The organism is Variovorax sp. J2P1-31 (genome assembly GCF_030317215.1).
In the GTDB taxonomy this organism is placed as follows: Bacteria; Pseudomonadota; Gammaproteobacteria; order Burkholderiales; family Burkholderiaceae_C; genus Variovorax.
The window spans coordinates 896,837-954,507 of the sequence record NZ_JASZYA010000002.1 but is presented as its reverse complement, the minus strand read 5'-3'; the positions used below and the strand labels follow the sequence as shown (position 1 = coordinate 954,507).

General features: G+C 70.4%; 40 protein-coding genes (2 of these 40 running past the window's edge). 19 read left to right on the top strand and 21 right to left on the bottom strand.

Features of this window, described 5'->3' with window-relative positions:
• From QTI20_RS15565 to QTI20_RS15520, 10 genes are all read right to left on the bottom strand, one after another.
• A protein-coding gene (locus QTI20_RS15565) for a glutathione S-transferase (protein WP_286552188.1) crosses the window boundary here: on the bottom strand, positions 1-233 show its 5' portion. The gene continues 436 nt to the left of window position 1, outside the view; only the first 233 of its 669 coding nucleotides appear in the window; its start codon is at positions 231-233; its stop codon lies beyond the left edge, outside the window.
• Positions 226-1,662, bottom strand: a complete 1,437-nt coding sequence (locus QTI20_RS15560; protein WP_286552187.1) for an aldehyde dehydrogenase family protein — start codon at positions 1,660-1,662, stop codon at positions 226-228. The genes QTI20_RS15565 and QTI20_RS15560 overlap by 8 nt, the downstream gene beginning before the upstream one ends.
• A 147-nt stretch (positions 1,663-1,809) precedes the next feature.
• A complete protein-coding gene (locus QTI20_RS15555) occupies positions 1,810-2,739 on the bottom strand; it encodes an NAD(P)H-binding protein (protein ID WP_286552185.1) in 930 nt (309 codons plus the stop codon).
• A gap of 253 nt (positions 2,740-2,992) precedes the next feature.
• Positions 2,993-4,669 carry a ShlB/FhaC/HecB family hemolysin secretion/activation protein gene (locus QTI20_RS15550; protein WP_286552184.1) on the bottom strand — a complete coding sequence of 559 codons (1,677 nt, stop codon included), beginning with the start codon at positions 4,667-4,669 and terminating at the stop codon, positions 2,993-2,995.
• The gene (locus tag QTI20_RS15545) at positions 4,666-23,493 is read right to left on the bottom strand and encodes a leukotoxin LktA family filamentous adhesin (RefSeq protein ID WP_286552183.1); all 18,828 of its coding nucleotides are present in this window, start codon (positions 23,491-23,493) and stop codon (positions 4,666-4,668) included. The genes QTI20_RS15550 and QTI20_RS15545 overlap by 4 nt, the downstream gene beginning before the upstream one ends.
• A gap of 261 nt (positions 23,494-23,754) precedes the next feature.
• On the bottom strand, positions 23,755-25,080 hold the full coding sequence (gene gudD, locus QTI20_RS15540) for a glucarate dehydratase (RefSeq protein ID WP_286552181.1): 1,326 nt from the start codon (positions 25,078-25,080) through the stop codon (positions 23,755-23,757).
• Positions 25,077-25,529, bottom strand: coding sequence for a nuclear transport factor 2 family protein (locus tag QTI20_RS15535; RefSeq protein WP_286552178.1), 453 nt, complete (start codon positions 25,527-25,529; stop codon positions 25,077-25,079). Before QTI20_RS15535 ends, gudD begins: the two co-directional genes overlap by 4 nt.
• Positions 25,530-25,571: 42 nt before the next feature.
• A complete protein-coding gene (gene kdgD / locus QTI20_RS15530) occupies positions 25,572-26,483 on the bottom strand; it encodes a 5-dehydro-4-deoxyglucarate dehydratase (RefSeq protein ID WP_286552177.1) in 912 nt (303 codons plus the stop codon).
• A 156-nt stretch (positions 26,484-26,639) separates the two neighbouring features.
• Positions 26,640-27,620 carry a Bug family tripartite tricarboxylate transporter substrate binding protein gene (locus tag QTI20_RS15525; RefSeq protein ID WP_286552176.1) on the bottom strand — a complete coding sequence of 327 codons (981 nt, stop codon included), beginning with the start codon at positions 27,618-27,620 and terminating at the stop codon, positions 26,640-26,642.
• Between the two features lie 127 nt (positions 27,621-27,747).
• Entirely contained in the window at positions 27,748-28,599 is an 852-nt protein-coding gene (locus QTI20_RS15520; RefSeq protein ID WP_286552174.1) for a FadR/GntR family transcriptional regulator, read from the bottom strand.
• Between the two features lie 127 nt (positions 28,600-28,726).
• On the opposite strand from QTI20_RS15520, the gene QTI20_RS15515 reads away from it, so the two are divergent.
• From QTI20_RS15515 to QTI20_RS15440, 16 genes are all read left to right on the top strand, one after another.
• Entirely contained in the window at positions 28,727-29,476 is a 750-nt protein-coding gene (locus QTI20_RS15515) for an amino acid ABC transporter permease (protein WP_286552172.1), read from the top strand.
• A 118-nt stretch (positions 29,477-29,594) separates the two neighbouring features.
• Positions 29,595-30,251 (top strand): amino acid ABC transporter permease, encoded by a 657-nt coding sequence (locus tag QTI20_RS15510; protein ID WP_286552170.1) that lies wholly within the window; start codon positions 29,595-29,597, stop codon positions 30,249-30,251.
• On the top strand, positions 30,235-31,053 hold the full coding sequence (locus QTI20_RS15505) for an amino acid ABC transporter ATP-binding protein (RefSeq protein WP_286552168.1): 819 nt from the start codon (positions 30,235-30,237) through the stop codon (positions 31,051-31,053). Before QTI20_RS15510 ends, QTI20_RS15505 begins: the two co-directional genes overlap by 17 nt.
• Before the next feature lie 52 nt (positions 31,054-31,105).
• Positions 31,106-31,903 carry a transporter substrate-binding domain-containing protein gene (locus QTI20_RS15500; protein WP_286552166.1) on the top strand — a complete coding sequence of 266 codons (798 nt, stop codon included), beginning with the start codon at positions 31,106-31,108 and terminating at the stop codon, positions 31,901-31,903.
• Positions 31,904-31,916: 13 nt separating this feature from the next.
• Complete coding sequence (locus tag QTI20_RS15495; protein ID WP_286552163.1) at positions 31,917-32,723, top strand: NAD-dependent epimerase/dehydratase family protein; 807 nt, start codon at positions 31,917-31,919, stop codon at positions 32,721-32,723.
• Positions 32,724-32,742: 19 nt separating this feature from the next.
• Positions 32,743-33,642, top strand: coding sequence for an SMP-30/gluconolactonase/LRE family protein (locus tag QTI20_RS15490; RefSeq protein WP_286552159.1), 900 nt, complete (start codon positions 32,743-32,745; stop codon positions 33,640-33,642).
• A gap of 50 nt (positions 33,643-33,692) precedes the next feature.
• Positions 33,693-34,670, top strand: coding sequence for a TRAP transporter substrate-binding protein (locus QTI20_RS15485; RefSeq protein WP_286552156.1), 978 nt, complete (start codon positions 33,693-33,695; stop codon positions 34,668-34,670).
• A gap of 127 nt (positions 34,671-34,797) precedes the next feature.
• A complete protein-coding gene (locus QTI20_RS15480) occupies positions 34,798-35,286 on the top strand; it encodes a TRAP transporter small permease (protein WP_183024010.1) in 489 nt (162 codons plus the stop codon).
• Positions 35,287-35,290: 4 nt separating this feature from the next.
• The gene (locus QTI20_RS15475; RefSeq protein ID WP_183024011.1) at positions 35,291-36,586 is read left to right on the top strand and encodes a TRAP transporter large permease; all 1,296 of its coding nucleotides are present in this window, start codon (positions 35,291-35,293) and stop codon (positions 36,584-36,586) included.
• Between the two features lie 20 nt (positions 36,587-36,606).
• Positions 36,607-38,148 (top strand): galactarate dehydratase, encoded by a 1,542-nt coding sequence (gene garD / locus QTI20_RS15470; RefSeq protein ID WP_286553432.1) that lies wholly within the window; start codon positions 36,607-36,609, stop codon positions 38,146-38,148.
• Between the two features lie 146 nt (positions 38,149-38,294).
• Complete coding sequence (locus QTI20_RS15465; RefSeq protein WP_286552153.1) at positions 38,295-39,059, top strand: SDR family NAD(P)-dependent oxidoreductase; 765 nt, start codon at positions 38,295-38,297, stop codon at positions 39,057-39,059.
• Positions 39,060-39,105: 46 nt separating this feature from the next.
• A complete protein-coding gene (locus QTI20_RS15460; protein ID WP_286552151.1) occupies positions 39,106-40,086 on the top strand; it encodes a tripartite tricarboxylate transporter substrate binding protein in 981 nt (326 codons plus the stop codon).
• 104 nt (positions 40,087-40,190) lie between these two features.
• A complete protein-coding gene (locus QTI20_RS15455) occupies positions 40,191-41,180 on the top strand; it encodes a Bug family tripartite tricarboxylate transporter substrate binding protein (RefSeq protein WP_286552150.1) in 990 nt (329 codons plus the stop codon).
• 300 nt (positions 41,181-41,480) lie between these two features.
• Positions 41,481-42,518, top strand: coding sequence for a GGDEF domain-containing protein (locus QTI20_RS15450; RefSeq protein ID WP_286552148.1), 1,038 nt, complete (start codon positions 41,481-41,483; stop codon positions 42,516-42,518).
• Positions 42,519-42,868: 350 nt separating this feature from the next.
• The gene (locus QTI20_RS15445) at positions 42,869-43,141 is read left to right on the top strand and encodes a hypothetical protein (protein WP_286552145.1); all 273 of its coding nucleotides are present in this window, start codon (positions 42,869-42,871) and stop codon (positions 43,139-43,141) included.
• Positions 43,142-43,155: 14 nt separating this feature from the next.
• A complete protein-coding gene (locus QTI20_RS15440; RefSeq protein WP_286552144.1) occupies positions 43,156-43,452 on the top strand; it encodes a hypothetical protein in 297 nt (98 codons plus the stop codon).
• Between the two features lie 12 nt (positions 43,453-43,464).
• On the opposite strand, the gene QTI20_RS15435 is transcribed toward QTI20_RS15440, so the two are convergent.
• Positions 43,465-43,803 carry a PRC-barrel domain-containing protein gene (locus tag QTI20_RS15435; RefSeq protein WP_286552143.1) on the bottom strand — a complete coding sequence of 113 codons (339 nt, stop codon included), beginning with the start codon at positions 43,801-43,803 and terminating at the stop codon, positions 43,465-43,467.
• A 317-nt stretch (positions 43,804-44,120) separates the two neighbouring features.
• On the opposite strand from QTI20_RS15435, the gene QTI20_RS15430 reads away from it, so the two are divergent.
• Positions 44,121-45,233 carry a hypothetical protein gene (locus QTI20_RS15430; RefSeq protein ID WP_286552142.1) on the top strand — a complete coding sequence of 371 codons (1,113 nt, stop codon included), beginning with the start codon at positions 44,121-44,123 and terminating at the stop codon, positions 45,231-45,233.
• Positions 45,234-45,249: 16 nt separating this feature from the next.
• Here QTI20_RS15430 and argE read toward each other — a convergent pair whose 3' ends face one another.
• The 9 genes from argE to QTI20_RS15385 form a co-directional block, all read right to left on the bottom strand.
• Positions 45,250-46,383, bottom strand: a complete 1,134-nt coding sequence (gene argE, locus QTI20_RS15425) for an acetylornithine deacetylase (RefSeq protein ID WP_286552141.1) — start codon at positions 46,381-46,383, stop codon at positions 45,250-45,252.
• 21 nt (positions 46,384-46,404) lie between these two features.
• Entirely contained in the window at positions 46,405-47,334 is a 930-nt protein-coding gene (locus tag QTI20_RS15420; protein WP_503011404.1) for a DMT family transporter, read from the bottom strand.
• A complete protein-coding gene (locus tag QTI20_RS15415) occupies positions 47,334-48,053 on the bottom strand; it encodes an alanyl-tRNA editing protein (protein WP_286552138.1) in 720 nt (239 codons plus the stop codon). The genes QTI20_RS15420 and QTI20_RS15415 overlap by 1 nt, the downstream gene beginning before the upstream one ends.
• Positions 48,054-48,134: 81 nt before the next feature.
• Entirely contained in the window at positions 48,135-48,968 is an 834-nt protein-coding gene (locus QTI20_RS15410; protein ID WP_286552137.1) for an AraC family transcriptional regulator, read from the bottom strand.
• Between the two features lie 88 nt (positions 48,969-49,056).
• Complete coding sequence (locus QTI20_RS15405; protein ID WP_183024022.1) at positions 49,057-49,242, bottom strand: hypothetical protein; 186 nt, start codon at positions 49,240-49,242, stop codon at positions 49,057-49,059.
• On the bottom strand, positions 49,239-50,411 hold the full coding sequence (locus tag QTI20_RS15400) for a PepSY-associated TM helix domain-containing protein (RefSeq protein ID WP_286552134.1): 1,173 nt from the start codon (positions 50,409-50,411) through the stop codon (positions 49,239-49,241). The genes QTI20_RS15405 and QTI20_RS15400 overlap by 4 nt, the downstream gene beginning before the upstream one ends.
• Before the next feature lie 33 nt (positions 50,412-50,444).
• A complete protein-coding gene (locus QTI20_RS15395) occupies positions 50,445-52,529 on the bottom strand; it encodes a TonB-dependent siderophore receptor (RefSeq protein WP_286552132.1) in 2,085 nt (694 codons plus the stop codon).
• A gap of 97 nt (positions 52,530-52,626) precedes the next feature.
• Positions 52,627-53,454 carry an alpha/beta hydrolase gene (locus tag QTI20_RS15390; protein WP_286552129.1) on the bottom strand — a complete coding sequence of 276 codons (828 nt, stop codon included), beginning with the start codon at positions 53,452-53,454 and terminating at the stop codon, positions 52,627-52,629.
• Positions 53,441-54,754: a hemolysin family protein gene (locus tag QTI20_RS15385; RefSeq protein ID WP_286552127.1), complete on the bottom strand. Its 1,314-nt coding sequence runs from the start codon at positions 54,752-54,754 to the stop codon at positions 53,441-53,443. The genes QTI20_RS15390 and QTI20_RS15385 overlap by 14 nt, the downstream gene beginning before the upstream one ends.
• A 22-nt stretch (positions 54,755-54,776) precedes the next feature.
• On the opposite strand from QTI20_RS15385, the gene QTI20_RS15380 reads away from it, so the two are divergent.
• Positions 54,777-55,622 carry a symmetrical bis(5'-nucleosyl)-tetraphosphatase gene (locus QTI20_RS15380; protein WP_286552125.1) on the top strand — a complete coding sequence of 282 codons (846 nt, stop codon included), beginning with the start codon at positions 54,777-54,779 and terminating at the stop codon, positions 55,620-55,622.
• A gap of 15 nt (positions 55,623-55,637) precedes the next feature.
• Here QTI20_RS15380 and QTI20_RS15375 read toward each other — a convergent pair whose 3' ends face one another.
• The gene (locus tag QTI20_RS15375) at positions 55,638-56,351 is read right to left on the bottom strand and encodes a GNAT family N-acetyltransferase (protein ID WP_183024027.1); all 714 of its coding nucleotides are present in this window, start codon (positions 56,349-56,351) and stop codon (positions 55,638-55,640) included.
• Positions 56,352-56,448: 97 nt separating this feature from the next.
• Between QTI20_RS15375 and pdxR the strand changes: the two genes are divergently transcribed.
• Positions 56,449-57,671, top strand: partial view of a MocR-like pyridoxine biosynthesis transcription factor PdxR gene (gene pdxR, locus QTI20_RS15370; protein WP_286552120.1) — the 5' portion only. It continues 253 nt past the right edge of the window; the window shows 1,223 of its 1,476 coding nt (coding positions 1-1,223); its start codon is at positions 56,449-56,451; its stop codon lies off the right edge, out of view.

Sequence of the window (57,671 nt, the reverse complement as noted above, 5' to 3'; positions counted from 1 at the left end):
ATGATGTCCAGGCTCTGGTCGATCACCTGCCCGCCGGGCAGCACCAGCACCGGCACCGTGGCCTTGGGCGAGGCCTCGATCAGCGCCGCAGGCTTGTTCCGCAGCACCACTTCGCGCAGCTCGCAGCGCGTGCCGCTCGCCAGCAGCGCGAAGCGCGCCCGCATCGCATAGGGGCAGCGCCGGAAGGAATAGAGCACCGGCAGCGCCGCGCTGCCCACGCCGGTCTCAGGCAAGGGTGTAGGCCGTCTTCACCGTGGTGAAGAACTCCTGCGCGTAACGGCCCTGCTCGCGCGGGCCGTAGCTCGAGCCCTTGCGGCCGCCGAAGGGCACGTGGTAGTCCACGCCCGCGGTCGGCAGGTTGACCATCACCATGCCCGCCTGGCTGTGGCGCTTGAAATGCGTCGCGTACTTCAGGCTGGTGGTCGCGATGCCCGCCGACAGGCCGAACTCGGTGTCGTTGGCCGTGGCCAGCGCCTCTTCGTAGCCCTTGACGCGGATCACGCTGGCCACCGGGCCGAACACTTCCTCGCGGTTGATGCGCATGCCCGCGCCCGATTCGCTGAACAGCGCCGGCGCCATGTAGAAGCCCTCGGTGTCGCGCTTCAGGCGCTCGCCGCCGGCGGCCAGCACCGCACCTTCGCTCTTGCCGATCTCGATGTAGCTCAGGTCCTGCTCGAGCTGGCTCAGGCTCGACACCGGCCCGATGTCCGTGCCCTGCGCCAGCGCATCGCCGACCTTGATCTTCTCCATCCGGGCCTTCATGGCCGCGATGAACTGCGGGTAGATGCCGTCGGTGACGATCAGCCGGCTCGAGGCGGTGCAGCGCTGGCCGGTGGAATAGAAGGCGCTCTGCACGCTGAGCTCCACCGCCTGCGCGAGGTCGGCGTCGTCCAGGATCACCTGCGGGTTCTTGCCGCCCATCTCCAACTGCACCTTCTTGTGGTTGGTGGCGCACTGGACCGCGATGCCGCGACCCACGCCCACCGAGCCGGTGAAGCTGATCGCATGCACGCCCGGGTGCGCCACCAGCGCATTGCCGATCACGCTGCCGCGGCCCATCACCAGGTTGAACACGCCCGCCGGGATGCCCGAGCGGCTGATGATCTCGGCCAGCGCCCAGGCGCTGCCGGGCACCAGGTCGGCCGGCTTCAGCACCACGCAGTTGCCGAAGGCCAGCGCGGGTGCGATCTTCCAGGCCGGGATCGCGATCGGGAAGTTCCAGGGCGTGATCAGGCCCACCACGCCCACCGGTTCGCGCGTGATCTCGACGCCGATGTGGGGGCGCACCGAAGGCAGCGTCTCGCCCGACAGGCGCAGGCATTCGCCGGCGAAGAACTTGAAGATCTGGCCCGCGCGGGTGGCCTCGCCGATGCCTTCGGCGCGGGTCTTGCCCTCTTCGCGCGCCAGCAGCGTGCCCAGCTCTTCCTTGCGCGCCAGGATCTCGGCGCCGATCTTGTCGAGCGCGTCCGAGCGCGCCTGGATGCTGCCCGTGGCCCAGGCCGGGAAGGCCGCAGTGGCCGCGGCCACGGCCGCATCGACGTGCGATGCGTCGCCCTGCGTGTATTCGGCGATGGTGTCGCCCAGGTTCGACGGGTTCAGGTTCGGGCTGTAGCTGTGGCCCTTCTTCCATTCGCCGCCGATCAGGTTGTCGTGTTGTTGCATGGTCTCGTCCTCGGATGGATGGGGAAGCGCGCCGGCATGCCGTGCGCGGGGGCGGTCAGGGGGGTGGGCAAGCTTAACGCGGGACCCCGGTGTGCGCAGGCTCCGGCGTGGATCGTCCCCGCGGATGCCCCCCCTGAACCGGCGCCGTCAGACCGCGCGCAGCGCCGCGCGATGGGCCTGCAGGAACGCGCGCAGCGAGGTCGGCTCGGCCCCCGGCAGCGCCTTCAGCAAGGCACGCAGGTCGCTGCCGCGAATCTCCATCTCGCCCCGCGCCGTGGCGCCGTCGATGCCCGCGAACAGCGCCGCCATGCCGGGCGAGGCGCCGCAGCGTGCCCAGGCCTGCGCGAGCTGGTCGGGCGGCGTCTCGACCGCCGCGATCGGCACGCCCAGCACCTCCGAGGCCAGCGCGGCCAGCGCATGGGCATCGAGCGATTCCTCGCCCGCGACGGTGCAGGTGCGGCGTCCCTCGAAGCCGTCGAGCAGCGCCGCCGCCGCGGCCGCGGCGCAGTCAGCGCGCGCCACCCAGGTCATGCGGCCACGGCCCGGCGCGCAGGGCAGTTCGCCGCTGGCGCAGGCCAGCGGCAGGGTCATCCGCAGCATCTCGGCATAGAAGGCATTGCGCAGGATGCTGACGCCCAGGCCGCTGTCGCGCAGCAGCCGCTCGGTGGCCGCATGGTCGGCCGCCACCGGGCCGGGCTGCGCGGCGCCCGCGGTGGCGAAGGAGGTGTAGGCCAGGTGCCTCAGGCCCTGGCGCTGCGCCGCCTCGATCGCCTGGCGATGCTGCGCGATGCGGCGTGCCGAGCCCTCGGTGGTGTTGGTGCTCACCAGCAGCATGCGCGATGCGCCGGCGAAGGCCGCGTCCAGCGAAGCGGGGCGATCGAAGTCGGCGAAGCGCACCGACACGCCGCGCGCGGCCAGGTCGGCCAGCTGGTCGGGGTGGCGCGTGGCCGCGATCAGCGGCGCATCGGGCCGATGGCGCAGCAACTGCTCGATGGTCTGGCGCGCCAGCGCGCCCGAGGCACCGCTGACCAGCAGCAGCTCGCGGGGGTTCGTGGAAACAGGAGGAATGGCGTTCATGGGAACTGTCTTTCTGGGGTGTGCGCGGGGCGCATGCAGCACCCCGCTCTTTTCGTTCGACGCCCGCGCAAAAGCAGGCGACACGGCACGCGCCGCGTGCATGGAGCACGCGGCGTCAGGCCGAAAGGAAGGAAAACGATGAGACCCGAGGCAGCGCGCGTGGGCGCGTGCCCGGGAAATCAGCGAAAGACAATGCGCATGGCGGCCATTCTGGCATGCGCCGATGCGTGCCGCGCACGGCACCGGGGCCGGATCACAGCAGGCTGGAGATCAGTTGCACCGTCACCTGGTAGTTGCGATGGGTCTGCGGCACGTCGTCCAGGCCGTAGCCCAGCGTCATGCGCAGGCTGGTGCGCTTGCCGATGGCGGCGTTCAGGCCCCAGCCGATGCCGGTGAGCTTCTCGCTCGGCGCCAGCAGCGAGGCCGGCGGGCGGTAGGGCGAGGTGCGGCCGTGGTCGACGAAGAAGAAGCCGGTGGCGGCGACGGTCTGCGAGCCCAGCGTGGTGTTGACCAGCGGATGGTGCAGCTCGACGTTGAGCGCATAGCCTTCATCGCCCGAGAACGCGCCCACCGGGTAGCCGCGCACGCTGCCCTCGCCGCCCAGGAAGAACTGCTCGCCCGAGGGCAGGTTCTTGTCGCGCGCCCACTGGCCGCCCAGGCTGGTGCGCAGCGAGAAACCGGGCGCGAGGCCCTGGTTGTAGCGCACCGAGGCGCGGTCGACCTGGTACTTGATGCGCTCGAACAGCACCGTGGCATCGGTCCAGTACTTGATGTAGCTGGCGGTGACCGAACTGGTGTCGGCGGCCCACTGCCACTCCATGCCCAGGCTGCGGTCCTTGCTGTCGGTGCGCTGCAGGAACACGTCGTCGATGTAGTTGCTGCTGATGCGCCGCTTGGTGCCCGCCACCACGTCCCATTGCGAGCTGGCGTCGATCCACACCGGCTGGCGCAGCGACAGCACGTGCGCGCGCGAGTTGCCGGTGATGTTGAGGCTGGACAGCGCGCCGTACTTGATGGCCGTGCGGTCCTCGTAGAAGCCCAGGCTGAGCCGGCCGCCGTAGCGGTTGATCGGGATCGCGTAGCTGGCGGCGCGGCTGTCCTGGCCGCGGGCGCGCGTGTACGACAGCGAGACCTCGTCGCGCCAGCCCAGCAGGCTGCGGTTGCGGTACGACAGGCCGGCGCGCCATTCGCCGGTGAGCTTGCTGCCCATGTTGTCGACCGTGGCCAGCAGCTCGTGCTTGGGCGGCTCGATCACGGCCACGCGCAGGTCGGTGGTGCCGAAGTTTTCGCCGGGCAGCAGGTCGGCCTGCAGCCGAACGTCGTTGGTGCGGTTGAACCAGACCAGGCCCTGCTCGAGCTTGTCGAGGTCGACCAGCTGGCCGGCCTGCAGGCCCAGGCGCGGCGTGATGAACTCGGCGCTGGTCGAGGCATTGCCCTCGATCACCACCTTGCCCACGCGGCCCTCGACCAGGCGCACCTCGATCACGCCCGCGGTCACGTCCTGCTGCGGGATCGTGGCCAGCGCGGTGACCACGCCCTTCTCCTTGTAGAGCGCGTTCACGCGGTCGGCCAATTGCTGCAGCTCGGCCAGCGTGACCTGCCGGCCGCGGTAGTCGGCGGCGATGGCCTCCAGCGCGGGCGCGGCCAGGATCTCCGACGGCGAGAAGCGGATCTCCTTGACCGCCACGCGCACGCCGCTGCCGGTGAGCGGCGCGGGCGTGGTCGGCGCGGCCGGCCGGATCAGCGGCTGCGCGGGCTGCTGCAGTTCGCGCTCGGCCTCGCGCCGGCGCTGCTCCGACTCGATCTGGCGCTGCTGCAGCGCGCCCGCATCGGCTGCCGGCGGCAGCACCAGGGGCGGGACAGGCACGGACTGGGCGGCGGCCTGGACAACGGCCAGGGCCGCCAGGGCCGTGACGGAAAAACGAATCATCGTGTGCACTCCGGAACAATGTTCTTGCTGCAGTCGCCGTCCAGTTTCACCGGCACGCCCGAATAGCGCACCGGGCGGAGGTCCTGCCCCTCGGTGCCCTGGCGGGCCTCGAGCGTGGGGTCTTCGCGCTTGCGCGCCACCGACAGCGCCAGCTCGCTGAACTCGACCGCGCTGCGGTTCAGGCCCATGTCGGCGATCTGGTCGTGCTCGGGGCTGCGGTAGATCACGAACGCGTCGGTGAACGCGTGGTTGTCGTACAGCGAGAAGCTGAAAGGCGCGCCGAAGGAGAAGATCTGCACGTCGGCACCCGGCTGGATGCTGCGGTCGTGCTGGTCGATCACCACATGGGTCTGCGGGTTGGTCACGGTCGCGCGGTCCACCACCAGCATGCTGTCGATGGCGAGCGGGCCGACCGGGTTGGTGACGGTGGCGGTGCGCGCCTTGAAGCGGTCGATCGCGAAGCCGCCCTGGCCCGACAGCGCCAGCACCACATCGCTCGCGGTGCCGCCGTTGAAGCCGGTGACCGTGCCCTTCACGGGCTTGGCACCGCCGTAGACGTTGGCGTTCACGCGGTCGCCGGCCAGGTCGAACAGCGAGACCACGTGGAGGCGGTCGGCCGCCACGCGGCCCTGTGCGCGCATCACGACCGCATCGGCCGTGAGCGTGCCGGCCGTGGCGTTGCCGCCGGTCGACGACAGCGTGAAGGTGCCGCCCGCCGAGCCCTCGCGCACGTCCACGTCGTGGCGTGCCTCGAGCGTGAAGTCGCGGCCCGCCTTGACGCGCTGCACCGCCACCTCGCCCTGCGGCGCGCTGAGCACGCCGTCGAGCGCCGCGTCCAGCGTGCCGATGCGCAGGTTGCCGGTGCGCGCCTTCGCGATCACGCTGCCCTGGGTGCTGGCGAGCGTGCCGGCCGTCAGGTGGCGGCCCGCATCCAGCACGATGTCGCGCTGCGCGCTCGCGTTGCCGATCGTCAGGTCGCGTCCCGTGGTGGCCTGGATGCCGCCGCCGGTGCTGGCCAGGGTCGTGGCCTGCAGGTCGCGGCCCGCGGCCAGCACGATGTCGCCACCGGCCTTTGCGCGGTTCACGCCGATGTCCTGCGCCGCCGCGATGCCGATGCGGCCGCCGGCCGTGGTGGCGTCGGCCTGCACCGAGCCTGCCGCGGCGCTCATGTCCACGTCGCCACCGGCTTGCGTGGTGCCCGCGACCACATCGCCAGCGTTGGCGGTGAACGTCACATTGCCGACCGAGGCGGTGGTGCGGCCCGTGCGCAGGTCGCCGGTGGCGGCGCTCGCGCGGATATCGCCGGCCAGGCTGGACAGCGTGGTGGCCGCCAGGTGGCGGCCCGCGGCCAGGCCGATGTCGCCGCCGGCCGCGGCCGTGGTCAGTGCGATGTCGCGCGCGGCCGTGGCCTCGAGGCGCCCGCCCGCGGTGGTGGCGTCGGCCTGCACCGAGCCCGCGCTGGCGATCAGCGCGACGTTGCCGCCGGCCTGCGTACTGCCCGCGGCCACGTCGCCCGCATCGGCCACCAGCGTCACGTTGCCGGCCGTGCTGGTGGTGCGGCCCGTGCGCAGGTCGCCGGTGGCGGCGCGGGCGCGGATGTCGCCCGCGGTGCTGGCCAGCGTGCCCGCCGTCAGCGCGCGGCCCGCGGCCAGCACGATGTCGCCGCCTGCACTGGCCGTGCCCAACGCGATGTCCCGCGCGGCCGTGACGTCGATGCGCCCGCCGGCCGTGGTGTCGGTGGCCTGTACCGAGCCCGCGGTGGCGACCAGCGCCACCTGGCCGCCGGCCTGCGTGACGCCGGCCTGGAGCTGGCCCGCATCGGCCTGCAGCCGCACATCGCCGAAGGCGACGGTGCGGCCCGCATCGACGTTGCCGCCGGTGGACACCAGCGTCACGCCACCCAGCGTGCTCTCGACCGCGGTGGTGGCGATGTGGCCCGTGGCCGTCAGCGTCGCGTGGTCGACGCTGGTGAGCTGGCCCACCACCACGTCGCCGCTCACCGCGAAGTCGGCGCTGCCGCCGGCCTTGGCGTCGAGGTGGCGCAGGCGCATTTCCAGCGCGTTGCCCTTGCCGATGTCGCCACCGGCTTCGATGGTCACGCCGGCCGCGGGTGCGGCGTCGGCCACGATGTCCAGCCGCGTGTCGCCGCCGTCGCGCACGTCGCCGCCGGCCTTGATGCGCACCGCGTCGACCGTGCCGTTGCCGGTCGAGATGCCGGTGATGGTGGCGTCGGTCAGCGTGTCGATGCGCACCGTGCCCACGTCGCCGCGCAGCGTGGCGCCGTCGGCCATCGTGAGTTCGCCGGCCGAGAGCTTCAGGTTCGACGCCGTCGAGCGCACCGACGACGTGGCGGCCATGGCCAGCGTCAGCCCCGCGCTCAGGTCGACCGCGCCGGCCGCCTGCACCGCGCCCGCAAGGCGCAGGTCCGCGTCGCCCGAAAGGCTGGCGCTGCCGCCGGCCGTGACGTCGCCGAAGTTCAGGTAGCGACCGCGCGGGCCGTTCAGGTGGATGTCCTGCGCGGCCTGGGCCGTGATGCGGCCCGTGGTGCCGGTCACGCCCACGTCCAGCGCGCCCGCGCCGGCCGCGCCGATGTTGCCGTTGCGCGCGCTCAGGTCGATGTTGTTGGCCAGCACGTTGAGGCCGGTGTCGCCGATCGCGTCGAGGATCGAGCCCTCGGCCGTGAGCTTGGCGGTCTGGCGCGAGAACACGGTATCGAGGTTGAGGTCGCCCTCCTCCTCGATCTCGATGTTGTCCGAGGCGCGCGCGGTCAGCGTGGCACCGTCGCGCAGCTTGAGCCGCAAGGGCTGCGACTGGCCGGCGTTCACGCCGTCGCCCGGCACGTAGCCGATGCCGCCGTAGGCCGCCTCGAGCACCAGGTTGCCGGTCTGCAGCGGGCCCGAGGTCGGCAGCGCGTTGGTGATCGAGCCGCGCACCTTGATGCGCGTCTCGCCCGTCACGTCGATGCTGCCCAGGCGCGCGCTGCCCATCGAGGCCAGGAAGGCCGAGCCGATGTCGGTGCCGGCCACCGGCGCGGCCGTGACCGAGGCGTTGAAGGCATCGAGCGCGCTGAAGTTCACCGGCGCGCGGCGCAGCACCGTGATGGCGCTGTCGGTCACCACGATGTCAGAGCGTTCGGCCGAGGCCAGCGCCACCTTCATCTCGTCGGTCAGGTTGCGCGGATCGATGTTGGTCGGCACCACCACCGCGCCCTTGGTCTCGCCGATGGCGATGCCCGCCTGCAGCGTCACGTTGCGGCCCGACACGTTGGCGCTCTTGACCACCGGGTTGGTGTTGGTCACGTCCTTGAGCAGGCCCGCGCTGATCGAGATGCCCAGCTCGCGGTCGGTCCACGAGGACTTGGCCAGGATCGCGTCGCGCTCGGCGGTGCTGGCCTGGTAGCGGAAGCCGCTGTCGTAGCTGGCGCTGAAGCCGCCCACCTTCTCGTTGAGCGCGTGGTAGCTCGCGGTGCGCTCGGCCTCGAAGGCGGCGATGGCCGCGGCGCTCTGCTGCGGCGTCTGGCCGGCCACGGTCAGGCCCTGCCGTTCGGCCGCCGAGGCCTGGTACTTGAAGGCCGGGTCGTAGGCGCTGGCATCGGGCTGCGTGCTGCGGATCTGCCAGTACAGCTTGTATTCCTGCGTCAGGCCCTGCTCGTAGGACTTCATGGCCTGCGTCTGGTTGGCGGCGTTCTCGGCCGTGCCGGCGCGCAGGCCCGATGCATCCCAGAAGGCCAGCAGCTCGTTCCAGGTGCGGGTGTCGACCGACTCGATCGGGTTGTTGTCGATGATCCGGCCCGGCGCCTTGAGCAGCACGTCGCCGCCGGTGGACACCACCGTGTCGACCAGCAGGTGGCCGGCGGTGTTGCCCGACCAGGCCTGCGTCTCGATGCCGATGTCGCCCTGGGCCGAAGCCCGGAGGCCGAACAGGCCGCGCTTGGAAATGTCGTCGCTGTAGCCGACGTTGACCTTGAGCGGCGCCGCGATGCCGCCGATGGCGCCGTTCTGCGAGGTGAGGTCGACCCGGTCGCCCTGGATCAGCGAGGTGGCGCCGTTGGCCGCCACGATGCTGCCGTCGGAGCGCAGCGTGACGCGGCCCTTGCCGTCGAGCGCGCTGCCGCCGGCCGTCACCTTGCCCACGCGCAGCGCGCCCACGGTCTGCTCGACGTTGACGTTGCCCTGCGCGGCCGCCGCATCCAGCTGGCCGCCGTTGACCGCCACCGCGATCGCGCGCGCCGGATCGGCGTTGAGCGTGCCGCCCACGGTGCCGGTGGCGTTGAGCACGATGTCTTTGCCGGTCACCAGCGCCGTGTCGTTGAGCTGCACGATCGAACGGTCGGCCGTCGACACGCCGGCCACCGGCGTCACGCCGCTGCCGGCGTTGACGGTGGTGGTGCCGCTGCTGTTGCGGATCTCCCCCTTGAGCAGCACGTCGGCCGCCGAGTTGACCGTGACCTTGCCCTGGTCATAGCCGCTGAACTCGATGTTGATCTTGTTGTCGGCGGTGAGCGTCTTGGTCGTGATGGTCGTGGTCGGCGTGGTCTCGGTGAACTTCTGGTGGTAGTTGCCCGCGATGCACAGCGTCCACCAGTTGCAGGTCGACCACTCGTCGGTCTTGACCCACAGCGAATCGCCGGTCTTGTGGGTCTGTGAGTTCTGGGTGTACGGGGTCCCGGTCTTGCCCGTGTCGGTGTACAGGTAGGTGCCGTTGTCCAGCCGGTAGCTGTCGAGGATGAAGGGGCCGGACTGGCTGACCACCTCGCCGGTCGGGCCGGTGCGCAGACTCGACGAGCCGAAGAACTGCGCGCCCTTGTAGTGCCAGTAGCTGATGGTCGAGTTGTCGGTGCCCGTGGTCCAGGCGTAGCGCAGGCCGGTCTGCGGCGCGTAGGTGGTCGCGCGGCCACTGGTGGCCAGCGTGTCGACCACGTCGTTGCGCGTGACCACGCCGTTCTCGCGCTTGTAGACCGTGTGGGTCTTGGTCAGCTGGCTGCCGTTGCCGATGCCCTGGATGTCGGTGATGTCGATGATCCCGGCGATGCCGCGGCCGGTGCCGGTGCTGTCCTTGCCGGTGTCGAGCCTGTTGATCACCACCGACAGGCCGGTCGGGTTGTTGACCAGGATCTGGCCGTAGCCGTCGAGCGCGCGCAGCGTGCCCGCGCCGTTGGTCGAGGTGTTCATGATCTGGCCGTACACCTGGATGTAGCCGCCGCTGACCTGCGTGCCGTCGAGCTCGAAGCGGTTGTTCACCACGTCGTAGCTGGCGCCGATGTTGCCGTAGTCCGACACCAGCTGGTACAGCCCGCCGGAGACGGCCGTGCGCGTGGCCCAGTCGGCGGTGTGGCGGTCGGCCTTGGCGAAGTCCATGCCGACCTCGAGCCGCTTGAGCAGCGCGTCGTAGGTCACGACGCCCGCCGCCACCGTGTAGGTGGTGTAGCGCAGCGCATCCTTGGCCGCGCCGGTGGCGTTGTTGTAGGCCGTGACGGCGTTGTCCAGCGAGGTCTGCGACAGGCCGAAGAAGCTGGCCGTGCCGGTGAGCTTGGGCGCCGCCGGCAGGTCGATCTTCCAGTCCTGGATGCCGCTCTGCACCAGGCTGTTGATGTTGAGGTAGCGCGCGCTCAGGAACACGCTGCCGTTGGCCACGATGCCGCCGCCCAGCGGCGTGCCGTTGTCCTTGATCGAGGCCGGGTCGCCGCCCACGTGGAAGAAGTTGTCCACGTAGCTCTGCACGAAGTCGCCGTTGTCGGCCTTGATGTCCACCGTGCCGGCGCGGATGCTGCCGTTCGACAGGATGCTGCCCGCGGCGCTCTTCACCGTGACCGAGCCGCGCAGGTTGCTGATGTCGCCCGCCAGCTCGATGTTCGGCGCCGGTGCCAGCACGGTGGCGCCGGCCGCGTTCGCGTCGTAGGTGCTGGTGATGTTGATCGCCGGCTTGGGCGCGGCGCTGGTGTCGCGCGTCAGCACCTGCAGCGCGCTCGCGCCCGTGCCGGTGCTGTTGATGGCGTTGATGTCCGCGCCCGAGTTGACCAGCACGCCGTTGAAGCGCACCGTGCCGCCGTCGTCGCTGTTCACCGTCAGGTTCTTGAGCTTGAGGAAGTTGGGCGTGTTGTTGACGATGTCGATCTGCGCATCGCCCGGCGCGTTGAGCTGGCCCGTGCCTTCGAGCACGTCGCCCGAGGTGCGGATGTTGCCCAGCTTGACCTTGATGTCGTTGACCGTGATGAAGTCCGCGATCGGCCCGTTGGCCGGCGTGGTCGACTGCTGGCCCAGCGTGCTGTTGAGCTGCACCAGGTTGGTGGCGGCGCTGGTCTTCTGGCCGATCGAGGTGTCGAGCGCGGTGGCGGTCTGGTTCACCACCTGCACGTAACCGGTGGTGGCGTTGGCGAACTTGCCGGCCTCGGTGTCGATGGTGACCGCGGCGCTGGCGATGCCGTTGCGCGCCGCATCCGCATTGCTGCGCGCGGTGTTGATCGCCGTGACCACGCCGTCCTGGCTGCCGTCGCTCTTCTTGAACGCGGTGGCCAGCGCCGCCTGGTTGGCGCTGATGGTGGCGTTGTTGCTCGCGATCTTGGTCGAGGCGGCATCGATGGCCGCGCTCTGCGTCGACACGCTGGTCAGCAGCGTCTTGATCTCGCCGGCCCGGGCCAGGATGCTGGCCTGGCGGGTGTCGATCTCGGCCTGCTTGGCCATGTAGGCGGCCGAGCCGTAGGCCAGGGCCTGCATGTCGGTGCGCAGCCCGCCGATCTCGCCCAGCAGCCCGTCGATGACCGTGTTCTTCTGCGCGATGGTCGTCAGCGCGTTCGTGTTCAGCGTGCGGTTCTGCTGGATCGCCGCCAGCTGCGTCGCGTTGTCGCCGATCAGCGCCTGCGTCGCCACGTAGGTGGCGTTGCCGGCGCTGAAGTTCGCCAGCGACTTGAGCTGGGTGTCGATGCCGGCGTTGGTCGTGGCCAGCGTGCCGGTGTCGGTGACGATGCTGCCGGCGCTGGTGCCGATCTGCGTGGCCGAGCCGATGGCCGCGGTGGTCGTGGCCTGGATCAGCTGGCCGCTGCCGGTCGCCTTGCCGGTCTCGCTCATCAGCTGCATCTGGTACTGCTTGATCTGCGTCTCGGCGATCTGGCGCGGGCTCGGGTTGTTCCACTGGCCCGGGTTGATCAGCGGCTGGCCCGTGGCCGGGTCGAGCTTGATCGTGCCGTCGGGGTTGGTCGCGCCGCTGGCCAGGCCGAGCTCGACCAGCTTGAACATCAGGAAGTTGATCTCGGCCTGGTAGGCGCCGCGCGCCACCTCGTCGGACGCGTACTGCGACATCAGGCTGCGCAGCTTCATGATGCGCTCCTGGATGTCGGCGCCGATGCCCTTGCCCAGCTCGACCGAGTAGGTCACGCCCTTGCTCGCGGTCGACTTCATGCGCCACAGCACCTGCTTGCCGACCTCCACGTACTTCGCCGGATCGGTGGTCGGGTTGCCGGCCGCGTCCACGAACTGGCCCAGGTCGTTGGTCTGGAAGACCTTGGCATACACCGGTGCCGAGACCGGGTTGCCCGCCGCGTCGATGAGCTCGATCTCGAAGGTCAGCGAGGCGCGGCGGTTGATGCCGGTCATGGCGATGCCGTCGACATGCACCACGGCGCTGCCGGTCGAGCGGGTCGAGCCGCCGATCACGTCGAAGGACACGTCGCCGCCGCCGAACAGGTTGCTGATGCCGCTCGCGATGGCGGCCAGCGCTTCGCGGTAGAGATCCTTGCCGATGCCCTTGGCATTGACGCTGACGATGCCCTTGTCGGCATACAGCGCGATGTCCTCGGCCGACTCGACCTTGCTGCCGGTGGCCAGGCTCACGCGCGCATTGCTGTTCACGTTGGCCTGCGCATCGGGGTCGGTGGTGATCGGGATCGCGGTCTTGTTCCAGAGGTTGACCGCCGCGTTGGCGTCGATGCGCGTGCGCGTGCCGTCGTAGCCCTGGCCGCCCGAGAGCATCACCGAGCCGTCGTCGGCGCGCAGCAGCGCGTTGGTGCCCACGATGGCCTGGTTGTTGCCGTTGTAGACCGCGTAGGCGCGGCCCGAAGGCGCGCCCGCCAGGCCGTAGACGTTGGCCTGGGCCCGCGCGTCGAGCGCCACGGTGGCGTGCGCGCCGGCATTGATGTCGCCGTTGTCGCTGGTCACGCTCGAACCGTCGCCGAAGGAGACGGTGGCATCGGCGCGGTTCACGTTCACGTTCGAGACCGAACGCGCCACCGAGATCAGGCCGCCCGAATCGAGCCGCACCTTGTCGCGCGCCACGATGTCGTTGAAGGCGTCCATGTCCAGCCGCGCGGTGCCGGCCGAAGGCAGCAGCGCATGCACCTTGGCACCGGCGCCGATCGCGGCGGTGGTGATGTGCGAGATGTCGGTCTGGCTCGAGGCCGCCGGCAGGTCGATCACGCCGCCCGAACCCGAGTCGACGTTGAAGCCTGCCGTGTCGCCGTTGCTGGAACCGATCCAGTCCTTGCGGCTGCTGTTGCTGGCGCTGAGCTTGATCTCGTTGGCCGAGACCACGCCGTTGTCGCCGATCGCGGCCGTGACCGTGCTGTTCACCGTGTTCGCCGCCTTGGCGCCGCTGGCGCCCACCACCGAGGCGTTGACGCTGTTGACGGTGGCGTTGTAGTCGGTGGTGTGGCGCGCATCGAGCGAGACCTTCTTCGCCGCGATGCGGTGCGAGCCGTCGCCGCTGCCGGTGGTGGCCTGCGTGAGGCTGGTGCCGGCGGTGGTGGCGGTCGCGGCCGAGCCCGCGATCAGGCCGCCGCTGCCCGAGATGGCGTTGGCGCGGTTGGTGTCGGTGCCGTCGGCGCTGAGCGCGAGCTGCGCCATCAGCGTGGTGTTGGCGACCGGGGCCGCGACCTGGACGTTGTCGCCCAGCGCGGCCTGCGTCACCGTGTTCGAGGTGGCGCGCGCGTCGTTGAAGCCCGCCGCCACGATGCCGCCCGCGAAGCCCGAGGCATCGGCCTGCTGGCGCGTGTTGTTGAGCGCGTTCACCGCCGCCGTGCCGGTCAGCGTGAGCGTGCTGCCGTCGCCCACGCGGCTGTTGACGCGGCTGTCGGTGTCGGCATGGGCCGAGGTCGCGGTGAGGCCGGCGAACAGCGCGCCCGAGGCGCCGGTGGCGTTGGCCGACACGTTCGGTCCGCTGCCCGCGAGCTGCTGCGATGCCGAGACCGTGAGGTTGCGCCCGCTCAGCTGCGTGCCGCTGCCCAGGTAGGCGTCGACGCGCGAGACCGCCTCGGCCGTGGCCACCGCGGCGCCCGCGGCGGCCGTGAAGCTCAGGTTCACGCCCAGCGATTCGGCCTGCGCGCGGGTCTTGCCCGTGGCCGCGATGCGCGCGTCCTCGGCCAGGCGGATGTCGCCGCCGCTGACGAAGGCGCTGACTTCGGGCGTGGCCTTGGCCGTCGCGACCGAGCCGCTCAGCGCCAGGCCCAGGCCGGCGGCTGCCGCCACCGCATGGCTCTGGGCCTGCACGTCCGATGCCGCCTCGACCGTCAATGCCCGCACCGCGTCGCCGGTGGCTGCGCCGATCTGCGCGCCGCTGCCGATCGACGCACTCGTCGAGCCGTCGATGGCGCTGCTGGCGATCGATGCGCCGGCCACGTAGGCACCGACGCTCGCGCCATAGGCTTCGGCATCGAGCGAACGCGTGTCGGTGGCGTTCACCAGCACCTCGTCGGCCTTGTGGATGGTGACGTTGTTGCCGATGGCCGCGCGGGTCACGCTGTCGTCGGCCAGGCTCGCGTAGGCCGCGTTGAGCGCGACCACGCCGCCGGTGCCCGCGAAGCCCAGCGCCTGCGCGCTCTCGGCCAGCGAGGCCGTCACGCGCAGGTCGCCGCCCGCGCTGACCGTCACGTTGTTGCCCACCAGCGCCTGGTTGGCGAGCTGGAAGTTGGCGATGCCCACGCCGGCGCCGAGGCCCAGCGCGCCGACCGACACCGCGCCGGTCTTCATGCCGAAGTCCAGCGTGCCGTGCGCGTTCACGCCCACGTCGCGGCCGGCCACGAGCACCGCGCCGTCGCCTACCTGCGCCGCATTGCCCGCGGGCTGCGGCGCGCTCAGCGAAGAAGAGATGCTCACGGCCGAGCGCTTGCTCTGCGCGGTGGCCGCGATGTCGCGGGTGCGCGCGTCGTCCGATGCGGCCAGCATGCGGCCCACCGTGCCGTCGCTGGCCTGCGCATCGGCTTCCTGGTTCACGTTGCGCGGGTTGCCCGCGTGCGAGAGCTGGTCGGTCGCGTCCTGGCTCAGCGCCTCGCCGATGCCGTAGACCGCGATGCCGCCGGCCAGGCCCACCAGGCCGCCCGCGCCGCTGACCACCGTGGTCGTGTAGTCCTGGCGGCTCAGCGCGTTGACGCCGATGTCGCGCGCGGCCGTCACCTTCGCGCTGCTGCCGATCGAGGCCGTGGTGCGGTTGTTCACCGTGCCCACGTCCACCGCGCCGGCCAGCGCGCCGGCGCCCAGCGCCAGCGAGCCGGTGACCACCTGCGAGCGCAGCTGGTTGCGCGCGCTGACGTTCACGTCCTGCGCGGCGTTGGCGCCGGCGTTGGCCTGGTTGATCTTCGCGTCGTTGCCGATCGAGGCCTGGGTGTCGGAGCGCACCGACTCGACCGAGATCGCGCCCGAGATGCCCGCATAGAGCCCGGCCGCGCCGCTGGCGACCACGGTGAACAGGTCTTCCGAGGAGGTGGCCTGCACCTGCACGCCACGCGCATCGGCGATGGTCGCGTCTTCGTCGCGGCCGCTGAAGGCCGTCATGTCGTTGCCGGTGCCCTTGCCCAGCGCGTTCACCGTCGCGCCGTCGCCGATGCCGGCCTGGGTGGTCTTGGTGAGGCTGCTCACGCCCACGGCCGCGCCCACGCCGGCCGCGCCGACGCCCGCCGCCGCCGCGCCCGCGACCATGTTGGTCTGGGTGTCGTCGCGTGCCGCCACGCGCACGTTGCCGCCCGCGTCGATGCGGGTCGTGCCCGCGCCCACCAGCGCCTGCGTGGTGTTGGCGATGGACACCACCGCCACCGAGCCCGCCACCGCGACCGTGCCGGCGGCCGACAGGCCCACGCCCATGTCGAGCACCTGCGTCTGGCCCTCGGCCAGCACCTGCACGTCGCGCGCGGCCTGGACCTGCGCGCCCGAGGCGATGGCCGCCTGGGTGGTGTTCTGGCTCACGAACACGTCGGCGCCCGCACCCACGGCCACCGCGCCCGCGCCCGAGGCCGCACCGGCCAGGCCCAGGTGGAACTGCTCGTTGCCGGCCGCGACGCGCACCGATTGCGCGGCGTCGGCCACGTCGGCGGTCTGGTTGATCTTCGCGCCGGCGCCGATCTGCGCGCGCGTGTCGGTGTCGACGGTGGACACGTTGGCGCCCAGGGTGATCGCCGCGGCGCCCGCGCCCGCGCCCGTGACCGCATAGGCCTTGACGCTGTCGCTGTTGGTGGCCGTCACGCCCAGGCCCTGCAGGGCCTCGGTGCGCGCGGTGGCGCTGCGCTGCTGCGTGAGCGCCTTGAAGGCGTCGCGCCCGCCGATGGCGTTGCCCTGGGCGTCGGTCGGCGCCAGGCCGCCCTTGGTCACGCGGCCGTCTCCGGTGATCGCGCCGCCGTAGGCGATGTCGTAGTGGCCGGTGGCCGCCTGCAGCGCGGTGCCGTAGCCCAGCGCCTGCACGTTGGCGTTCTCGCCGATGCGCGCCAGCGTGGTCTTGTCGAGCACCACCACGCCGGCTGCCGCGCCCACCGCGGCCGAGCCGCCGGCCGCCGCGCTGCCCGCGATCAGGTCGACGACGGTGCGGCCGTCGGCCGCCACCAGCGCGTTGCCGCGCGCGCGCAGCGTGGCGCCGTCGCCGACGCGCGCCTCGGTGTCGGTCTTGAGCGTGAAGACCGCGGCCGAGCCGGCCAGGCCGGCCGAACCGCCGGCGCCGAAGCCGATGCTGCTCAGGCGCAGGTCCTCCTGCGAATTGGCCTTGACCGTGAGGTTCTGGCCGGCCTCGACCCAGGCGTTGCCGCCGATCCAGGCCTGCGTGGTCTTCGACAGCACGCCCACGTCGCCCGCGGCACCGCCGCCGACCGAGCCGCCGCCGCCCGCGCCCGCCACCACGTCGAACACCGTGGTGTCGTCGCTCGCGGACACGGCCACGCTCTGCTGGCCGGGCGTCGCGCCCTTGTTGAGCTGCACGCCGTCGCCCAGGTAGGCCTGGGTCTGCGCGTTGAGCACGTTGACGATGGCCGAGCCGCCCACCGCGACCGAGCCCGCACCCGCGGCGCCGACGGCGAAGGTCTTGAGGTCTTCCGATGCCGCGGCCGCGACGCGGGCCGCGCCGTCGACGCGGGCCTGCACGCCCTTGCCGACGAAGGCGCGGGTCTCGTTCTCGATCGTGTGCACGGCCGCGGCCACGCCCACGCCGACCGAGCCGCCCACCGCCACGCCGCTCACGATGTCGAACACCGACAGCGCGTTCTTCGCATCGAGCGAGAGATTGCCGCCGGTCTGCACTTTGGTCGCCGCCGAGTCGGCGATGTACGCCTGTGCCGTGTTCTTGGTGGTCAGCACGTTGGCCACGCCGGCCACGGCCACGTTGCCGCCGGCCGCGCCGCTGAAGCCGATCAGGTTCACGTCCTGCAGGTTCGTCGCGCCCAGGCGGATGCCGCCCGCGCCCTTCACGTCGGCCCCGGTGCCGATGTGGGCGCTGGTGTCGTTGTGGCTCGAGACCACCGCGCTCGACACGCCCACGCCGACCTTGCCGCCCAGCGAGGCCGCCGCGGCCAGCGAGGTGGCGCCGGTGTCGTTGAGGCTGGTCAGCGCGACCTCGCCGGTGGTCACCACCTTGGCGCCGTTGCCGATCGCGACCTCGGTGGTGTCGGTGAACACGTTGACCGCGAAGGCGCCGGCCACCGAGACGTTGTCGCCGGCCGCGCCGGACACGGCCTCGGTGTAGTAGTTGGTGCCGCCGATCAGCGGGCCGCTGGTGAGGCGGTCGGGCAGGTTCTTGATGTCGTCCACGCCCGCGACCTGCAGCGACACGCCGGGCGTGCTGACCTTCAGGTTCTGCGCGTTGAGCGACAGGCTGGCCGCGTCGACCTGCGCGTTGTCGCCCAGCGTGGCCTTGTACTGGTTGTTCGAGACCACGGTGGCCACCGAGGCGCCCACGCCCACGGTGCCGGCCTTGGCCGCGGCCCAGGCCTTGGCGCCCAGCAGGCTGGTGTTGGTCGCGTCGAGCCGGATGTTGCCGGCCTGGTCGATGCGCGCGTTGGCGCCGATCGAGGCCAGCGTCTGCGCGTTCGACACCGCGACCGCGAAGGCCCCGGCCACGCCGACCTTGCTGGCGCCGGCGCCGGCCACGCCTTCGGCCGCGAGCTTGCGGGCGAAGGCGGGCGAGGTGTTCTGCGTCGAAGCGGCGGTGACCGACAGGTCGCCCACCTTGGTGATGTGCGTGTTGTCGGCCAGGGAGGCCTCGGTGCTGTTGTTGGCGATGCTGATGCCCACGCCCACGGCCACGCCGACCTGGGTCTTGGCATCGACCGCATCGCCCGCGCCGCGCGCACTGAAGTTGCTGTCGTTGTTCGCGGCCACGCTCATGGCGCCGCCCGCGGCCAGCGTGCGGCCGCCGGTCACGGCCGCCTGCACGTCGTCGTCGAGCACGTTCACGCCCACGGCCGCCGCGATCGCGACCTTGCCGCCGCCCTGCGTGCCCTGGTTGGTCTGGCCGTTCTGGTTGTTGGCGAGCGTCTTGCTGCTGGTCGCGCTGTCGGCCTGCGCCTTGTTGTCGTCGTAGGTCTTCGAGGCCTGCGAGCCGCCCGCGCTGGCCGTGGCGTCGGCCGTGTAGGCGCGCGTGGCGCTGGCCGCAAGCGCGAGCTTGCCGCCAGCGGACAGGTCGCGGTCGAGCACGGCCTGGGTCTGGCTGTTGCTGGTGATCACGCCCGCGGCCGCGCCGATCGCGGCGGTGCCGGACTTGGCCTCGCCCTTGGCGGTGGCGGTGTGGGTGCCGCTGCTGGTGGCCTGCAGCGCCACGTCGCCGCTGGCCGCGATGCCCGCGCCGGACTGGATCAGCGCCTGCGTGCGCTGGTTGAGCGTGGTCACGGCCACGGCCGCATCGAAGGCCAGTTTGCCGCCGGCCGCGCCCGAGGTGGCCTGGGTGTCGCTGTCGACGGCCGTGGTGGCCGCGACGTCGAGGTCGCGCGCACCCGTCAGTCCCGCGTTGGTGCCCAGGCGCGCCACCGCGGCCGCATCGATCAGGTTGAGGGCCACCGAGACGCCCACGCCCACGCTGCCGCCCGAGGCGCCGCCGGTGGTGGTCGGCAGCGCCTGGGCCACGGCCTTCACGCGGTCTTCGGCGGTGAGCGACACGTCGCCGCCACCCGCCTGCAGCGTGGCGCGCTCGCCCACCAGCGCCTGGCTCGAGGTGTTGGCGAGGTTGAGCGCCAGCGAGGCCGCGATGCCGACCTTGCTGCCGCCCGCGCCCGATTCGGCCTTGGCCTCGATGTCGTGCTGGCGGTCGCCCGCCACGTCGGTCATGGTGGCGCCGACCGCGATGCCCTGGGCCCGCACCGTCGCGTCGTTGCCGATGCCGGCCAGCGTGGCCGACTTCACCTGGTTGACCGAGGCCGCCGCGCCGATGCCCACCTGCGCGGTCTTGCCGACCGCCGTGCCGTCGGACTTGGCGCTGGCGTCGGTCTGGCCGCTGGCGGCCAGTTCGAAGGCGCCCGTGGTCGACACGGTGCGGTTCGCGGCCACCGAGGCCGTGGTGTTCGCGTCGATCACGTTGACCGCCACCGCCGCCGCCACCGACACCTTGCCTTCGCTCGACGAGGCCGAGGCCTTGCCGCCGGCCGCGTTGCCGGTGGCCGTCTGCTGCTTCGCGCTGCCGACATTGGCCTGGGTCTGCTGGGTCTTGCCGTAGGCGAGCTGGTTGTCGACCTTGTCGTCGACCGTGGCGTCCTCGACCTTCTTGCCGTCGGCACCGGTCTTGCCGGCTTCGTCGTCGGACTTGCCGCCCTTGGAACTGGCGGTGGCCGTGGTCGTGTGCTCGGACGAGGCCGTGGCCTTGAAGCGCACGTCGCCAGTCGCGTCGAGGATGTCGCGCTCGGTGGTGGCACTGGTCACATCGTTGACCAGCGCGATGCCGACCGCCGCGCCGATGGCCGCGCTCTCGCCCACGGCACTGCCCTTGGACGCAGTGGCCGTGACGTTGCTTTGCGTGGCCGAGACGCTGACCGCGCCGGCGTTCTGCAGCGCCGCGCCCGTGCCCAGGCGCGCGCTGGTGGTGTTGTTGAGCATCGCCAGCGCGAGCGCGGGCGTGATCGCCACGCCGCCCGACGATCCGGCCTCGGCCGTGGTCGCGGCCTTGTGCGCGGCCTTGGCGTCCAGAGACACCGCGCCGCTGCCGTTCAGCGTCGCGCCGTCGGCGATCTCGGCCGTGCTCTGGTTGCCGGTGATGTTCACCGCCACCGAGGCGCCGATGCCGACCTTGCCGCCGCTCGCGCCCTTGTCCACCGGTGCGGCCTTGGCCGTGATGTCGGTGTTGTTCTCGGCCGCCAGCGCCACCGCGCCCGTGCCCGCATCGACGTTGGCGCCGCTGCGCACCAGCGCTTCACTGCGCGTGTCGACCAGGTTCAGCGCCAGCGAGCCGGCGATGCCGACCTTGCTGCCGCCCGCGCCCGATGCCGCCTCGGTCTGCACGGTGTGGGTGGTGTCGCCCGCCACGTCGGTCATGCCGGCCGACAGCGAGAGCCCGTTGGAGCGGATCACCGCCGTGCCGCCGACGATCGCGTCGGCCACCGACGCCGCCTTGTTGACCGACACCGCGGCGCCGATGCCGACCTGCGTGGTGCTGCCTGCGGTCTTGCCATCGGCATCGGCCTGGGGCAGCGCGCTGCCGTCGCTCACGACCTTGGCGTCGGTGTTGTTCGAGGCGGAAAGCGTCAGCGCGCCCGCCGATGTCACGTCGACCGGCACCTCGGCGCGCACGGTCGAATTCTGCAGGTTGACGCCGACGGCCGCGGCCACCGAGATCTTGCCTTCGCTGGTGCTGGCCGAGGCCTGGCCGCCCTTCTGCGCCTGCACGGCGTTGCCGGTGGAAGCCTGCTGCTTGCTGTCGCCCACCTTGTTGGCCGACTGCTTGTTTTGGCCCAGCGCCAGCTGCTTGCCGATCTTGTCGTCGACGCTCGCGTCCTCGCCGCCACCGGCCGCGCCGGCGTCGTCGGCCTTGTGGCCGCCGCTCGCGCTGGCCGTGGCCGAGACCTCGCTCGCGGACGCGCCCTGGGCCTTGAACGTGACCTGGCCCTTGCCCGCGCCCGAGGCGCCGTCCGCGACGATCGCGCGCGCCGTCGTGGCTTCGACCAGGTCGTCGACCAGCGCCACCGCCACGGCCGCGCCGATCGCGGCCTTGCCGCCGACCGCGCTGCCCTTGGCCGTGGTCCGGGTCGTGCCCGATTGCGCGGCGTTCAGCAGCAGGTCGCCGCTCAATGCCAGCGGCAACTTGCTGCTCGCGCCCAGGCTGGCCTGCGTCGTGTTGTTGGCGATCGAGACCGCGACCGAGGGCGTGATCGAGATGCCGCCTTCGGAGCCGGCTTCGGCTTCGGTCGTCACCGCATGCGTGCCGCCCGCGTCGAGCGCCACGTCGCGCGCGCCCTGCAGTTGCGCACCATCGGCCAGCTGGGCCAGCGTGCGCGTGCCCGTCACGTTGACCGCCACCGAGGCGCCGATGCCGACCTTGTCGCCGCTCGCCCCGCCCGCCGCGGGCGTGGCCTGGGCCGTGCTCGCGCTGGCGTTGCGCGCCGTCAGCGCCACGTCGCCGGCCGCACCGGTGAGCGTGACGTTGGCGCCGTCGCGCAAGGCGGCGATGGTGGCGCTGTCGATGGCGTTCACGGCCAGCGCGCCGGCCACGCCGACGTTGCTCGCACCCGCGCCGGACACGGCCGTCGTGGTGAAGCTGTTGACCGGCGCCGCAGCCGCCATCGAGGCGCTGGCGGCCACGCTGCCGGCCTGCAGCGTCTGCGCGATCGCGGCCTCGTTGCTGAGTTGCGCGAGGTTGATCGCCACCGCGGCGGCCACGCCGGTGGCGCTGTTCGTGGCGCTGCTGTCGGCGCCGACCACCACGGTGTTGCCTTCTTCGCTGCGCAGTCCGACCGCGCCCGCGACCTTGGCGGCCTGGCCCGAGGCCAGCAGCGCCTGCGTGTGGCTGCCGAGGTCGCTCACCGCGACCGCGCCCGCGACCTTGATGCCCTCGCCCGGCGCGCTGTCGGCGGTGCTGGCGTTGTCCTTGTACTTGGCCAGCGTCTGGCTGCCCTGGCTGCTGCCGCTGTCGTCCTTCTCGGCACCCTGGCTCGCGGCCTTGGCCGTGACCGTCGCGGTGTTGCGCGAGGCGGCCGACAGGTCGAGCGCGCCCGCGGTGATGGCGGCCTGGCCGTCGATCACGGCCGAGGTCGTGCTGTCGATCACGCTCACGGCCACCGAGGCGCCTGCGGCGTTGTTGCCGGCGGCGGCGGCATCGGCCACCGAGGTGGTGCTGACGGTGTTGACGGCCGCGAGGCCCAGCTTGCCGGTCACGGCGGCGGTGGTGCTGTCGGTCACGCGCACCTGGGCCAGGCTGGTCACGTCGGACACCGCCACGGCCGCATCGCCGGCCTTGTTGGCCAGCGCCGAGGTGGGCGTGGCGTTGGTGCTCACGCTGGTGGTGGCGCCCAGCAGCGCATCGCCGCCGACCGTGAGCTGGCTGCTGCCGCCCACGTTCACCGTGGCGCGCGCATCCACGCGCTGCACGCTGGCCGCGATCGGCGTGGTGAAGGTGGAGGTGGCGACCGTGGTCGTCGCCTGCGCCGTGAGGTTCTCGACCGTGCGCAGCTGGCTCGACTGGATGTCGATGGTGGCCGCGGCTTCGGCCTTGGCCAGGCCGCTGGTCACGGCCAGCGAGGCGTCATTCAGCGTCGAGCTGGCCGACAGCGCGATGCTGGTCGCGAGCATCTGCGCGCCGTCGAGGTTGATCGCCGCCTTGCCGCCCTGGGTCTGCGTGGCGATGATCCGGATCCGGCCTTCCTGCTCGACGATGCCCGTGGCCACCGAGAGCCCGTTGGCGTTGACCACGTCGCTGAAGTCGGGCGCGGTGCCCAGGAAGCGCGCGCCGCTGTAGATGGCGCCGCGCACGTTGATCGCGCCGGCGCTCAGCACCACGCCGTTGATCGCGTTGACGCGCCCCAGGATCGAGACCGTGCCGTCGGCATTGAGCGGCGCGGTGCCGTTGAGCAGCTGCTGCACGTAGTTGGCATTCGGCCCGTTGGCGCCGAAGAAGCCCTGCACGAAGGCCGCGGTGGGCGTGCTCACGTTGAGCGAGCCCACGTTGACCACGCCGCCCGCGCCCACCACCAGGCCGTAGGGGTTGGCGAACCAGACGTTGCCGCCGATGCGGCCGTCCTTGATGCCGTTGAGCACGCCGTTGATGTCGGTGCGCGCGTCGCGCACGATGTTGATCAGGTTGGTCGCGCCCGTGGGCACATGCAGGTTGGCGATGTTCCCCGCGTCCACGCTGAAGCGGCTGAAGGAGTTGAAGGCGTTGCCGCCGTTGACCGTGGTGGTCGTGATGTTGACGGCATTGACCGAGGGCTGGCTCAACTGGGTGTTGGTGCGCCCGTCGATCACGATGCCGTCCAGCGGCCCCGCCATGGCCGGCGGCATCACGCCGGCCGCGCTGCCCAGCGTGGCGGCCAGCAGCGCGGCCAGGCGCTTGCGGCCGATGCCGCCCTTGCTGCGGCCCTTGGCGTTTTCCGCCACCGCCACCCACATGCTGAGCGCCTCGTTCCAGACAATACGGTAGACGCGGTTCATCGACGAGTGGCTGTGCATGGGGGATGTCTCCAGGAGGCACGACCGACGGACCGCGCCGAAAGCAAGCGTTACCTTCGCGGAAACAAAGGTAAAAAGATCCCCTAGATGTAACCTTTTTCTAACAAAAGCACAATCCGGGCGCTTCTGTTGTTACGCATCCGGGCCATCCGGGCCCCGCATTTGGCGTGGCACTACAACAATCGGCCTCTTTCGAACGCCAAAAAGCCCACGGCCTCTTGCGAAACCGTGGGCTTGGGGCCCCTGCGAGCGGCGCGGAGCTCAGCGCACCATACAGGGCCGCTTGTTGTCGAAGCGCCAGCCCGGGACCAGGTACTGCATGGCCAGCGCATCGTCGCGCGCGCCCAGGCCGTGCTGCAGGTACAGCCGGTGCGCCTTCTCGACTTCGTCCATGTCGAGTTCCACGCCCAGGCCGCCCTGCTGCGGCACCTGCACGTAGCCGCCCTGGATCTGCAGCGGCGCCTTCGTGAGGCGCTGGCCGTCCTGCCAGATCCAGTGGGTGTCGATGGCCGTGACCTGGCCCGGCGCCGCCGCCGCCACGTGGGTGAACATCGCGAGCGAGACGTCGAAGTGGTTGTTCGAATGCGAACCCCAGGTCAGGCCCCAGGCCTGGCACAGCTGGGCCACGCGCACCGAGCCCTGCATCGTCCAGAAATGCGGGTCGGCCAGCGGGATGTCGACCGACTGCAGCGACAGGCTGTGGACCATCTCGCGCCAGTCGGTGGCCACCATGTTGGTGGCGGTGGGCAGGCCGGTGGCGCGGCGGAACTCGGCCATCACCTCGCGGCCCGAGAACACGCCTTCGGCGCCGCAGGGGTCTTCGGCGTAGGCCATCACACCGTGCAGATCGCGCGTGAGGCGGATCGCGTCCTTCAGCAGCCAGCCGCCGTTGGGGTCGAGCGTGACGCGCGCCCGCGGGAAGCGCGCGTGCAGCGCACGGATCGCCTCGACCTCCTCCTCGCCGCGCAGCACGCCGCCCTTGAGCTTGAAGTCGGTGAAGCCGTAGCGCGCATGGCTGGCCTCGGCCAGGCGCACGATGGCCTCGGGCGTCATGGCCTCTTCATGGCGCAGGCGGAACCAGTCGTTGTCGGCGTCCGGCTCGCTGCGGTAGGGCAGGTCGGTCTTCGTGCGGTCGCCGACGTAGAACAGGTAGCCCAGCATCTGCACCGCCTCGCGCTGCTGACCTTCGCCGAGCAGCGCCGCCACCGGCACCTCGAGGTGCTGGCCCAGCAGGTCGAGCAGCGCGGCTTCGGCCGCCGTGACCGCGTGGATCGCGACGCGCAGGTCGAAGGTCTGCGTGCCGCGCCCGCCGCTGTCGCGGTCGGCGAAGCGTGCGCGCATCGCATGGAGCACCGCGTTGTGGCGGCCGATGGGCTGGCCCACGATCAGGCCGCGCGCGTCTTCCAGCGTCTGGCGGATCTTCTCGCCGCCGGGCACCTCGCCCACGCCGGTGCGGCCCGCGCTGTCTTTCAGGATCAGCAGGTTGCGCGTGAAGAAGGGGCCGTGCGCGCCGCTCAGGTTCATGAGCATGCCGTCGTGGCCGGCCACCGGCACCACGCGCAGCTCGGTGACGACGGGGGTCGTCATTGCGGCGGCCTGACCGCCTGGCGCGCCAGCAGCTTCCAGCCGCCGCCCTGCTTCTGCCAGACCTGGAGGATCTTGATCGCGACCTTGCCCGGCTTGCCCCCGTCGAGGGTGTCGGCCGTGAGCGTGTGCCGCACGATCGCCGCATCGCCGGCCACCCTGACGCTCTGCTCGGTGATCGCGATGGTGACGAAGTCCGAGGCCCCGCTCATCAGGTCGGCGATGAAGCTGGCCTTGGTGTCGACCTTGCCGCCCGAATGGCCGTAGCTCAGGTCCTCGGCCACCAGCGCATCGAGCGCCGCGGGTGTGGGGTCGATCATGGCCACGCGCAGCTTCTCGGCCGCGGCGGCCACGGCCGGTGCATCGCTCGCGCCGCCGCCGGAGGACAGGCCGGCACAGCCGGCCAATGCCACCGAGGCCGCGGCCATGAGGAAGGCTTTTTTCAACAGCATGCTTGTCTCCGTTCTTGTTCTGTCGGATCGTGCACCGGCTGCTTACTGCTTGCCGAGCTTGTCGATCAGGGCCTTGAGAATCTCGATCTCGTCGGGTTTCAGGTCCGTCAGCGGCGCGCGCACCGGACCCGCATCGTGGCCCACGATCTTCGCGCCGGCCTTGACGATGCTCACCGCATAGCCCGGCACGCGGTTGCGCAGCTCGAGGTAAGGCATGAAGAAGGTCTTGAGCAGGTGGTGCTGCGTCGGCAGGTCGTCGGCGGCGACGGCCTTGTAGAAATCCATCGCGGTCTTGGGGATGAAGTTGAAGACGGCCGACGAATACACCGGCGTGCCCAGCGCCTTGTAGGCCGCGGCATAGACCTCGGCCGTGGGCAGGCCGCCCAGGTAGGCGAAGCGGTCGCCCATGCGCTGGTAGATCGCGACCATGGCCTCGATGTCGCCCACGCCGTCCTTGAAGCCCACCAGGTTCGGGTTGCGCTCGGCCAGGCCGGCCAGGGTCTCGGGCTTGAGGCGGCTGGTGGCGCGGTTGTAGACGATCACGCCGAACTTCACGCTCTTGCACACCGCTTCGACATGCGCGGCCAGGCCTTCCTGGCCGGCCTCGGTGAGGTAGTGCGGCAGCAGCAGGATGCCGTGCGCGCCGGCCTTCTCGGCCGCCTGCGCGCACTGGATCGCGAAACGCGTCGGGCCGCCCGCGCCCGCGATGATCGGCACCACGCCACGGCAGGTGTCGACCGCAGTCTGCACGATGCCCGGGTACTCGTCGCCGGTCAGCGAGAAGAATTCACCCGTGCCGCCGGCCGCGAACAGCGCGCTCGCGCCATAGGGCGCCAGCCATTCGAGGCGCTTCTCGTAACCCTTCTTGTGGAAGTCGCCATTGGCGTCAAAGTCGGTCAGCGGGAACGAGAGCAGGCCGGAGCCCATGATGGATTTGAGTTCTTGGGGGTTCATCGAAGCACCATGAAGAAAAAGTTGATGAGAGAAAAAAGAAGAAGCCAACGCCTCTGTTCGTGAACAACCGCGGAACCGGCTCCGCCGGGCCGCCGGTTGTGCCCCCCCGGAGGGGGAAGGCGCCCGCGACACGCAGTGCGCGAAGCCCTCGGGGGGCTAGTCCAGTTTTATGTCGGCCGCCTTGACCACCGCCGCCCAGCGCGCCCGTTCCTTGTTGAAGAACTGCTCCTCCTCGGCCGGCGCCATGGTCACGACCTCGGCGCCCTGCCCGGCCAGCCGCGAGCGGATGTCGGCCGAGCGGATCACGGTGATCAGTTCCTTGTTGAGGCGCTGGATGATCGCGTCGGGCGTGCCCTTCGCGACCCGCACGCCCTGCCAGGTGCCCGACTCGTAGCCCGGCACGCCCTGCTCGGCGATGGTGGGCACGTCGCCGATCAGCGGCATGCGCGTGGCCTTGGACACCGCCAGCACCTTGAGCCGGCCGGCCTGCACCTGCGGCAGGGTGGCCAGCATGCCGTTCATCAGCACGTTGGTCTGGCCCGACACCGTGTCCTGCACCGCCTGCACGCCGCCCTTGTAGGGCACGTAGGTCCACTTGGCGCCGCTGGCGCGCTCCAGCGCCACGCCGGCCAGGTGCGGCGCGCTGCCGGTGGCCGTGACCGCGAAGTTGAGGTCACTGGTCTTCGACAGCGCGACCAGTTCCTTGAGGTTGTTGGCCTTGACCGAGGGATGCACCACCAGCAGGTGCGGCGAATAGGCCAGCATGGTCACGCCGCGCAGGTCGGTCGAGGGGTCGAAGGACAGCCGGGTGTAGACCGAGGGGCTGATCGCCAGCGCGCCCACGTCGCACAGCAGCAGCGTGTAGCCGTCGGGTGCCGACTTGGCGACGAAGTCCGCGCCGAGGTTGCCGTTGGCGCCGGGCTTGTTCTCGACGATCACGCTCTGCTTCAGGGCCTCCGACAGCGGCTGGCTGATGGCGCGCGCAATGATGTCCGACGACCCGCCCGGCGGGTACGGCACGATGATCTTGATCGGCCTGGAGGGCCAGTTGGCCTGTGCGCTGGCGGCCAGCGGCAGGCCCAGGGAAAGTGCGGCAAGGCAGGCTGCGCCCAAGAGGCGGCGGCGAGGGGAAAGCATGGTGGTCTGTCTCCTGTCGGTGGAAGTCTTCCCTGCACCGTGAACCGGCGAAGTGGTCAGTCATCGTACAACTGAAGAAATGACTTGTCCAGCTTGGACCCGCGCGATGCACGGGAAAAACGCGGCTTCAGCCGCGCACTGGAGGGGTGGATGCCGCCGCGTCCTGCTCGACCCGCTGCGCCGCCTCTTCCTGCGCGATGCGCAGCCGCTCGCGGCTGTTGGTCAGGTGGATGCGCATCGCGGCGCGCGCCGACTCGGGGTCGCGCCGCGCGATGGCCGCGTAGATCTCTTCGTGCTCGCGGTTGACGCGGCTCAGGTAGGCCCCGCTGCGGTCCAGCGTGCGGATGGCGTTGATGCGGGTGCGCGGGATGATCGTGGTGCCCAGGTGGCTCATGATGTCCGCGAAATACGGGTTGCCGGTCGACTGCGCGATCTGCAGGTGGAAGCGGAAGTCCGGCGCCACGGTGTCGCCCGCCACCGCCACGTTGCGCTCGAAATCGTCGAGCGCCTGGCGCATGGCCTGCAGCTGCTCCTCGGTGCGGCGGCTCGCGGCCAGGCCGGCGGATTCGGTCTCGAGGCTGATGCGCAGCTCGAGCACCGCCAGCACGTCGACCGAGGTCGCCATGTCGCCCGCGTCGAGCCGGAACACGCTGCCCGCGCGCGGCTGCAGCACGAAGGTGCCGATGCCGTGGTGGGTCTCGACCAGGCCCGCGGCCTGCAGCTTCGACAGGGCCTCGCGCACCACGGTGCGGCTCACGCCGAAGCTCTGCATGATGGCCGACTCGGTCGGCAGCTTGTCGCCCGGCCGCAGCAGCTGGCTGCGGATCTTCTCGCCCAGGTCTTCCACCAGACCGTGCGCCAGGCCGCGGCCACGCTGGCGCGGGCGGCCCGCGAAAGCAGCCCCCGCCGCCGCCCCGCCGGAATCGACTTCCGGCGGCGCGCCTGACGCCAAGGGATTACCCGCAATCGACTGAACCATGGTCACGATGATAATCGACAAGCAAGTTGTACGACAACAGATGACATACCACCCAGACCTCCCAGAAAGACGCGTCGCAGGTCGTCCAGGCCTCTGAAGCGTCCAGGCAGTTCCGCTCGGCACCCCCATGAAGTACTCCCTCGACTTCGCTCCGCTGGCCCCCTATTGGCCGGTCTTCGTCAATGGCGCCTGGCTCACGCTCAAGATGACCGCGCTGGCGGTGATCATCGGCGTCGCCATCGGGACGCTGGTGGCCTTCGCCAAGCGCAGCCGGATCAAGCCGCTGGCGCGCGTCTGCAGCCTCTACATCGAGATCGTGCGCAACACGCCCTTCCTGGTGCAGATCTTCCTGCTGTACTTCGGCCTGGCCAGTTTCGGCGTGCGCATGCCCACCTTCGCGGCCGCGGTGCTCGCGATGGTGATCAACATCGCGGCCTATGCGGCCGAGATCATCCGCGCCGGCCTGGAGTCGGTGCCGCGCGGCCAGATCGAAGCGGCCGAATGCCTGGGCCTCTCGAAGTGGCGCATCGGCTGGCACGTGATGCTGCAGCCCTCGATCGAGAAGGTCTACCCGGCTCTCACGAGCCAGTTCCTGCTGATGATGCAGGCCTCGGCCATGGCCTCGCAGATCTCGGCCGAGGAGCTCACCGCCATCGCCAACACCGTGCAGTCGGACACCTTCCGCTCGCTCGAGACCTACATCGTGGTCGCGGCGCTGTACCTGGTGCTGTCGCTGTTCATCAAGCTCCTGACCTGGGCACTGGGCGAGTACCTGTTCCGCCGCCGCCGCGTGGTGCGCCGCGCGGCCGCGCAGGCCGGCAAGTTCCAGCCCGCCGGCTCCACGGCCACCGTTGCCGTCCACGGAGGCGCTGCATGAGCGCCGCACGGCCGCCCGAAGGCGCTTGCACCGCAGCGCGAAGCGCGGAGGTGACAGTGCACGCCGCACGGCCGCCCGAAGGCGCCTGCACCGCAGCGCGAAGCGCGGAGGTGCGCCCGTGAACTTCGGCAGCTTCACCTTCACGCACCTGCTGTACCTGGTGCAGGCCATCGGCTGGACGCTGGTGCTCTCGGCGCTGGCCTTCGCGCTCGGCGCGATCGGCGGCTTCGGCCTGATGCTCGCGCGCATCTCGCCGCGCGCCTGGCTGCGCTGGGCCGCGCTGATCTACATCGAATGCATCCAGGGCATTCCGCTGCTGATCCTGCTGTTCATCGTGTACTTCGGCCTGTCGGTGTACGGGCTCTCGCTGCCTTCGCTGGTGGCGGCCGGGCTGGCGATGATGATCTACGTGAGCGCCTACCTGGGCGACATCTGGCGCGGCTGCATCGAGGCCATGCCCAAGCCGCAGTGGGAAGCCTCCGAATGCCTGGCCTTCTCGCGCTGGCAGACGCTGCGCCTGGTGATCATCCCGCAGGCCGTGCGCCTGTCGCTGCCGCCCACCGTCGGCTTCCTGGTGCAGATCATCAAGATGACTTCGCTGGCCTCGGTGATCGGCTTCGTCGAGCTCACGCGCGCCGGCCAGATCATCAACAACACCATCTTCCAGCCCTTCCTGGTGTTCTTCCTGGTCGGTGCCTTCTATTTCGCCCTGTGCTATCCGCTGTCGCGCTGGAGCGAAGCGATGGAGAAGAAACTCAATGTCGCCAATCGATAAACCGTCGCCGGCCCGCGCCCAGGTCGACCTGGCCGCTCCCTCGGGAGGCGGCGAAGCGCCCCATGCGGCCGGCGGTTCGCCCATCGTCAAGCTGGACCAGGTCTACAAGAGCTTCGGCGCCAACCAGGTGCTGAAGGGCGTGTCCTTCGAAGTCGCCAAGGGCGAGATGATCGCGATCATCGGCGCCAGCGGCTCGGGCAAGAGCACGGCGCTGCGCTGCATCGACCGGCTCGAGGTCATCGACCAGGGCAGCATCGAGGTCTGCGGCATCCGTGTCGACAGCCCCGGCGTCGACCTGAAGAAGCTGCGGCTCGAAGTGGGCATCGTGTTCCAGAGCTACAACCTGTTCCCCCATCTCTCGGTGCAGGAGAACATCATGCTGGCGCTGCGCCACGTCAAGCAGCAGTCGCGCGGCGAAGCACGCGCCGTCGCCCTGCGCGTGCTCGAGCAGGTGGGCCTGGTGGAAAAGGCCGACGCCTACCCCGAACAGCTCTCCGGCGGCCAGCAGCAGCGGGTGGCCATCGCGCGTTCGCTCGCGATGTCGCCCAAGGTCATGCTGTTCGACGAGGTCACCTCAGCGCTCGATCCGCAGCTCACCGGCGAGGTGCTGCGCGTGATGGAAGACCTCGCGGCCGGTGGCATGACCATGCTGCTGGTCACGCACGAGATGGCCTTCGCCAAGCGCGTGGCCGACCGCATCATCTACATGCACAAGGGCACGGTGTGGGAGACCGGCACCGGCGAGATGCTCGACGCGCCGCAGACGCCGGAGCTGCATGCCTTCCTGAACAACGGGCTGTGAACAGGAAGCCCGGTTCATTTCACTTCCTCCCCATCCATTCCAGGAGACTTTCATGACACTCGGCACCCTCTTCACCCGCAGCTGCATCGCACTGGCCCTCGCGGGCGGCTTCGCGCAGGCCGCCATGGCCGACCAGCTCGACGACATCAAGAAGGCCGGCACGATCCGCGTGGCCATCGCCATCGGCACGCCGCTGTTCAGCTACACCGACGCCAACATGCAGCCGACCGGCTCCGACGTCGACACCGCCACCGAGCTCGCCAAGGACCTGGGCGTCAAGCTGCAGATCGTGCCGATCAACACCGCGGCACGCATCCCGACCCTGCAGGCGCAGCGCGCCGACGTGGTCATCTCCAGCCTCTCGATCACCGAGGAGCGCGCCAAGGTGGTGGACTTCTCGATCCCCTACTCGGCCATCACCATCATGGTGGCCGCGCCCAAGGACATGAAGATCGCCAGCTACGCCGACCTGAACGGCAAGCGCATCGGCCTCACGCGCGCCACCACCAACGACACCATCACCACCCGCGAAGCCAAGGGCGCGGAGATCATGCGCTACGAGGACGACGCGACGCTGATCACCTCGGTGGTGACCGGCCAGGTCGACATCTTCTCGAGCACGCCCTCGAACATGGGCGAGGTCAACAAGCGCGCGCCGGGCAAGAACTACGAGATGAAGTTCTCGCAGCTCGATTCCGGCCTGGGCATCACGATGAACAAGGGCAACCCCAAGCTCAAGGAATGGGTCGACGGCTGGGTCGCGACCAACATCAAGAACGGCAAGCTCAACACCATCTACAAGAAATACCACGGTCGCGACCTGCCGGCCACGGTGTTCAAGCCCGCCTGAGGACCACGCGACCATGGCAAAGGAACTGGGTCGGCTGCTGTTGACCGGCGCCGCCGGCGGGCTGGGCAAGGTGCTGCGCGAATCGCTCAAGCCCTCGGCCGCGGTGCTGCGGCTGTCCGACATCGCGGGCATGGCGCCTGCAAGCGGCGAGAACGAAGAGGTCGTGCCCTGCGACCTGGCGGACAAGGCCGCGGTCGATGCGCTGGTGCGGGGCTGCGACGCCATCGCCCACTTCGGCGGCGTGTCGGTCGAGCGGCCCTTCGAGGAAGTGCTCGAGGCCAACATCAAGGGCACCTTCCACCTCTACGAGGCCGCGCGCCGCCACGGCGTCAAGCGCGTGGTGTTCGCGAGCTCCAACCACGTGATCGGCTTCTACCGCCAGGACGAGCCGCTCGACGCGCATGTCGCGCGCCGTCCCGACGGCTACTACGGCCTGTCGAAGTCCTTCGGCGAGGACCTGGCGCAGTTCTACTTCGACCGCTGGGGCATCGAGACCGTGAGCATCCGCATCGGCTCCTCGTTTCCCGCGCCGCTCAACCGCCGCATGATGAGCACCTGGCTCAGCTACCGCGACCTGACGACGCTGATCGAGAAGTCGCTGTTCACGCCCGACGTGAAGCACACCGTGGTCTACGGCATGTCGGCCAACCGCGACCTGTGGTGGGACAACGCCGCGGCCGCGCACCTGGGCTTCGAGCCGCAGGACGGCTCGGAGGTCTTCCGCGCACAGGTCGAGGCGCAGCCGCCGGTGGCGCCGAACGACCCGAACGCGATCTACCAGGGCGGCGCGTTCACCGCCCAGGGCCCATTCGGCGACTGAGCCGAAGCCGAGGACATCCATGCAAGCCGAACTCGTCCTCGACGCCCGCAATGCCACGGGCGAAAGCCCGGTCTGGCATGCAGCCGAACAAGCGCTCTACTGGGTCGACATCCCGGCCAAGAAGCTGCATCGCCTCGACCCCGGCAGCGGCGCGCACCGCAGCTGGACCGGCGACGAAATGCTGGCCTGCATCGCGCCGCGCGCGGGCCATCCGGGCCAGTGGATCGCGGGCATGGAGAGCGGCCTGTTCGCCATCGCCACGCGGGACGACGGCACGCTGGCCACCACGCCGCTGGCCCACGCGGTGCACGCCGCGCACGGCATGCGCTTCAACGACGGCCGCTGCGACCGCCAGGGCCGCTTCTGGGCCGGCACGATGCTGATGGACATGGCGGCCGGCCGCAGCGTCGGCCGCGTCTACCGCTACCAGAGCGACGTCCACGCCGAAGCCGCGCTGCGGCTGCAGATCGACGAGCTGATCGTGCCCAACGGCCTGGGCTTCAGCCCCGACGGCCGCACCCTGTACCTGTCGGACTCGCACCCCTCGGTGCAAGCGATCTGGGCCTTCGACTACGACATCGCCACCGGCACGCCGCACCACCGCCGCCTGTTCGTCGACATGAAGCCCCTGCCCGGCCGGCCTGACGGCGCGGCCGTCGACGCCGACGGCTGCTACTGGATCTGCGGCAACGACGCCGGCCTGGTGCACCGCTTCACGCCCGCGGGCAAGCTCGACCGCTCGCTCGCGGTGCCGGTGAAGAAGCCCGCGATGTGCGCCTTCGGCGGCGCCGGGCTCGACACGCTCTACGTCACCTCGATCCGCCCCGGCGGCGACCTGGCCGACCAGCCGTTGGCCGGCGGCGTGTTCGCGCTGCGCCCCGGCGTGCGCGGCCTGCCCGAGCCGGCCTGCGCCTTCTAGCGGCCCCCCACAGTTTTTCGATCCCACCAACGAGAGCAAGAGGAAGACAAATGACCATCCGACGCACATTGATCGCGCTCGCCGCCTGTGCCGGCGCAGCGCTCATCGGCAGCGGCGCCCACGCCACCGAGTTCCGCTCGGCCGATATCCACCCCGACGACTATCCGACCGTGACCGCGGTCAAGTTCATGAGCGAGCGGCTCAAGGCGCTGTCGGGCGGCAAGCACAGCATCAAGGTCTACAACAACAGTTCGCTCGGCAACGAGAAGGACACCATCGAGCAGACCAAGATCGGCGCGCTGCAGATGGTGCGCGTGAACATCGCCCCAATGAACAACATCTGCGCCGAGACGCAGGTGCCGACCATGCCCTTCCTGTTCCGCTCGGTCGACCACCTGCACAAGGTGCTCGACGGCCCGATCGGCGAGGAGATCCTCAAGAGCTGCGAGAAGCAGGGCTTCGTCGGCCTGGCCTACTACGACAGCGGCGCGCGCTCGATGTTCACCGCCAAGAAGCCGGTGCGCAGCTTCGCCGACATGAAGGGCCTGAAGGTGCGCGTGCAGCAGTCGGACCTCTGGGTCTCGATGCTCGAGGCCATGGGTGCCAACGCCACGCCGATGCCCATGGGCGAGGTCTACACCGGCCTCAAGACCGGCCTGATCGACGCCGCCGAGAACAACTACCCCACCTATGAAAGCGCGCGCGCCTTCGAGGTCGCCAAGTACTACAGCAAGACCGAGCACTCGATGGCGCCCGAGATGCTGCTGTTCTCCAAGCGCGTGTGGGACAAGCTCACGCCGCAGGAGCAGGGCTGGATCCGCCAGGCCGCCAAGGAGTCGGTGCCCTACATGCGCAAGCAGTGGGAAGAGCGTGAGATCAAGTCGCTGGCCACGGTGAAGGCCGGCGGCGCGGAGATCATCGACGTCGACAAGGCCCCGTTCCAGGCCGCGATGAAGCCGGTGTACGACAAGTTCATCACCGACGCGAAGTTGAAGGACCTCGTGAAGCGGGTGCAGGACACGAAGTAGCACCTGGCTCCTTCCCCCTTTGGGGGAAGGTCGGGATGGGGGCACGCCAGCGCACGATCGGTGACGCCGCAGGCCCCCACCCCTGCCCTCCCCCAGCGGGGGCGGGCGCAAGACAAAGAACAAAACCATGTACACCAAGATTTGCCGCACGCTCGCGCGTGCCTGCATGTGGCTGGGCATCGTCGGTCTCGTCGCGGTGATCTGCGCCGTGAGCTGGCAGGTGTTCGGCCGCTACGTCATGAACAACACGCCCACCTGGGCCGAGAGCCTGGCGCTGCTGCTGGTGCTCTACGTCACGATGTTCGGCGTGGCCGTCGGCGTGCGCGACGCGGGCCACATCGGGCTCGAGTCCTTCCTCGTGCTCGCACCCGACTGGCTGCGCCTGAAGATGGAATACCTGATCCACGCGCTGGTGCTGGTCTTCGGCGCCGCCATGGCCTGGAACTGCGCCTCGCTGGCCGAGTCGGTGTGGGACTACCGACTGCCCACGCTGTGGATCTCCGAAGGCTGGAAGTACGTGCCGGCCGCGATCTCCGGCGTGCTGATCGTGATGTTCTCGATCGAACACATCATCGCGCTCGCCCAAGGCCGCGAAGTCGAACCTGCGTGGGGCTGACCGCATGACCATTCCTCTGCTGATTCTCTGCATCTCCTTCACGCTGTTCCTGCTGCTGGGCGTGCCGGTCGCGTTCTCGATCGGGCTCTCGGCCCTGGCCACGCTGGCCTACGAAGGCCTGCCGCTCGCGGTGGGCTTCCAGCAGATGACCTCGGGCATGGGCATCTTCTCCTTCCTGGCGATCCCCTTCTTCATCTTCGCCGGCGAGCTGATGCTCTACGGCGGCATCGCCGACCGCATCGTCGACTTCGCGCGCAACCTGGTGGGCCATGTGCGCGGCGGGCTGGGCATGTCGAACGTGGTGGCCTGCACGCTGTTCGGCGGCGTCTCGGGCTCGCCGGTGGCCGACGTCTCGGCCATGGGTGCGGTGATGATCCCGATGATGAAGAAGGAGGGCTACCACGCCGACTACGCGGTCAACGTGACCACGCACGCGGCCCTGGTGGGGGCGCTGATGCCCACCAGCCACAACCTGATCATCTATTCGCTGGCGGCCGGCGGCAAGGTGTCGATCGCGGCGCTGATCCTCGCGGCGCTGCTGCCCGCGGTGATCCTCACGCTGAGCAACCTGGCGGCCGCCTACCTGGTGGCGGTCAAGCGCGGCTACCCCAAGGGCACCTTCCCGGGCTGGGCCATCGTGGCGCGCTCCTTCGCCGCGGCGCTGCCGGGGCTGTTCATCGTGGTGCTGATCCTGGGCGGCATCCTCTCGGGCATCTTCACCGCCACCGAATCGGCCGCGGTGGCCGTGCTCTACGCGCTGGCGCTGACCATCCTGCTGTACCGCACGCTCAAGTGGGAGCACTTCATCAAGGCGGCCTCGAAGGCGGTGCGCACCACCGGCGTGATCCTGCTGCTGATCGGCATCTCGAGCACCTTCGGCTACCTGATCAGCCTCTACGGCGTGGCCGAGCTCACCGGCCAGATGCTGTCGCAGATCACCAGCACGCCCTGGGTCATCTTCCTGATGATCAACGTGATCCTGTTCGTGCTGGGCACCTTCCTCGACATGGCGGCGACCATCCTGCTGTGCACGCCGATCTTCCTGCCCATCGCGCAGCAGTACGGCATGACCTCGGTGCAGTTCGGCATCGTGATGCTGATCAACTGCGCGCTGGGCCTGAACACACCGCCCGTGGGCACCACGCAGTTCGTGGGCTGCGCGATCGGCGGCGTGTCGGTGGGCACGGTGATGCGCACCATCTGGCCCTTCTACGGCGCGCTGATCTTCGCGCTCGGCGTGGTGACCTTCGTGCCGGCCTTCTCCACCTGGCTCCCGAGCCTGTTCATGGTGGTCAAGTGAAGCCGCCCCTGTCCATCCAGATGCACGAACGCGACAACGTCGCGATCGTGGCCAACGACGGCGGCCTGCCGGCGGGCACGGTGTTCGCGTCGGGCCTGGTGCTGGTCGACAAGGTGCCGCAGGCGCACAAGGTCGCGCTCGAGGACATCCCCGAAGGGGGCGTGGTGCGGCGCTACGACGTGCCCATCGGCTATGCCTTGAAGCCCATCCCCGCGGGCAGCTGGGTGCACGAGCGGCTGCTGCGGATGCCCGAGGCGCGCTCGCTCGAGGGCCTGCCCATCGCCACCGTGGCGGCGCCGGCGATGCCGCCACTGGAGGGCTACAGCTTCGAGGGCTACCGCAACCCCGACGGCTCGGTCGGCACGCGCAACCTGCTGGCCATCACGCAGACCGTGCAGTGCGTGGCCGGCGTGGTCGACTTCGCGGTGCAGCGCATCCGCGCCGAGCTGCTGCCCAAATACCCGAACGTCGACGGCGTGGTGGGCCTGGCGCACGGCTACGGCTGCGGCGTGGCCATCGACGCGCCGGACGCGATCATCCCGATCCGCACGCTGCGCAACATCAGCCTCAACCCCAACTTCGGCGGCGAGGTGATGGTGATCAGCCTGGGCTGCGAGAAGCTGCAGCCCGAGCGCCTGATGCCGCCCGGCACCATCCCGCTGATCGACGAGCGCGACGTGGGCGACAGCGCCGACGCCAAGCTCGACGTGCTGTGCCTGCAGGACGAGGCGCACGTGGGCTTCATGTCGATGGTCGATGCGATCCTGCGCCAGGCCGAGGAACACCTCGAACGCCTCGACGCCCGCCGGCGCGAGACCGTGCCCGCGAGCGAGCTGGTGGTGGGCGTGCAGTGCGGCGGCAGCGACGCCTTCTCGGGCGTGACCGCCAACCCGGCCGTGGGCTTCTGCACCGACCTGCTGGTGCGCGCGGGCGCGACCGTGATGTTCTCGGAAGTGACCGAGGTGCGCGACGGCATCGACCAGCTGACCTCGCGCGCCAGCTCGCCCGCGGTGGCCGAGGCCATGATCCGCGAGATGGCCTGGTACGACGCCTACCTCGACAAGGGCCGGGTCGACCGCAGCGCCAACACCACGCCGGGCAACAAGAAGGGCGGGCTGTCGAACATCGTCGAGAAGGCCATGGGCTCGATCGTCAAGAGCGGCAGCGCGCCGATCTCGGGCGTGGTGCCGCCGGGCGAGAAGGCCCGGCAGAAGGGCCTGCTCTATGCGGCCACACCCGCGAGCGACTTCATCTGCGGCACGCTGCAGCTGGCCGCGGGCATGAACCTGCATGTGTTCACCACCGGCCGCGGCACGCCCTACGGCCTGGCCGAGGTGCCGGTGATCAAGGTCGCGACCCGCAGCGACCTGGCGCGCCGCTGGCACGACCTGATGGACATCAACGCCGGCCGCATCGCCGACGGCGAGGCCAGCATCGAGGACGTGGGCTGGGAGATGTTCCGGCTGATGCTCGACGTGGCCAGCGGCCGCAGGAAGACCTGGGCCGAGCACTGGAAATTGCACAACGCATTGGTGCTCTTCAACCCCGCACCGGTGACATGAGCTCACCCCCAGTCTTCGCGCACTTCGTGTCGCTTCGCCAACCCCCTCTCCGGGGGCAACACCAGCGGCCCGGCAAAGCCGGCTCCGCGGTGTTCCTGGACTGAAGCGTTGTGCACCGAATCAACCGTCGAAAAGAGAGACAAAGCATGGAAGACCTTCAAGGCAAGACCGCCCTCGTCACCGGCGCCAGCACCGGCATCGGTGCCGCCGTGGCCATCGCCTACGGCGCGCGCGGCATGCGCGTGGCCGTGCACTACAACCAGTCGGCCGGGCCGGCGCAGGCCGTGGTCGACGCCATCGTCCAGGCCGGCAGCGAGGCCTTCGCGATCCAGGGCGACGTGCGCGACTCGGCCGCCATCGCGCGCGTGGTGCGCGACACGAACGCGCGGCTCGGCGGCATCGACGTGCTGGTGAACAAAGCCGGGAGCCTGGTGAAACGCGCGCCCATCGCAGAGTTCGACGACGCGCTGTTCGACGAGGTGCTGCACATCAATGCGCGCTCGGTGCTGGCCTTCTGCCGCGAGGTGGTGCCGCTGATGCGCGCCCGCGGCCAGGGCGGCAGCATCGTCAACGTGTCCTCGGTGGCGGCGCGCACCGGCGGCGGGCCGGGCGCCTACCTCTATGCGGGCGCCAAGGGCTTCGTGAGCACCGCCACGCACGGCCTGGCCAAGGAACTCGCCCCGGACCACATCCGCGTCAACGCGGTCGCGCCGGGCGTGATCCAGACGCCCTTCCAGGACCGCTTCTCCACGCCCGCGATCCTCGAGTCCTTCAAGGCCGGCATCCCGATGGGCCGCATCGGCGAGCCCGACGACTGCACCGGCGCCTTCCTCTACCTTGCCTCGGCGCAGCTCTCGGGCTATGTGACGGGCCAGGTCCTCGAGGTCAACGGCGGGCAGTACATGCCCTGAGGCACACCGCTTCCTTTTTCCTCATTCCAACAGCAGAGACAGACCCATGACAGCCCTTCCCTTCCTGCGCCGCATCGCCGCGCTGTCCGCTCTCGCGGCCCTGGCCTTGGGCGCCGCCGCGCCGGTCGCCGCGCAGACCCCCAAGTTCCCGACCCGCACCATCGAGCTGCTGGTGCCCTACCAGCCCGGCGGCGGCACCGACGGCCTGGCACGCGCCTTCGCCGACGCGAGCCGCAAGCACATCGACCAGAGCATCGTGATCGTCAACCGGCCCGGCGCCGGCGGCGCGATCGGCTGGACCGAGGTCATCAACGCCCGGCCCGACGGCTACAAGCTGGCCGTGCTCACGGTCGAGCTGCTCACGCTGCCGCACCTGGGCCTGGCCAAGTTCAACTACGACGACTTCCAGCCCATCGCGCAGCTCAACGCCGACCCGGCCGCGATCACGGTCAAGGCCGACGCACCCTGGAACACGGTGGAGGAATTCCTGGCCGATGCCAAGAAGGCCCCCGAGAGCATCCGCGTGGGCAACTCCGGCAACGGCTCGATCTGGCACCTGGCCGCGGCCGCGCTGGAGGACAAGACCGGCACCAGGTTCAACCACATCCCGTTCCAGGGCGCGGCGCCCGCGGTGCTGGCGCTGCTGGGCGGCCACATCGAGGCCGTGGCCGTGAGCCCGGCCGAGGTCACGACGCATGTGCAGGGCGGCAAGCTCAAGGTGCTGATGGTGATGGCCGACAAGCGCGTCAAGGGCTTCGAGAAGGTGCCGACCGCCAAGGAGCGCGGCATCGACCTGTCGATCGGCACCTGGCGCGGCCTGGGCGCACCCAAGAACACGCCGCCCGAAGTGATGGCGCGGCTGCGCGAGATCGCCGCCAAGACCGCCGCCGAGCCGCTGATGCACGAGGTGATGGACAAGCAGAACCTGGGCTACGTCTACACCGACGGCGCGGTGTTCAAGGAAACGCTGGCCAAGGACAACACCTACTTCAAGGGCCTGATCACCAAGCTCAACCTGAAACCTTGACCGGCTCCACGCACCGCGTGCCGAAGACCTAGAACAACACGGCACCCACCCCCAGGCGCGTCGCGTCTGCGGGCCTTTCTCGACCATCGAACGGAGACAAGACCATGCAACGCCGCACCCTCATCCAGACCGCCATCGCCGGCCTCGCCGCCAGTGCCCTGCCCGCCGCTTTCGCACAGGGCAACTGGCCCACCGGCAAGGCCATCACCTACCTGGTGCCCTTCCCGGCCGGCGGCACGACCGACGTGCTGGGCCGGCTGATCAGCCAGAAGCTGGGCATGGTGCTGGGCACCAGCGTCGTGATCGACAACCGCGGCGGCGCGGGCGGCAGCGTGGGCTCGGAGATCGCCTCGCGCGCGGCCCCCGACGGCTACACCATGCTGGGCGGCACCATCAGCTCGCACGCCATCAACGTGAGCCTGTACCCGAAGATCGGCTACGACCCGGTCAAGTCCTTCGCGCCGGTCACGCTGATCGGCACCAACCCGGTGGTGCTGGTGGTCAATGCCGCCAGCCCCTACAAGACGCTCAAGGACGTGCTCGAGGCGAGCAAGGCCAAGGCCGGCGGCCTGTCCTCGGCCTCGGCCGGCACCGGCACCTCGCAGCACCTGTCGCTGGAACTGCTGGCCTTCAAGTCAGGCGTGAAGTTCACCCATGTGCCCTACAAGGGCAGCGGGCCCGCGATCCAGGACGTGATCGGCGGCCAGGTCGACATGATGTTCGACACCACGGTGGTGGCCGCGCCGCACATCCAGAGCGGCAAGCTGCGCGCCATCGCCGTGACTTCGGCCAAACGGCTCGCGTCGCTGCCCGACGTGCCGACCATCGCCGAGTCGGGCGTTCAGGGCCTGACCGATTTCGAGGTCGTGTCGTGGCAGGCCATCTTCGTGCCGGCCGGCACGCCGGCGCCGATCGTCGACCGGCTGCACAAGGAGATCCGCACCATCCTCGCGCAGCCCGAGATGCAGGAAAAGATGAAGGGCTTCGGCATGGAGCCCGCCGACATGACGACCGCCCAGATCGCGGCCTTCCAGAAGGCCGAGGTCGAGAAGTGGGCGCAGGTGATCAAGGCGGCGGGCGTGAAGGTGGAGTGAGGGGCCGCGCCCACGCCCCAGCGGCTACAGTCGGGTCCCAGCGGGTGCAGGTTCAGCCCGAACAGGACTGAGAAATTCACACCCGATCCAGCGCATTCCTCACCACCGCCCTCCTCCGGGACCGGGCGCTCCCTGGGCGGCATCCCCTGCGCGGTGCGCCGGTAGCGCGGCCACGGCCCGGTCCGACGTCGCAGGCCCGGCATCGCGCCGCCACCCTTCCCGCTCCTGCGCTCCGCGTGCGGGACGCCTCTTCATCCAGGGTGAAAAGTGCCGCCGCGATCTGAGCAGGAAGCCGTCGACGTGAGCGAAGACGCCTACCGCGAGCAGACGCTCAGGCGCCTGCAGGCCACGGCCGTCGAGATGGGCGTGACGGCGGTGCTGGGTTCGGCGCTCGCGCTGCTGGCGCGCTTGCTGATTCCGACGCCGGAGTACATCGGGCTGCGGGTGCTGCTGCTGCCGCTGACCGCGCTCTTCGCCTACCTGATCGTCCGGGCCCCGTCGGTGCGCCTCTACGGTGCCGCCTGCATGGCGACCATCGCCACGGTCAGCCTCAACAGCTACCTGGGCGCGCTGGGCACCGACCAACCGCTGATCTACTTCCTGCCCGCGGCGACCATCGTGGTGCTGGCCACCAGCTTCTTCTGGATCACGCTGGGCCAGTGGATCGGTGGCACGCTGGCCTGCTATGCCTTCTTCCTGCCCTTCGTGCTCGACCCCTCGGCCAGCCGCACCGACACCGTGTTCTGCGTGCTGTTCGCGCTGATGGCCGTGCTGACGAGCTTCGTGAGCCACCTGCGCATGCAGGACTACCAGCGCCGTGCCTTCGACCAGGAATGCCGGCTGGCCAGGCTCTCGGTCACCGACACGCTCACGGGTGCGCTCAGCCGGGCCGAGTTCCTGCTGCAGGCCGGCAAGGCGGCCGGCAGGGCCCGCGCGACCGGCACGCCGCTCACGCTGCTGTACCTGGACATCGACCATTTCAAGCGCCTCAACGACGGCCATGGCCACGCGGCCGGCGATGCCGTGCTGCGCGGCATGTCCGATGTGCTGCAGCGTGCCTTGCGCGACGGCGACGTGTTCGGCCGGCTGGGCGGCGAGGAGTTCTGCGTGCTGCTGCCCGGCCAGCGCGAGGCCGACGCCCGCGCGCTGGCGGACCGCCTGCGCACGCTGCTGGCCGCGGTGCCGCGGCCCGACGGACCGCTGACGGTCTCGGCCGGCGTGGCCGCCATGCAGGGTGGCGAATCCGTGCTGCAGACCCTGCATCGGGCCGACCTGGCCATGCTCCGGGCCAAGCAGGCGGGGCGCGACACGGTCTGCGTGGCGGAGGATGCGGCCTGAGGAAGCTGGGGGCGCAGGTGCCGTCGTCTTCGTGCGCGCGGCCGGCGGCTGCCCGGGCCTGCGGGGCCAGCGCGAGGCCGGCGGCCCTTCAGCGCAGGAACGATGAAGCGTCTCGTCGGCACCTGGCGGGCCCTTCCAGCCGCCTGGACACTTCTCCCTCGAAGTTCGCACTACTAAAGTTCTCTTTCTCCTACAGCCTGCCCGCCCCAAGGTCCTAGATTGGCGCCACGAGGGCAAGCGTGCCACCCTGGCACGACGAGACACTGGACACCGACGTGTCCAGGCCCGATGCATCCAAGCAGACGACATCTCTGCGGGCTGATGAGTGGAGACAGGACTGGAGGTGAAAGATGCTGTCGATCAGTCAAAAAGAGTCGATCCTTCGCAAGGCCGGTGTGCCGATTCCACCCTTCCCCACGCGGCGCCCGCCGCCTCCCCTGCGTTTCGACGAGGACGGCACCCGTTACGTCGACGCCGAACGCAGCGCCGACGACGAACTGCAGCATGCCGTGGCGCACTGGAAGGAAAACATCGAGCGTCTCTACGAGACCCACATCCGGCGTCGGGTGGAGGCCACCATCCAGACGGTCAAGAGCCATGCCATCGGCGATCGCGGCGGCTGAACGGGGGATGCACCATGCGCGATCACCATCGAACACACGAGGCCGCCGGCGCCGCGGGCGCAGCACCCACGAAGGGGATGGTGGCGGACAGCCTCGCGACCGAACAGAAGGCCTCGATCCTGCGCAAGGAGGGCGCCGTGGTGCCGACCGTGCCTGTACCGCGCGCATCGCGACGGCGGTGGTTCGTACAGGGACGCGAACGCGAGGTGAAGCGCGCTCAACGCATGGACGCAGAGCACGAGCAGTCGCTGCGGGAATGGAAACGAGCGGTCGACATGCTCTTCGCGGCGTGGCTGGCTGCGCAGCGTTGAGCGCCGATGGCCTCAGAGACCGTAGTAGTTGTTGATGCGCATGGTGTACGGGTCATCGTAGTCCGGCACGCTGCTGTCGGCATACCGGGGCGCGCCCTCGAGCTTGGCCTTGTCCAGCGGCACCACGTAGCCGCCCTGCGCGGTGTCGTAGTTCAACATGCCCCACGGAATGGGATAGCGATCGGTCCCCATGCCCAGGAAGCCTCCGAACTCGAGCACGGCGTAGCGCACCTGCCCGGACAGCTTGTCGATCATGAGGTCGTCGATGGTGCCGAGCTTGTCGCCCGCCGTGTTGTAGACGGCGCTGCCTTCGACCCGGTCTGAGGAGATCACGTTTGCCGACATGGCCATGACTGTTCTCCTGTCGACGCATCTGGGAGACGCCGACGCTGCTCCAAAGCCCAGGGGCGTGGTGTCCCTCAGCTCGCGTCGATGCCTCATAGGTCTCGCTCGGAGCCCCACGTAGGACTTCTCTGCCACGCGCGGTGCCACGCGCGTTGGGGCCGCGGCGTCGCGCGGGAAGCCTGCGCGATGCGCGATCCGGGCGACGGCGCCGATCAGTGACTTTGGACACTGGTGCCACGACCCCGCCCCACCTATCTTCACCGGCACCGCCCCACGGACCGTTCCGTGACGGCGTGCATGACAAACACCGGAGGTAGAAGATCATGAAGACGAAGTTGTTCCTGGCCGTGCTGGCGACCGCGGCATTGGTGGCGTGTGGTGGCGGCGGCGGTGGCGGCGATGGCGCGCCGATCGTCGTGGCGCCCACGCCCACGCCCGGCGGTGGCGCAGGCCCGGGCCCGGGCACCGATCCCGTGACGAACCCGCAACCCGGCACGGACCCCACGCCGATCAGCGCCGACTACAAGTTCCTGAGCTTCCGGCAGGAGCGCAACTTCGACACCGATTCGGCCGAGAAGCGTTTCGACGACTACATCGCCCTGCTCAACCGCGAAGGCGCGGCCGGCTACCGCTACCTCGAGGGCGAGGCCAGCGGCGACATCCTGACGCTGCGCGACAACTTCATGATGGTCAAGGACAGCGACACCACCTACCGCTACGCGTACAAGCGGCTGACCTACGACATCCTGCAGACCACCGCGCTGCAGGCGCTGCTGGCGCAGGCCAAGGACCAGGGCGCGCGCGGCATGGTGCTGCTCAAGATCCTCGCGCCCATGGCCATCAACGGCAACAACGATCCCGAGTTCGCCGTGCTCTACCGCCAGGACATCGGCAGTTCGGCCACCTACGACCTGACGGCCGAGCCCTATGCCGCCACCTCCGCCGACTACGTGAGCCGCGCCAACGCGCAAGGCGCGAACGGCTACCGGCCCTGGGCCACGCCCGCCATGTTCAACCAGGGCAACTACCAGTTCTTCCTCAAGGACCTGAGCAGCGCCGCGCGCTACGAGGTGAAGGCGGTGGTCAGCCCGCAGAGCGTGGTCGGCGGCACGGTCGACGACCTCAAGGCGCAGATCCGCAACCAGGGCACGCAAGGCTTCCGGCTGCTGAAGAACCGCTTCATGGAGGACAGCAAGGACTTCCTCTTCTACGTGAAGGACACGACGCAGGCGAGCTCCTTCGCCTACGAGTTCCTCGACAACCCCGACCCGGTCTTCGGCCTGCAGGAGGCCAATGCGATCCAGGCCAACGCACAGGCGGCCAACGGCCTGCGCTACTTCGGCATGCCGGACTCGCCGCTGTTCTTCCGGGCCTCGGCCTGCACGGGCCCGCTGTGCCTGTCGCCGGACCGCACCGAGACCAGCAACCAGAACTGATCGCTGTCCGCTGCGTTCAGCCCGCCGATGCGGGCTGAACGCTCGCCTCGGTGCCGGCGGCCCAGGCGCCGATCCTCGCCAGGAAGCGATCGGCCGCCTCGAGTTGACTGGCCGCGATCCATTCGTTGGGCTGGTGCGCCTGCGCGATCGCACCGGGTCCGCAGACCAGCGACGGAATGCCGGCCTGCTCGAAGAAGCCCGCTTCGGTGCCGAACGGGATCTCGGCCGACGGCGACAGCGCACCGAACGACCTGGCCAGGCGCACCGCCGCGTCGTCCTTCGCCCCCACGAGCGCGGGCACCCCGGCGAGCTGGGCCATCTCCACCGCCACGCCGGGCGGCATGGCGGCCAGCAGCCGTTCGGCCTCTGCCCGCGCGGCCGCGGCACCGGCCGCGTCCGTCGGCCGGAACTCCCACAGCACCTCGCAGCAACCGGGCACGATGTTGATCGCCGTGCCGCCGCTGACGCGCCCGATGTTGAAGGTCGTGCGCTCTCCCCGCACGGAGAGCGCGCGCCCGAAGGCCGCCAGCGCCGTGATCCACAGGGCCGCCGGTTCGATCGCGCTGGTGCCGAGGCTCGGATCGCTGGAATGCGCCGGCTGTCCCCTGAACGTGGTCCGGTGGCCGTAGAAGCCGCGATGGGCGCGCCCGATGCACATCCCGGTCGGCTCGCCGATGATGGCCAGGGCCGGCGGCTGCACCTGCGCCCGCAGGTCGGCGATCAGGCGCGGCACGCCGAAGCATCCGACTTCCTCGTCGTAGGAGAAGGCCAGATGGATAGGGCGGCTCAGTTGCAGCCGGCGCCAATGGGGCACCGCGGCCAGGCAGGCGGCGATGAAGCCCTTCATGTCCGCCGACCCACGGCCGTGAAACCGTCCATCGCGCTCGACCAGCGTGAAGGGCGGCGAATCCCAGTGCTGGTCGGCCACCGGGACCACGTCGGTATGGCCCGAGAGGACGATGCCGCCCGCGACGTTCGGTCCCACGGTGGCCAGCAGGTTCGCCTTCGCGCCATCGTCGCTGTGGACCAGCCGCCAGCCGACGCCGTGTTCGTCCAGGTAGGCGCCCACCCAGCCGATGAGCTCCAGGTTCGAACGGTGCGAGGTGGTGTCGAAGCCGACCAGCGTTCGAAGGATCGCGAGCGTGTCCATGGCTTGGCGCCCAGGGTCCGGTCAAGGCGAGGACGGCGCGGCCACGCGCGCCGCGGGCCGCAGCGTGGTGACGAAGAAGCCGAGCAGGATCAGCACGATGCCCGCGACATGGAAGGCGCGCACCGGCTCGCCCAGCGCCACGAAGGCCAGCAGCGCGGTGAACAGCGCGACGAGGTGGAAGGACACGCCGGTCACCGTCGCGCCGAGCGTCGCGACGCAGCGGTTCCAGAGGATGAAGGCGAACAGCGAGGCGAAGATGCCGATGTAGAGGACGGCCCCGAGCGAGGCCGGATCGCGCGGGATGCGTGCCCCGCGCGCGAGCTCGAGGGCCCAGAAGGGCATCAGCACCAGCAGCCCCATGGCCATGGTCGCCAGCAGGAACACCAGCGGGCTGATCGCGGCGGGCTTGCGGCGCAGCAGCACCGAGTAGACCGCGTAGTTGGCCACCGCCAGGATCACCAGCAGCTCGCCGCCGTCGAAGCGCAGCGCCGCCAGGCTGGCCATGTCGCCGCGCGCCACAATCCAGGTCACGCCCACGAAGGAGATGGCGATGCCGGCCACCGTCTTCCAGGTGATGCGCTCGACGCCGAGCAGCAGCGCGGCCAGCGGCACCATGAGCGGCAGCGTCGAATTGAGGAAGGCGACGCTGGCGGCGGGCACGGTCTGCAAGGCCAGGTAGCCGAGCGCGTTGTAGCCGGCGATGCCGAAGGCGCCGCAGGCCGCGATCAGCCGCCAGTGCCTGGCCAGCAGCGCGCGCTCGCGCCAGGCCTGCCGCCAGACGAAAGGCGCGAGCACGGCCAGCGCCACGACCCACCGGCCGACCGCCAGCGAGACCGGCGGAAAGACCGGCCCGAGCGCCCGGCCCAGCACCAGGTTGCCGGCCCAGAAGGCGGGCGGCAGCCACAACAGCCAGAGCGGACGCGCCCACAGGGCGAGCAGTGCGTTGCGCATCACCGCTCCTGCAGCCCGATGCGGACCCTGCGGTTGGAACGCCCCTTGTTCTCGATCTTGAGGATGCGGATCGGGCGCGATGCGCCGGTGGAGTCCAGATGCGTGCCGCCGCAGGCCTGGCGGTCGAGCCCGGCGATCTCGACGATGCGCACCAGGCCCTCGGGCGACGGCGACGGCGTCACCGAGCGGGAGCGCAGCAGCCCCTTCTCGGCGTGGGCGGCGCTCAGGGGCAGGTAGCTCGCCGCCACCACCAGGTCCCGGGCCAGCACGTCGTTGAGTTCGGGCTCCAGCGCCCGCAGCCGGTCGTTGTCGGCATCCGGCAGGTCGAAGTCGATGCGGGCGGTGCCGTCCTCGTTCATCTGCACCCCCGTCACCAGCGCGCCGTCGAAGTCCCTGAACACCAGCGCATTCAGGATGTGGAGATCGGTGTGGAGCTCCCGCATCAGCTGGCGGAACGCGGGGTCGACCGCCGCCTGCACCTCATCCCCGATCTCAAGGCCGCCGGCGACTTCGATCCAGACCCCGCTGCCCTCCTCCGAGAAGCCGGTGACCGGGGCCTCGCCCCCCTGCCAGCGGATGACGCCCCGGTCGGGCAGCTGCCCGCCGCCACCGGGGTAGAAAGGATGCCGGGAAAGCCGCACCGCACCGGGCCGTGCCCCGACGACCGTGGCATCGAGCGTGAGAATTCCGGAATGGTCCTGGCAGAAGAGTCGCGTCATGGGTCACCTTGCTGATGGACCTCAGCATGGCAGGACCGCGCGAAAAGCTATTGGTCGGAATTGAGGGTGGCGCGACGGACCTCAGCGCGCCCGCGCCTCCACATACTGGCGCGGCGTCATGCCGAAGGTGCGCTTGAAGTGCTTGTTCATCGCGCTCTGGTCGCAGAAGCCCGCGGCCAGCGCCGCTTCGACGAAGGACTGGCCCGCCTGCAGCCCGCGCAGCGCGGCCCTGAGGCGCAGCTGCGTCAGGTAGGCGTGCGGCGTCAGGCCCAGCGTGCGCTTGAACGCCACGATCAGCTGGAACGGCGTCAGGCCCGCGGCCGCGCCCATCTGCTCGAGGCTCAGGCTCTGCGCATGGCCGTCGCGCAGCAGTTCCAGCACCGGCGCGAGCGCGGCCTGGTCCCTGGGCGCCTGGGGCATGCGCCGCGCCGCCTGACCGTGCCGTTGCAGCAGGTCGCCGAAAGTGCGCACGAGCAGTTCGCGTTGCAGCAGCGCGTCCTGTGGCGCTTCGTCCAGCAGGTGGTGGAGCGCCGTCAACCGCGCGACGAGGTCCGGGTCGGGCACGGTGTTGGCGGTGAAATAGCCGGGCCGGTCGAGGCCGAGGGCGCCCAGCAGCTCCCGCATGGCCGGTTCGGCCAGGTAGAAGGCGCGGTAGCGCCAGCGCGCGCTGCCGCCCATCCGGCCCGAATGCGGCTCGGACGGGTTGAAGACCAGCAGCGCCCCGGGGTGGGCGATGTCCGTGCGTCCCCGGCTCCTGAACTCCGAGCCGCCCGCTTCCGTCACCGCGACGACGAGGGAGTCGTGCACATGAGGCGCGTAGTCGTGCGTGGTGAAGTCCGCCTGCAGCAGGTCCATGCCCGGCAGGCCGGGCGCATGCCGGTAGCGGGAGGTGTTGCGAGGGTCCAGGCGGGCCAAGGGGCAGGTCCTTTTGAAGCCGCGGCACCACGCGGCGCCGTGCATGGGATGGTAGCGCCCGCGCGCCGGCACCCCGCCGGGATCGCCGCTAGCGCGGCTTGCGCACCCAGCCGAACCAGACGCACACGCCGACCGGGATGCCCAGCGTGAGCCAGGCCAGCATGTCGCCCGCGCCGCCGTCGCTGAACAGCGCGGAGATCAGGCCCACCGTGGTCAGCAGGCCCAGCGCGATCGGCCAGCCCCAGAGTTTCCAGAACGCATGCTTGGGCTTCACGAGCGGATCTCCTTGAGGGCGGCCGCGGCCTGCGGCGGGGCGGCCAGGGCCTCCCTGCTCTTGGGCAGGGGCACGCTGTTGCCGCGCTTGAGCCACAGGTAGAGGCCGCTGCCCAGCACGATGATGGTCGCGATGTCGAGCAGCGCCCAGAGGATCTGCATCGGCATGCCGCCGTAGTCGCCGAAGTGCAGCGGCTGCGACACGAGCAGCGCCGTCAGGTACCAGGGCAGCTTGGGCGCGGCCGTGACCTCGGCGGTCTTGGCGTCGACCAGCACCGGCTGCAGCAGCTTGGAGGTGAAGGGCTCGTTGCCCTTCAGGAACACCGTCGTGTGGTGCGGGCTCGAGAAGGCCGTGCCCGGGAAGGCGATGAAGGACAGCTTGGAGTGCGGCGCGACCGCGTAGGCCGCGTCCAGCGACTTCTGCACCGACGCGCGCTCGCCCACCGCCACCACCGGCTGGTCCTTGTAGGGCGCGAGCAGCGCGCTCAGCTGGTCGTACTGCCAGTACTTGATCACCAGGTCGGCCCAGGTGTTGATCATGCCGGTGCCGCCGACCACGAAGGCCCAGACCAGGGTGACGATGCCCAGCAGGTTGTGCAGGTCCAGCCACTTCAGGCGCGGGCGCTTGTCGTGCCGCACCGTGCCGAACTCGAGCTTGCGCATGAAGGGCGCGTAGAGCACCACGCCCGAGACGATGGCCACCAGCAGCAGCAGGCCCATGAAGCCCAGGAACAGCTTGCCCGGCAGGCCCGCGAACAGGTCGACGTGCAGCTTGAACATCACGTACATGAAGCCCTCGTCGAACTTGGGCTGCGCCAGCACCTCGGCCGTGCGCGCGTCGACCGCCACCGACCTGAAATCGTCGGTGGGCGCGGGCGTGGGCGTGAGCGTGACGAACCACAGGCCGTCGTCGTCTTCCGGCTGCGAGACGAACTGCACCACGCGATCGGGGTGCTTCGACTTGGCGACCTCGAGCACGCGGTCCAGGCTCACGCGCGGCGTGCCGGCCGGCATCTTCGGCGCCTCGATCTCGGTGCCCAGCAGGTGGCCGATCTCGTGGTGGAAGATCAGCGGCAGCCCGGTGAGGCACAGCAGCAGCATGAACACGGTGCAGACCAGGCTGCTCCACTTGTGGACCCAGGCCCAGGTCTTGATTCTTCGGCTGTTCATCGTGGTCTTCTTTTTAAGGGGTTCCGTCGCGGATCAGAAACGGTAGGTGGCGCTGGCCACCACCTCCCGGCCCTTGCCGTACCAGCAGTCGCCGCGCGCCAGGCAGGTGCTGAAGTAGGTCTTGTCGGTGGCGTTGTTGACGTTGAGCGCATAGCGCCACTTCGCGGTGTCGTAGGCCAGCACGAGGTCGAGCAGCGCGACGCTGGGGATGTTCGGGCCGTAGCCGCCGTAGGAGGTGTCGCGGAAACTGCTCAGGTAGCGCACGCCCGCGCCGGCCGAGAAGCCGGTGGCGCCGGCGATCGCGAAGCGGTACTTGGCCCAGACGCTGGCCTGGTGCCTGGGCACGCCTTCGATCTCCTTGTCGAGATCGCTGTAGGTGTAGTTCGCGATCAGGTCGAGGTCGCGGCCGATCGAGCCCTTGGCCTCGAGCTCGACGCCACGGCTTTTGGTTTCGCCCAGCTGGTTGAAGGTGTCCGGCGTGGGCTGGACGATCTGGTTCTTCTCGCGCAGGTCGTAGACCGCGGCGCTGTAGGCCATGGCGCGGCCCTGGGGCTCGTACTTGAGGCCGGCCTCCCACTGCTCGCCCCGCAACGGCTTGAAGACCTGGCCCATGCGCGGCGATTGCGGCGTGAACGACTCGGTGTAGCTCAGGTAGGGCGACCAGCCCGACGGCAGCACATACATCGCGGCAAAGCGCTTGGTGGTGGCGCTGGTCGTCTGGTCCTCGCTGCCGGCCACGCCGGACACGGCCCGGTCGTGGCGCAGCCCGGCCAGGAAGATCCACTGCCTCCACTTGAGCTGGTCCTGCGCGTAGACGCCGCTGTTGCGCTGCGTGGTGCGCGGCAGGTCGGAGCGCACGGGCTCGACGAAGTTGCCGTAGACCGGCGCGTAGGCGTCGATGAAGCTGTAGTTGCTGCCGCTCGCGACATTTTCCCGCTGGCGCGAGAAGTCGGCGCCCAGCAGCAGCGTGTGCTGCACCTCGCCGGTGGCGAAGTGGGCCTCGGCGTGGTTGTCGATCGCGGCGAGTCGGTTGCGGGTCGACGAACTGTCGCCCACGCGGCCCAGCAGGCGCTTGTTGATCGGGTCGGCTCCCCAGCCGCCGGTGAGGGTGAAGAAGTCGCCGTAGTGGTAGCGGCTGTCGTTGTCGTTGCTGGCGAGGCGGAAGTTCTGCCGCACCGTCCAGGTGTCGTTGAAGCGGTGCTCGAACAGCCAGCCGAAGCTCTTGCGCTCGCTGTTGTAGTGGTCGCCGGGCTCGCCGATGAAGCGGCTCGCGGGGATGCGGCCGTTGGGGTTGGGCAGGATGGTGCCTTCCCAGGGCAGGAACTGCGAGCTCGAGCCGCTCTTGTCCTTCTGCCACAGCGCCTGCAGCGTGAGCGAGGTGGCCGCGCTGGGGCGCCAGGTCAGCGAGGGCGCGATCAGGCTGCGGTCGTCGGGCACGTGGTCGACCTGCGTGTCGGCATTCCGGTGCAGCGCGACCAGGCGGTAGGACCAGTCGCCGTCCGCGCTCAGCGCGCCGGTCAGGTCGGCCTGGACCTGCTTGCGGCCCCAGCTGCCGAACTGCACGCCGACCTCGCGCTGGGTCTCGACCTGCGGCCGCTTGCTGACCATGTTGACGATGCCGGCCGCAGTGCCCGAGCCGAACAGCATGCCGGCCGGGCCGCGCAACACCTCGAGCCGCTCCAGCGTGTAGGGCTCGGTGCGCGTGGTGCTGGTGTAGTAGCCGTAGGCCTGGCGCAGGCCGTCGAGGAACACGGTCGGCTCGCTGCCGCGGATGCGCACCGAGTCGGTCCGCGCGTCGAGGCCGTAGGCGTCGGAACGCACGCCGGCGGCGTAGCCCAGCGCGTCCTGCAGGCTGGTCGCGCCCTGGTCGACGATCTGGTCGCGGGTCACGACGGTCACGGCCTGCGGCGTCTCGGCCAGCGGCGTGTCGGTCTTGGTCGCGGTGACGGCGTTCTTCGCCCGGTAGCCGATCACCGCCGAGGTGGCGGTCTCGCGCTCGGTGCTGGCGTCGACGCGCACCTCGGGCAGCGTGGCGCCGGCGCCTTGGGCGGCCGCCTGGAGCGAGAGAAGGCCCAGCGCGAGGGAAAGCGTCGAACGGCGGGCGAAGTGTGGCGTCATGCGAATCGTCACCGATGGTTAAATGAGAAAGATTCGCATTCTATCCAGCGGTCGGCCCTTGCGGCCCTGCGCACGCCCCCGGCGTTGCGTGTACGCCTCAGCTCAGCGCGTGTTCCAGCAGCAGATCGACCTGCCGCGCCAGCGCACTGCCCGGCGCGACCAGCCGCTGCAGCAGGCTGAAGTGGTCGGTCCCGGGTTCGAAGTGCAGCGTGGAATGGTTGCCCATGGCCAGCCAGACCTCGTGCATGCGCCGGCTCTGTTCGCGCATCGCGGGCGTCTCGTCGGCCCCGGCGGCCAGCAGCAGCGGCGGGCCGTTCGACACCGCGCGGTAGAGCGGCGAGGCGGCCATGGCGCTGTCGGCATCGAGGCGCAGGTTCTCGTTGAGCGAGGTCCGGGCCAGCGGCACGAGGTCGTAGAGCCCGCTGAGCGCCAGCACGCCCGCCACCTCGACCGTGGGCAGGCCACGCGCCGCCCAGTCGGTCAGCCCCATCTCCATCGCCAGGTGCCCGCCCGCGGAGTGGCCCGCGGCGATCAGCGGCAGTGCCGCATCGGCATGGGCCAGCACGGCCGGCATGGCGCTGCGCACGGTCTCGGTCAGCGCGGCCAACGAGACGCTGGGGCACAGCGGGTAGTTGACCATCGCCACATGCAGCCCGCGCTGCACCAGCGAAGGCGCCACGAAGCGGAAGCCCGCCTTGTCGCGCCACTGCCAGTAGCCGGGGTGCAGGTAGACCAGCACGCCGCGCGCGCGCGGACCGGCGTCGAAGAAGTCGAAGGTGCAGCGCTCGCCGACGCCGTAGTGCAGGTCGAGCGTGCAGGGGCCTTCGCGCACCGCATCGGCGCTGCGCTGTTCGAATTCGGCGAACAGCGCGGGAAAGCCCGGCCGGGCCTGGCCCTTCAGGTATTCGTATTCAGGATCGTCCATCGTCGGTCTCGGTGCTTGCATGGGCCACCACGCGGTCGATGCGGCGGCCTTCGAGGGCCGTGACCTCGAAGGTCCAGCCCGCGCATTCGATGCGCTCGCCCACGATCGGCAGCTGGCCCGACACGGCCATCAGCAGGCCGGCCACGGTGTTGTAGCGGCCGCGCTCCTCCTCGGGCAGCTCGCGGATCGCGAGCCGCGCGCGCAGTTCGGACACCGGCATCAGGCCGTCGAGCTCCCAGGCGCCGTCCTCGCGCTTGTGGGCCCAGGCGTCGGTGGTGGTGTTGGACTGCAGCTCGCCGGTGATGGCTTCGAGCAGGTCGCGCGGCGTCATCAGGCCCTGCACCACGCCGTATTCGTCGACCACGAACACCAGCCGGCCGGCGCGCATGCGGAACTGCTCGAGCAGTTCCATGCCGGTGAGCGTCTCCGGCACGAAGGACGCAGGCTGCGCCACGCCCTCGATGCTGCCCTCGTGCTGCGGGCCGAGCCGCAGCAGGTGCGCCACGCTGATCACGCCCACCACGTCGTCGAGCGAGTTGCGGCACACCGGGTACCAGGAATGCACCAGGTTGAGCGCACCGGCGGCCGCCACCTTCTGCAGGCTGGAAGCCACGGTGTCGGTGGCGTCCAGCCACTCGATGTCGGCCCGCGGCACCATCAGCGAACTCAGGCGGCGGTCGTCGAGGTGGAACACGTTGCGCACCATCTGGTGCTCGTGCATCTCGATCACGCCGGCGTCCACGCCCTCCTCCAGGCTGGCGGAGATCTCTTCCTCGGTCACGGTGCGCGCGGCGTTGGAATCGATGCGCAGCAGCTTCAGGATCATCGCGGTGGCGCCCGAGAGCAGCAGCACGAAGGGCTTGGCGCCGGTGGCCAGCGCGCGCATGGGCCGCGACACGAAGCGCGCCACCGGCTCAGGGTAGAGCTGGCCGATGCGCTTGGGCACCAGCTCGCCGAAGATGATGGTGAAGAAGGTGATGCAGGTCACGACCACCGCGGTCGAGGCCACGCTGGCCGTGCCGGCGCCCATGCCCGCGCCTTCCATCCAGACCGCCAGCGGCGCCGCGAAGGCGGCCTCGCCCACGATGCCGCTGAGCATGCCGATGGACGTGATGCCGATCTGCACGCTCGACAGGAACTGGGTCGGGTCCTGCATCAGCTTGAGCGCCGCGGCGGCGCCGGCATCCCCTGTTTCGGCCAATGCGGCGAGCCGCGCGCGACGGCTGGTGGAAAGGGCCATTTCGGACATCGCGAACAACGCATTGAGCGTGGTCAGCAAGGCCAGCAGGAAAACATCCATGAACGAAGGAGAGAATGGGGACATGGCACTTTACTTGATCGGCGACGTGCAGGGCTGCGACGAAGCCCTGGGCCGCCTGCTGCAACGCATCGACTTCTCCCCCAGCCGCGACACGCTGGTCCTGCTGGGCGACCTGGTGAACCGGGGCCCGGCCTCGGCCGACGTGCTGCGCCGGGTGCAGGCGCTGGGCGGCGCGGCGCGCAGCCTGCTGGGCAACCACGACCTGCACCTGCTGGGCGTGGCCCACGGCGCACGCAAGTCGGGCCGCAAGGACACGCTCGACGGCGTGCTCGACGCGCCCGACCGCGACGCGCTGATCGACTGGCTGCGCCACCAGGCGATGGCGCTGCACCAGACCGTCGGCGGGCGCGACCTGCTGATGGTGCATGCGGGCGTGCTGCCGCAATGGACGGTGGCGCAGACGCTGGTGCTGGCGGCGGAGGTCGAAGCGGTGCTGCGCGGGCCGACGCTGGGCGAGTTCGTGCGCACCATGTACGGCAACGAGCCCGCGCAATGGGACGATGCACTGACCGGCACCGCGCGGCTGCGCGCCATCGTCAACGGCCTCACGCGCTTGCGCTTCTGCACCGCCGAGGGCGTGATGGACTTCGACACCAAGGACAGCGCCGACGCCCCGCCGGCCGGCTTCATGCCCTGGTTCGAGGTGCCGCGGCGCCGCAGCGCGAACGCCACCGTCGCCTTCGGCCATTGGTCGACGCTGGGCTGGATCGACCGGCCCGGCCTGCTCTCGACCGACACCGGCTGTGTCTGGGGCGGCTGCCTCAGCGCGGCGCGCATCGGCGCCACGCTGGACGACATCGAGCACCTCGAGGTGCAGTGCGATCAGGCGCAGAAACCCGGCGCCTGATCCCGGTGCGGCCGCTCAGGCGGCCGGCCGGAAGCGCTCCAGCGCCGTGCGCTGTTGCCCCTGCGCGTCGAAGTTGTCCGGCGCCAGCCAGCGTTCGAAGGCACTGCGCAGCGCCGGCCATTCGCTGTCGATGACCGAGAACCACGCGGTGTCGCGGCTGCGGCCCTTGTAGACCAGCACCTGACGGAAGACGCCTTCGAAGCGGAAGCCCAGCCGCTGGGCGGCGCGCCGCGAGGGCTCGTTGCAGCTGTCGCACTTCCATTCGTAGCGGCGGTAGCCCAGCGTGTCGAAGGCCAGGCGCATCAGCAGGTACTGCGCCTCGGTCGACAGCGGCGTCTTCTTCAACAGCGGCGAGAAGGTGACGTGGCCCACCTCCATCACGCCGTGCGCGGGCTCGATGCGCATCAGCGCCAGCGTGCCCACCGCGCGGCCGCTGGCACGGTCGATCACCGCGAAATGCATGGGATCGGCGCTCTGCGCGATGCGCTCGATGTAGGCGCGCGTGGCCGCGGGATCGTCGGAGCGCTCGATCGACAGGTAGGTCCAGTCGCGCCCGTCGGGCGCCTGCGCGTAGGCGGCATGCAGGTCGCCGGCATGCCGGGCCGCGTCGAGCGGCTCGAGCCGGCAGAAACGGCCCTCGATGGGCTGGCGCGGCGGCAGGGCATGCGGGGTCCAGTCGGGCAGCGCGGGGCCGACAGGCTGGCCGAAGTCGTTGAGGCGGGTGGGCATGGCAAGGTCTTTCGAAAAAAGGGCTGGCACGGCCAGCGGAAGCCCCGAAGGTAGCCGCGTCATGGCCCCATTGGAAGTGCCAGGCAGAATGCGTTTCATGGTGCCACGGTCCGCCCCCTCCCCCGCTGCCCTGCTCGAGGCCCCGCTGCGCCGGGAACGCGACGCGGGCCCGATGCAACGCCAGCTGTACGAGCGGCTCAGGCACGCCATCCTCGACGGCAGCCTCGCGCCCGGCAGCCGGCTGCCGGGCTCGCGCATGCTGGCCGAGACGCTGGCAATCTCGCGCAACACCGTGAGCGCGACCTACGAGCACCTGGCGGCCGAAGGCTATGTGCAGCCCGACCGCCAGGGCACGCGCGTCGCCGCGCTGTCGGCGCCGGCGCTGCGCGGGCGCACGGCGGCCCCCACCGGCACCGCGGTCACCGCGCGCCGCCTCGCGGCCTTCCCGCCGAACGCATCGCGCCCCGACTCGGACGCCGCGCTGCGCCCCGGCGTGCCCGCGCTGTCGCACTTCCCGCTGACCGCCTGGCGCCGCGCGCTCGACCGCGCGCTGCGCGCGGCGGGCCCGGCCGCGCTGGGCTATGGCGACCCGCTGGGCGAAGCGCCGCTGCGCGCGGCCATCGCGCGGCACCTGTCGGTGGCACGCGGCGTGCGCTGCGCACCGCGGCAGATCGTCGTCACCGAGGGCGCGCAGGAGGCGCTGACGCTGTGCGTGCGCCTGCTCACCAACCCCGGCGACGTCGGCTGGGTCGAGGACCCGGGCTACCGCGGCGCCAAGGCCGCGATGCGCGCGGGCGACCTGCGCATCGTGCCGCTGCGGGTCGACGCCGAGGGGCTGCAGGCACGCGAGCGCGACTGGCAGCAGCACCCGCCGCGGCTGGTCTACACCTCGCCCTCGCACCAGTACCCGGGCGGCGCGGTGCTGAGCATCGCGCGCCGGCTCGAACTGATCGCCCGCGCGCGCGCGCACGGCGCGTGGATCGTCGAGGACGACTACGACAGCGAGTTCCGCCACGCCGGCGAGCCCATCGGCGCGATGCAGGGGCTGGTGGAGGACGCGCCCGTGCTCTACGTCGGCACCTTCAGCAAGACGATGTTCCCCTCCCTGCGGCTGGGCTTCCTGGTGCTGCCCGAGGCGCTGCTGCCGGGCGTGCAGGCGCCGCTCGAGGAGATGCTGCGCGGCGGCCACCGCTGCGAACAGCTCGCGATGGCCGACTTCATCGAGAGCGGCCAGTTCAGCCGCCACCTGGGCCGCATGCGGCGGCTCTACCGGGGCCGGCAGCAGGCGCTGCGGCTGGCGCTGCAGCAGCACCTGAAGGT

What these genes read in the sequence shown, in the direction of transcription:
- QTI20_RS15560 (WP_286552187.1), bottom strand. Translation starts at nt 1,662, where the DNA reads ATGCAACAACACGACAACCTGATCGGCGGCGAATGGAAGAAGGGCCAC.
- QTI20_RS15555 (WP_286552185.1), bottom strand. Translation starts at nt 2,739, where the DNA reads ATGAACGCCATTCCTCCTGTTTCCACGAACCCCCGCGAGCTGCTGCTG.
- QTI20_RS15550 (WP_286552184.1), bottom strand. Translation starts at nt 4,669, where the DNA reads ATGATTCGTTTTTCCGTCACGGCCCTGGCGGCCCTGGCCGTTGTCCAG.
- QTI20_RS15545 (WP_286552183.1), bottom strand. Translation starts at nt 23,493, where the DNA reads ATGCACAGCCACTCGTCGATGAACCGCGTCTACCGTATTGTCTGGAAC.
- gudD (WP_286552181.1), bottom strand. Translation starts at nt 25,080, where the DNA reads ATGACGACCCCCGTCGTCACCGAGCTGCGCGTGGTGCCGGTGGCCGGC.
- QTI20_RS15535 (WP_286552178.1), bottom strand. Translation starts at nt 25,529, where the DNA reads ATGCTGTTGAAAAAAGCCTTCCTCATGGCCGCGGCCTCGGTGGCATTG.
- kdgD (WP_286552177.1), bottom strand. Translation starts at nt 26,483, where the DNA reads ATGAACCCCCAAGAACTCAAATCCATCATGGGCTCCGGCCTGCTCTCG.
- QTI20_RS15525 (WP_286552176.1), bottom strand. Translation starts at nt 27,620, where the DNA reads ATGCTTTCCCCTCGCCGCCGCCTCTTGGGCGCAGCCTGCCTTGCCGCA.
- QTI20_RS15520 (WP_286552174.1), bottom strand. Translation starts at nt 28,599, where the DNA reads ATGGTTCAGTCGATTGCGGGTAATCCCTTGGCGTCAGGCGCGCCGCCG.
- QTI20_RS15515 (WP_286552172.1), top strand. Translation starts at nt 28,727, where the DNA reads ATGAAGTACTCCCTCGACTTCGCTCCGCTGGCCCCCTATTGGCCGGTC.
- QTI20_RS15505 (WP_286552168.1), top strand. Translation starts at nt 30,235, where the DNA reads ATGTCGCCAATCGATAAACCGTCGCCGGCCCGCGCCCAGGTCGACCTG.
- QTI20_RS15500 (WP_286552166.1), top strand. Translation starts at nt 31,106, where the DNA reads ATGACACTCGGCACCCTCTTCACCCGCAGCTGCATCGCACTGGCCCTC.
- QTI20_RS15495 (WP_286552163.1), top strand. Translation starts at nt 31,917, where the DNA reads ATGGCAAAGGAACTGGGTCGGCTGCTGTTGACCGGCGCCGCCGGCGGG.
- QTI20_RS15490 (WP_286552159.1), top strand. Translation starts at nt 32,743, where the DNA reads ATGCAAGCCGAACTCGTCCTCGACGCCCGCAATGCCACGGGCGAAAGC.
- QTI20_RS15485 (WP_286552156.1), top strand. Translation starts at nt 33,693, where the DNA reads ATGACCATCCGACGCACATTGATCGCGCTCGCCGCCTGTGCCGGCGCA.
- QTI20_RS15480 (WP_183024010.1), top strand. Translation starts at nt 34,798, where the DNA reads ATGTACACCAAGATTTGCCGCACGCTCGCGCGTGCCTGCATGTGGCTG.
- QTI20_RS15475 (WP_183024011.1), top strand. Translation starts at nt 35,291, where the DNA reads ATGACCATTCCTCTGCTGATTCTCTGCATCTCCTTCACGCTGTTCCTG.
- garD (WP_286553432.1), top strand. Translation starts at nt 36,607, where the DNA reads ATGCACGAACGCGACAACGTCGCGATCGTGGCCAACGACGGCGGCCTG.
- QTI20_RS15465 (WP_286552153.1), top strand. Translation starts at nt 38,295, where the DNA reads ATGGAAGACCTTCAAGGCAAGACCGCCCTCGTCACCGGCGCCAGCACC.
- QTI20_RS15460 (WP_286552151.1), top strand. Translation starts at nt 39,106, where the DNA reads ATGACAGCCCTTCCCTTCCTGCGCCGCATCGCCGCGCTGTCCGCTCTC.
- QTI20_RS15455 (WP_286552150.1), top strand. Translation starts at nt 40,191, where the DNA reads ATGCAACGCCGCACCCTCATCCAGACCGCCATCGCCGGCCTCGCCGCC.
- QTI20_RS15445 (WP_286552145.1), top strand. Translation starts at nt 42,869, where the DNA reads ATGCTGTCGATCAGTCAAAAAGAGTCGATCCTTCGCAAGGCCGGTGTG.
- QTI20_RS15440 (WP_286552144.1), top strand. Translation starts at nt 43,156, where the DNA reads ATGCGCGATCACCATCGAACACACGAGGCCGCCGGCGCCGCGGGCGCA.
- QTI20_RS15435 (WP_286552143.1), bottom strand. Translation starts at nt 43,803, where the DNA reads ATGGCCATGTCGGCAAACGTGATCTCCTCAGACCGGGTCGAAGGCAGC.
- QTI20_RS15430 (WP_286552142.1), top strand. Translation starts at nt 44,121, where the DNA reads ATGAAGACGAAGTTGTTCCTGGCCGTGCTGGCGACCGCGGCATTGGTG.
- argE (WP_286552141.1), bottom strand. Translation starts at nt 46,383, where the DNA reads ATGGACACGCTCGCGATCCTTCGAACGCTGGTCGGCTTCGACACCACC.
- QTI20_RS15420 (WP_503011404.1), bottom strand. Translation starts at nt 47,334, where the DNA reads ATGCGCAACGCACTGCTCGCCCTGTGGGCGCGTCCGCTCTGGCTGTTG.
- QTI20_RS15415 (WP_286552138.1), bottom strand. Translation starts at nt 48,053, where the DNA reads ATGACGCGACTCTTCTGCCAGGACCATTCCGGAATTCTCACGCTCGAT.
- QTI20_RS15400 (WP_286552134.1), bottom strand. Translation starts at nt 50,411, where the DNA reads ATGAACAGCCGAAGAATCAAGACCTGGGCCTGGGTCCACAAGTGGAGC.
- QTI20_RS15395 (WP_286552132.1), bottom strand. Translation starts at nt 52,529, where the DNA reads ATGACGCCACACTTCGCCCGCCGTTCGACGCTTTCCCTCGCGCTGGGC.
- QTI20_RS15390 (WP_286552129.1), bottom strand. Translation starts at nt 53,454, where the DNA reads ATGGACGATCCTGAATACGAATACCTGAAGGGCCAGGCCCGGCCGGGC.
- QTI20_RS15385 (WP_286552127.1), bottom strand. Translation starts at nt 54,754, where the DNA reads ATGGATGTTTTCCTGCTGGCCTTGCTGACCACGCTCAATGCGTTGTTC.
- QTI20_RS15380 (WP_286552125.1), top strand. Translation starts at nt 54,777, where the DNA reads ATGGCACTTTACTTGATCGGCGACGTGCAGGGCTGCGACGAAGCCCTG.
- QTI20_RS15375 (WP_183024027.1), bottom strand. Translation starts at nt 56,351, where the DNA reads ATGCCCACCCGCCTCAACGACTTCGGCCAGCCTGTCGGCCCCGCGCTG.